Origin of the sequence: Craterilacuibacter sp. RT1T (assembly GCF_023502145.1) — a bacterium.
Lineage (GTDB): Bacteria > Pseudomonadota > Gammaproteobacteria > Burkholderiales > Chromobacteriaceae > Craterilacuibacter.
In genome coordinates, this window is the sequence record NZ_JAMFLI010000006.1 from 57,672 (window position 1) to 113,600 (window position 55,929).

At 60.1% G+C, this 55,929-nt stretch carries 58 protein-coding genes and 1 tRNA gene (2 of these 59 running past the window's edge); 27 read left to right on the top strand and 32 right to left on the bottom strand.

Annotated features, from left to right (window positions below; all coding sequences use genetic code 11):
• Nucleotides 1-1,240, bottom strand: partial view of a hypothetical protein gene (locus tag M3P88_RS10530; RefSeq protein ID WP_249616000.1) — the 5' portion only. 1,058 nt of this gene lie to the left of the window's left edge; only the first 1,240 of its 2,298 coding nucleotides appear in the window; the start codon lies at nt 1,238-1,240; its stop codon lies off the left edge, out of view.
• 377 nt (nt 1,241-1,617) lie between these two features.
• Between M3P88_RS10530 and M3P88_RS10535 the strand changes: the two genes are divergently transcribed.
• Complete coding sequence (locus M3P88_RS10535; RefSeq protein WP_249616001.1) at nt 1,618-3,621, top strand: sensor histidine kinase; 2,004 nt, start codon at nt 1,618-1,620, stop codon at nt 3,619-3,621.
• Here M3P88_RS10535 and M3P88_RS10540 read toward each other — a convergent pair.
• Both M3P88_RS10540 and rpoS read right to left on the bottom strand, forming a co-directional pair.
• Nucleotides 3,588-4,250: a response regulator transcription factor gene (locus M3P88_RS10540; protein WP_249616002.1), complete on the bottom strand. Its 663-nt coding sequence runs from the start codon at nt 4,248-4,250 to the stop codon at nt 3,588-3,590. The genes M3P88_RS10535 and M3P88_RS10540 overlap by 34 nt on opposite strands.
• Before the next feature lie 240 nt (nt 4,251-4,490).
• The gene (gene rpoS / locus M3P88_RS10545) at nt 4,491-5,405 is read right to left on the bottom strand and encodes an RNA polymerase sigma factor RpoS (RefSeq protein WP_249616003.1); all 915 of its coding nucleotides are present in this window, start codon (nt 5,403-5,405) and stop codon (nt 4,491-4,493) included.
• Between the two features lie 300 nt (nt 5,406-5,705).
• Here rpoS and M3P88_RS10550 point away from each other — a divergent pair, with 300 nt between their 5' ends.
• From M3P88_RS10550 to M3P88_RS10640, 19 genes are all read left to right on the top strand, one after another.
• Entirely contained in the window at nt 5,706-6,212 is a 507-nt protein-coding gene (locus M3P88_RS10550) for a ferredoxin-type protein NapF (protein ID WP_249616004.1), read from the top strand.
• Nucleotides 6,209-6,478, top strand: a complete 270-nt coding sequence (locus tag M3P88_RS10555) for a chaperone NapD (protein ID WP_249616005.1) — start codon at nt 6,209-6,211, stop codon at nt 6,476-6,478. Before M3P88_RS10550 ends, M3P88_RS10555 begins: the two co-directional genes overlap by 4 nt.
• Nucleotides 6,475-8,976 (top strand): nitrate reductase catalytic subunit NapA, encoded by a 2,502-nt coding sequence (gene napA / locus M3P88_RS10560; RefSeq protein ID WP_249616006.1) that lies wholly within the window; start codon nt 6,475-6,477, stop codon nt 8,974-8,976. Before M3P88_RS10555 ends, napA begins: the two co-directional genes overlap by 4 nt.
• The gene (gene napG / locus M3P88_RS10565) at nt 8,976-9,797 is read left to right on the top strand and encodes a ferredoxin-type protein NapG (protein ID WP_249616007.1); all 822 of its coding nucleotides are present in this window, start codon (nt 8,976-8,978) and stop codon (nt 9,795-9,797) included. Before napA ends, napG begins: the two co-directional genes overlap by 1 nt.
• Nucleotides 9,794-10,633: a quinol dehydrogenase ferredoxin subunit NapH gene (gene napH / locus M3P88_RS10570; RefSeq protein WP_249616008.1), complete on the top strand. Its 840-nt coding sequence runs from the start codon at nt 9,794-9,796 to the stop codon at nt 10,631-10,633. The genes napG and napH overlap by 4 nt, the downstream gene beginning before the upstream one ends.
• Complete coding sequence (locus M3P88_RS10575; RefSeq protein WP_249616009.1) at nt 10,630-11,061, top strand: nitrate reductase cytochrome c-type subunit; 432 nt, start codon at nt 10,630-10,632, stop codon at nt 11,059-11,061. Before napH ends, M3P88_RS10575 begins: the two co-directional genes overlap by 4 nt.
• A 14-nt stretch (nt 11,062-11,075) precedes the next feature.
• A complete protein-coding gene (locus M3P88_RS10580) occupies nt 11,076-11,699 on the top strand; it encodes a NapC/NirT family cytochrome c (RefSeq protein ID WP_283773175.1) in 624 nt (207 codons plus the stop codon).
• A 105-nt stretch (nt 11,700-11,804) separates the two neighbouring features.
• Complete coding sequence (gene ccmA, locus M3P88_RS10585; protein WP_249616010.1) at nt 11,805-12,416, top strand: heme ABC exporter ATP-binding protein CcmA; 612 nt, start codon at nt 11,805-11,807, stop codon at nt 12,414-12,416.
• Nucleotides 12,416-13,081 (top strand): heme exporter protein CcmB, encoded by a 666-nt coding sequence (gene ccmB, locus M3P88_RS10590; protein WP_249616011.1) that lies wholly within the window; start codon nt 12,416-12,418, stop codon nt 13,079-13,081. The genes ccmA and ccmB overlap by 1 nt, the downstream gene beginning before the upstream one ends.
• 6 nt (nt 13,082-13,087) lie before the next feature.
• Nucleotides 13,088-13,831 carry a heme ABC transporter permease CcmC gene (gene ccmC, locus M3P88_RS10595; RefSeq protein ID WP_249616012.1) on the top strand — a complete coding sequence of 248 codons (744 nt, stop codon included), beginning with the start codon at nt 13,088-13,090 and terminating at the stop codon, nt 13,829-13,831.
• The gene (gene ccmD / locus M3P88_RS10600; protein ID WP_249616013.1) at nt 13,828-14,031 is read left to right on the top strand and encodes a heme exporter protein CcmD; all 204 of its coding nucleotides are present in this window, start codon (nt 13,828-13,830) and stop codon (nt 14,029-14,031) included. Before ccmC ends, ccmD begins: the two co-directional genes overlap by 4 nt.
• Entirely contained in the window at nt 14,031-14,474 is a 444-nt protein-coding gene (ccmE, locus tag M3P88_RS10605; protein ID WP_249616014.1) for a cytochrome c maturation protein CcmE, read from the top strand. Before ccmD ends, ccmE begins: the two co-directional genes overlap by 1 nt.
• Nucleotides 14,471-16,402, top strand: coding sequence for a heme lyase CcmF/NrfE family subunit (locus tag M3P88_RS10610; RefSeq protein ID WP_249616015.1), 1,932 nt, complete (start codon nt 14,471-14,473; stop codon nt 16,400-16,402). The genes ccmE and M3P88_RS10610 overlap by 4 nt, the downstream gene beginning before the upstream one ends.
• Nucleotides 16,399-16,926, top strand: coding sequence for a DsbE family thiol:disulfide interchange protein (locus tag M3P88_RS10615; protein WP_249616016.1), 528 nt, complete (start codon nt 16,399-16,401; stop codon nt 16,924-16,926). Before M3P88_RS10610 ends, M3P88_RS10615 begins: the two co-directional genes overlap by 4 nt.
• Nucleotides 16,923-17,414, top strand: a complete 492-nt coding sequence (locus tag M3P88_RS10620) for a cytochrome c-type biogenesis protein (RefSeq protein WP_249616017.1) — start codon at nt 16,923-16,925, stop codon at nt 17,412-17,414. Before M3P88_RS10615 ends, M3P88_RS10620 begins: the two co-directional genes overlap by 4 nt.
• Nucleotides 17,411-18,244 carry a c-type cytochrome biogenesis protein CcmI gene (ccmI, locus tag M3P88_RS10625; RefSeq protein ID WP_249616018.1) on the top strand — a complete coding sequence of 278 codons (834 nt, stop codon included), beginning with the start codon at nt 17,411-17,413 and terminating at the stop codon, nt 18,242-18,244. Before M3P88_RS10620 ends, ccmI begins: the two co-directional genes overlap by 4 nt.
• Nucleotides 18,241-19,227: a GTP 3',8-cyclase MoaA gene (gene moaA / locus M3P88_RS10630; protein WP_249616019.1), complete on the top strand. Its 987-nt coding sequence runs from the start codon at nt 18,241-18,243 to the stop codon at nt 19,225-19,227. The genes ccmI and moaA overlap by 4 nt, the downstream gene beginning before the upstream one ends.
• Nucleotides 19,228-19,253: 26 nt before the next feature.
• Entirely contained in the window at nt 19,254-19,685 is a 432-nt protein-coding gene (locus M3P88_RS10635; protein WP_249616020.1) for a disulfide bond formation protein B, read from the top strand.
• Complete coding sequence (locus tag M3P88_RS10640; RefSeq protein WP_249616021.1) at nt 19,675-20,331, top strand: DsbA family protein; 657 nt, start codon at nt 19,675-19,677, stop codon at nt 20,329-20,331. Before M3P88_RS10635 ends, M3P88_RS10640 begins: the two co-directional genes overlap by 11 nt.
• Before the next feature lie 44 nt (nt 20,332-20,375).
• On the opposite strand, the gene M3P88_RS10645 is transcribed toward M3P88_RS10640, so the two are convergent.
• From M3P88_RS10645 to ppsA, 4 genes are all read right to left on the bottom strand, one after another.
• Nucleotides 20,376-21,269, bottom strand: coding sequence for a DMT family transporter (locus tag M3P88_RS10645; RefSeq protein ID WP_249616022.1), 894 nt, complete (start codon nt 21,267-21,269; stop codon nt 20,376-20,378).
• A gap of 135 nt (nt 21,270-21,404) precedes the next feature.
• Complete coding sequence (locus tag M3P88_RS10650) at nt 21,405-21,767, bottom strand: YgiW/YdeI family stress tolerance OB fold protein (protein ID WP_249616023.1); 363 nt, start codon at nt 21,765-21,767, stop codon at nt 21,405-21,407.
• A gap of 127 nt (nt 21,768-21,894) precedes the next feature.
• Nucleotides 21,895-22,263 carry a YgiW/YdeI family stress tolerance OB fold protein gene (locus M3P88_RS10655; protein ID WP_249616024.1) on the bottom strand — a complete coding sequence of 123 codons (369 nt, stop codon included), beginning with the start codon at nt 22,261-22,263 and terminating at the stop codon, nt 21,895-21,897.
• 560 nt (nt 22,264-22,823) lie between these two features.
• Entirely contained in the window at nt 22,824-25,211 is a 2,388-nt protein-coding gene (gene ppsA / locus M3P88_RS10660; protein WP_249616025.1) for a phosphoenolpyruvate synthase, read from the bottom strand.
• A 194-nt stretch (nt 25,212-25,405) separates the two neighbouring features.
• On the opposite strand from ppsA, the gene ppsR reads away from it, so the two are divergent.
• Nucleotides 25,406-26,227, top strand: a complete 822-nt coding sequence (ppsR, locus tag M3P88_RS10665; protein WP_249616026.1) for a posphoenolpyruvate synthetase regulatory kinase/phosphorylase PpsR — start codon at nt 25,406-25,408, stop codon at nt 26,225-26,227.
• Nucleotides 26,228-26,288: 61 nt separating this feature from the next.
• Here the strand turns inward: ppsR and M3P88_RS10670 are convergent, their stop codons facing one another.
• The 10 genes from M3P88_RS10670 to M3P88_RS10715 form a co-directional block, all read right to left on the bottom strand.
• Entirely contained in the window at nt 26,289-27,533 is a 1,245-nt protein-coding gene (locus M3P88_RS10670; RefSeq protein WP_249616027.1) for a dicarboxylate/amino acid:cation symporter, read from the bottom strand.
• Between the two features lie 140 nt (nt 27,534-27,673).
• Nucleotides 27,674-28,450, bottom strand: a complete 777-nt coding sequence (locus tag M3P88_RS10675) for an MBL fold metallo-hydrolase (protein WP_249616028.1) — start codon at nt 28,448-28,450, stop codon at nt 27,674-27,676.
• On the bottom strand, nt 28,443-29,222 hold the full coding sequence (locus M3P88_RS10680; protein ID WP_249616029.1) for a TatD family hydrolase: 780 nt from the start codon (nt 29,220-29,222) through the stop codon (nt 28,443-28,445). Before M3P88_RS10680 ends, M3P88_RS10675 begins: the two co-directional genes overlap by 8 nt.
• Nucleotides 29,223-29,336: 114 nt before the next feature.
• Complete coding sequence (locus M3P88_RS10685; RefSeq protein ID WP_124735694.1) at nt 29,337-29,717, bottom strand: PilZ domain-containing protein; 381 nt, start codon at nt 29,715-29,717, stop codon at nt 29,337-29,339.
• Nucleotide 29,718: 1 nt separating this feature from the next.
• A complete protein-coding gene (locus M3P88_RS10690) occupies nt 29,719-30,705 on the bottom strand; it encodes a DNA polymerase III subunit delta' (RefSeq protein WP_249616030.1) in 987 nt (328 codons plus the stop codon).
• The gene (tmk, locus tag M3P88_RS10695) at nt 30,705-31,325 is read right to left on the bottom strand and encodes a dTMP kinase (protein ID WP_249616031.1); all 621 of its coding nucleotides are present in this window, start codon (nt 31,323-31,325) and stop codon (nt 30,705-30,707) included. Before tmk ends, M3P88_RS10690 begins: the two co-directional genes overlap by 1 nt.
• Nucleotides 31,325-32,317 (bottom strand): endolytic transglycosylase MltG, encoded by a 993-nt coding sequence (gene mltG / locus M3P88_RS10700; RefSeq protein ID WP_249616032.1) that lies wholly within the window; start codon nt 32,315-32,317, stop codon nt 31,325-31,327. Before mltG ends, tmk begins: the two co-directional genes overlap by 1 nt.
• A 53-nt stretch (nt 32,318-32,370) precedes the next feature.
• A complete protein-coding gene (locus M3P88_RS10705; RefSeq protein ID WP_249616033.1) occupies nt 32,371-32,904 on the bottom strand; it encodes a DUF2946 family protein in 534 nt (177 codons plus the stop codon).
• A gap of 99 nt (nt 32,905-33,003) precedes the next feature.
• Nucleotides 33,004-35,499, bottom strand: a complete 2,496-nt coding sequence (locus tag M3P88_RS10710) for an ABC transporter permease (RefSeq protein WP_249616034.1) — start codon at nt 35,497-35,499, stop codon at nt 33,004-33,006.
• A complete protein-coding gene (locus tag M3P88_RS10715; protein ID WP_249616104.1) occupies nt 35,496-36,191 on the bottom strand; it encodes an ABC transporter ATP-binding protein in 696 nt (231 codons plus the stop codon). Before M3P88_RS10715 ends, M3P88_RS10710 begins: the two co-directional genes overlap by 4 nt.
• A gap of 1 nt (nt 36,192) precedes the next feature.
• Between M3P88_RS10715 and M3P88_RS10720 the strand changes: the two genes are divergently transcribed.
• The gene (locus tag M3P88_RS10720) at nt 36,193-36,783 is read left to right on the top strand and encodes an arylesterase (protein ID WP_249616035.1); all 591 of its coding nucleotides are present in this window, start codon (nt 36,193-36,195) and stop codon (nt 36,781-36,783) included.
• Between the two features lie 117 nt (nt 36,784-36,900).
• On the opposite strand, the gene M3P88_RS10725 is transcribed toward M3P88_RS10720, so the two are convergent.
• A complete protein-coding gene (locus tag M3P88_RS10725) occupies nt 36,901-38,055 on the bottom strand; it encodes an aminotransferase-like domain-containing protein (RefSeq protein ID WP_249616036.1) in 1,155 nt (384 codons plus the stop codon).
• Between the two features lie 76 nt (nt 38,056-38,131).
• Between M3P88_RS10725 and M3P88_RS10730 the strand changes: the two genes are divergently transcribed.
• Entirely contained in the window at nt 38,132-38,581 is a 450-nt protein-coding gene (locus M3P88_RS10730; RefSeq protein ID WP_249616037.1) for a MarR family winged helix-turn-helix transcriptional regulator, read from the top strand.
• Here M3P88_RS10730 and greB read toward each other — a convergent pair.
• The 3 genes from greB to scpB all read right to left on the bottom strand — a co-directional run bounded on the left by greB (nt 38,573) and on the right by scpB (nt 41,560).
• On the bottom strand, nt 38,573-39,133 hold the full coding sequence (gene greB, locus M3P88_RS10735) for a transcription elongation factor GreB (RefSeq protein ID WP_249616038.1): 561 nt from the start codon (nt 39,131-39,133) through the stop codon (nt 38,573-38,575). The two genes, M3P88_RS10730 and greB, sit on opposite strands and share 9 nt — an antisense overlap.
• 85 nt (nt 39,134-39,218) lie before the next feature.
• Nucleotides 39,219-40,280 carry a pseudouridine synthase gene (locus M3P88_RS10740; protein ID WP_502798957.1) on the bottom strand — a complete coding sequence of 354 codons (1,062 nt, stop codon included), beginning with the start codon at nt 40,278-40,280 and terminating at the stop codon, nt 39,219-39,221.
• A 656-nt stretch (nt 40,281-40,936) separates the two neighbouring features.
• Complete coding sequence (gene scpB / locus M3P88_RS10745) at nt 40,937-41,560, bottom strand: SMC-Scp complex subunit ScpB (RefSeq protein ID WP_124735704.1); 624 nt, start codon at nt 41,558-41,560, stop codon at nt 40,937-40,939.
• A 226-nt stretch (nt 41,561-41,786) separates the two neighbouring features.
• Here scpB and M3P88_RS10750 point away from each other — a divergent pair, with 226 nt between their 5' ends.
• Nucleotides 41,787-42,203 (top strand): hypothetical protein, encoded by a 417-nt coding sequence (locus tag M3P88_RS10750; protein WP_249616039.1) that lies wholly within the window; start codon nt 41,787-41,789, stop codon nt 42,201-42,203.
• A gap of 3 nt (nt 42,204-42,206) precedes the next feature.
• Here the strand turns inward: M3P88_RS10750 and M3P88_RS10755 are convergent, their stop codons facing one another.
• The 10 genes from M3P88_RS10755 to M3P88_RS10800 all read right to left on the bottom strand — a co-directional run bounded on the left by M3P88_RS10755 (nt 42,207) and on the right by M3P88_RS10800 (nt 50,311).
• Entirely contained in the window at nt 42,207-43,025 is an 819-nt protein-coding gene (locus M3P88_RS10755) for a segregation and condensation protein A (RefSeq protein WP_249616040.1), read from the bottom strand.
• 63 nt (nt 43,026-43,088) lie between these two features.
• Nucleotides 43,089-44,288: a tryptophan--tRNA ligase gene (locus M3P88_RS10760; protein WP_249616041.1), complete on the bottom strand. Its 1,200-nt coding sequence runs from the start codon at nt 44,286-44,288 to the stop codon at nt 43,089-43,091.
• Between the two features lie 22 nt (nt 44,289-44,310).
• Nucleotides 44,311-44,943, bottom strand: a complete 633-nt coding sequence (locus tag M3P88_RS10765) for a site-2 protease family protein (RefSeq protein WP_249616042.1) — start codon at nt 44,941-44,943, stop codon at nt 44,311-44,313.
• A gap of 63 nt (nt 44,944-45,006) precedes the next feature.
• Complete coding sequence (locus M3P88_RS10770; RefSeq protein WP_249616043.1) at nt 45,007-45,627, bottom strand: L-threonylcarbamoyladenylate synthase; 621 nt, start codon at nt 45,625-45,627, stop codon at nt 45,007-45,009.
• Nucleotides 45,628-45,649: 22 nt separating this feature from the next.
• Nucleotides 45,650-46,492 (bottom strand): 3',5'-nucleoside bisphosphate phosphatase, encoded by an 843-nt coding sequence (locus M3P88_RS10775; protein ID WP_249616044.1) that lies wholly within the window; start codon nt 46,490-46,492, stop codon nt 45,650-45,652.
• Nucleotides 46,492-46,665 (bottom strand): oxidoreductase-like domain-containing protein, encoded by a 174-nt coding sequence (locus M3P88_RS15940; protein WP_283773177.1) that lies wholly within the window; start codon nt 46,663-46,665, stop codon nt 46,492-46,494. The genes M3P88_RS10775 and M3P88_RS15940 overlap by 1 nt, the downstream gene beginning before the upstream one ends.
• Nucleotides 46,658-46,879 carry an RNA-binding S4 domain-containing protein gene (locus M3P88_RS10785; RefSeq protein ID WP_249616045.1) on the bottom strand — a complete coding sequence of 74 codons (222 nt, stop codon included), beginning with the start codon at nt 46,877-46,879 and terminating at the stop codon, nt 46,658-46,660. Before M3P88_RS10785 ends, M3P88_RS15940 begins: the two co-directional genes overlap by 8 nt.
• Before the next feature lie 207 nt (nt 46,880-47,086).
• Nucleotides 47,087-47,635 (bottom strand): AAA family ATPase, encoded by a 549-nt coding sequence (locus M3P88_RS10790; RefSeq protein WP_249616046.1) that lies wholly within the window; start codon nt 47,633-47,635, stop codon nt 47,087-47,089.
• 243 nt (nt 47,636-47,878) lie between these two features.
• On the bottom strand, nt 47,879-48,880 hold the full coding sequence (locus M3P88_RS10795) for an asparaginase (RefSeq protein ID WP_249616047.1): 1,002 nt from the start codon (nt 48,878-48,880) through the stop codon (nt 47,879-47,881).
• A gap of 105 nt (nt 48,881-48,985) precedes the next feature.
• A complete protein-coding gene (locus M3P88_RS10800; protein WP_249616048.1) occupies nt 48,986-50,311 on the bottom strand; it encodes a sodium-dependent transporter in 1,326 nt (441 codons plus the stop codon).
• Between the two features lie 483 nt (nt 50,312-50,794).
• Between M3P88_RS10800 and M3P88_RS10805 the strand changes: the two genes are divergently transcribed.
• Nucleotides 50,795-50,868, top strand: a tRNA-Gly gene (locus tag M3P88_RS10805).
• Between the two features lie 38 nt (nt 50,869-50,906).
• Entirely contained in the window at nt 50,907-53,066 is a 2,160-nt protein-coding gene (locus M3P88_RS10810; protein WP_249616049.1) for an AsmA family protein, read from the top strand.
• Nucleotides 53,067-53,123: 57 nt separating this feature from the next.
• Here M3P88_RS10810 and M3P88_RS10815 read toward each other — a convergent pair whose 3' ends face one another.
• Nucleotides 53,124-55,100 (bottom strand): monovalent cation:proton antiporter family protein, encoded by a 1,977-nt coding sequence (locus tag M3P88_RS10815; RefSeq protein ID WP_249616050.1) that lies wholly within the window; start codon nt 55,098-55,100, stop codon nt 53,124-53,126.
• Nucleotides 55,101-55,185: 85 nt separating this feature from the next.
• On the opposite strand from M3P88_RS10815, the gene M3P88_RS10820 reads away from it, so the two are divergent.
• A protein-coding gene (locus M3P88_RS10820) for a KpsF/GutQ family sugar-phosphate isomerase (protein ID WP_249616051.1) crosses the window boundary here: on the top strand, nt 55,186-55,929 show its 5' portion. It continues 237 nt past the right edge of the window; 744 of the gene's 981 nt are visible here — the first part of the coding sequence; the start codon lies at nt 55,186-55,188; its stop codon lies off the right edge, out of view.

The following is a 55,929-nucleotide window of genomic DNA, read 5'->3' on the forward strand; positions in this document are numbered from 1 at the left end:
CGGTGGCTGCCGTCTTCGCTTCGGTAGCTGTCGACTGTGCGGTGCTGGCGGCGGTTTTCGCTTCAGTGGCTGCCGTCTTCGCTTCGGTAGCTGTCGACTGTGCGGTGCTGGCGGCGGTTTTCGCTTCAGTGGCTGCCGTCTTCGCTTCGGTAGCTGTCGACTGTGCGGCACTAGCCGCATCTTTGGCAGCGTCGGCCGTCGACTGTGCGGCGCTGGCGGCAGTTTTCGCTTCAGTGGCTGCCGTCTTCGCTTCGGTAGCTGTCGACTGCGCGGCGCTGGCGGCGGTTTTCGCTTCGGTGGCTGCCGTCTTCGCTTCGGTAGCTGTCGACTGTGCGGCGCTGGCTGCGGTTTTGGCGTCGTTGGCGGTCGACTGCGCGGTGCCAGCTGCGGTGACTGCGTTGTTGGCTGTGGTCTGGGCGGTGTCAGCTGCAGTTTTCGCCGCATCGGCCGTCGACTGAGCGGTGCCGGCTGCGATCTTGGCGTCGTTGGCGGTCGACTGCGCGGTGCCAGCTACCGTGGACGCGTTGTTGGCAGTGGTCTGGGCGGTGCCAGCTGCAGTTTTCGCCGCATCGGCCGTCGACTGAGCGGTGCCGGCTGCGATCTTGGCGTCGTTGGCGGTCGACTGCGCGGTGCCAGCTACCGTGGACGCGTTGTTGGCTGTGGTCTGCGCGGTGTTGGCGGCGGTTTTCGCTTCGGTGGCTGCCGTCTTCGCTTCGGTAGCTGTCGACTGCGCGGTGCCAGCTACCGTGGACGCGTTGTTGGCTGTGGTCTGCGCGGTGTTGGCGGCGGTTTCCACCTTGGTAACCCGTGCCTTCAAAGCATCCAGCTCAGTAGAAGAGGTGCCACCGCCACTTCCCAAGCCGTCAACCTTGGTCTGCAAGGCCTTGAACTGCTTCATATTGACCGCATCATTATCCCCGGTGCCATCGGCAATATTGGTCAAACGACGGTAGGTCTGGGTGGCACTGTTGCCAAACGAAACCACATTTTCAGCGCTAGCAGACGACTGGTAGCCAATCGCGATAGAGCCTCTCCCCTCTGCGTGCGCCCCGACACCCAAGGCAAGACTGTAACCTTCGGCTCTAGCCCCGTCGCCCAGCGCAATACTTCCCCTAAAAGCGTAGGCACGCTCCCCGAAAGCCAGGCTGCCAAACGATGCCTCTGCGTAATTGCCGATGGCAATGGCGGTGGTGCCGGTCTTGACGGACAAGCCGGCCATGCTATTTTCATAGTCGCTCACCGCCTTAGCACCCGAGCCAATGGCGATACTTCCAAGCGGTATATTTTCAGTCACAAGATCTAGGCCATAGAACGGACCTGCCTGCGCCCCCCCCCCGATTGCAACATCAGCCTCGGTGATGGCGTTGGTCGGATACCTATTTGGATATAACTCCATGTTACTAGCTGCCCACGCCGCCGGAGACAGGGCGAGGGAAACCAGCAGGGTCATTCTTTTGAGTTGCATAGGGTATTACCTTTTAAATGCGTCGAGTACCCACGGTATGATGGGGATCTCGACCACGAGCCGGATACAATATGCGGTTATACTATCAGGCCTTCTAGCGGCAAGACCTTACCAAACCTTACATGCCCCCTTTTTCTTGGCCATCGTCATTAATGCCCGACCGCTGGCGCGGCTATCTGTGCTTATGCCTGCTTGTGCTGCTGGCTAGCTGGCCGGCCCTGGCCGACACCGTCGCTCCCCCCATCCGCTGGGCGCAGTTGGCCGACCCGCAAGGGCAACTCAATATCGAGGAGGCGGCGCACCAGCGCTACGCGCCGGGTCATGGTGAGCCGGCGCTGGGCTATCGTGCCGGCGCAACCTGGTTGCGGCTGGAGTTGCCGGCCTTACGCGGCGAGCACTACGGCTGGCTGGAACTGCGCTCGGCTTTGCTCGACCAGGTAACGTTCTACCAGCGCGATGCCGATGGGCGCTGGCAGGCGCAGCACGCGGGTGATCGGGTAACGCTCGCCGCGCGTACCCTGGACTACCGTCAGCCGGTGTTCCGCGTCGACTGGTCTGACGAGCAGCCGGCCACGGTTTACCTGAAGCTGCGCAGCACCAGCACGCTCAGCTTTCCCTTGGCACTACATACACCGTCGGCCTTTGTGTCGGCAGTAGCGCGTGAACAACTGCTGTTTGGGGTGTTTTACGCCATTCATCTGGTGCTACTGGTGAGCAGCGCCTGGTTCTGGCTACGCACCCGTAGCCTGCCCTTCGCACTGTTCGCCCTGTCCGTGCTCGCCAACCTCATCAGCACCCTGTGCGCCGAGGGCCATGCCTACCAGTACCTGCTGCCGGACAGGCCATGGCTAAGCGATACGCTCTATGTGGTCAGCTGGTTTGCAACGACGCCGCTGGGAATGATGTTTGCCTGGCACTATCTCGGGCTGTATGCCGGGCGCTGGCGGCGTGTGGCGCTGGGCGCGACCTGGCTGGTTGCGGCTATCGCGCTATTGGTGGCGCCATGGCTGATCTGGGCCAATGTCAATGCCTTGCGCCCGGCCTACCAGCTATGGGCACTGTTCGCCAACCTGCTGTTATTGCTGGTTTCGCTATGGCAGTTCGTACGAGGCAACCGCGCAGCGCGGCCGCTGCTTTTGGTACAGCTGCTGTTTCTTGGCGGTATCGGGCTGCGGCTGGCACGCAACACAGGCTTGGTCGAGCCGGGCTGGCTAACGGACAACGCGCACTATCTGGGGATGATGGGGTTTTTCCTGATCATGAATTCGGCGATCACCTGGCGTTACACCGACCTGCGCGCAGAAAAGGAAGCGGCGCAGGCCGAAGCGCTGCGCGTGGCACTGGAGGCCGAGCGGACGCTGGAGCAGCAGGTGCTGGCACGCACCCACGCATTGCATGAGGCGATGGAGCAGGTCGAGTCGGCGCTATTGCTGGAGCGTCATGCCCAGCAACAGCAGCAGCAATTTCTGGCCACGGTCTCGCATGAATTGCGTACACCATTGGCGGTGATCGACAGCGCGGCACAAAACCTGTTGCTGGGCGGCGGCGAAGACAATCCGCACAGCCGTAAACGCTATCAGAAGATTCTGAATGCCAGCCAGCGCCTGACTTTGCTGCTGCAAGACGCCCTCAGCGAAAAGCGCTTCGAGTTGCGCCACCGCATCGAGCGCCAGCCGTGTGCGCCGATCGCGCTGTTGCAAGACGCGGCACGCGCGGCGCAGGCGGTGTCGGATGAGCACACTATCGAGCTACAAGGAGAAGACCTACCGGCAAGCTGGCTATGCGATACGCAGTTGACCATGCTGGTGCTGCGCACACTGGCAGACAATGCGGTCAAATACACCCCGCCCGGCAGCCGTATCGTGCTGGGTGGCCAGCAACAAGGCAGCGAGTTGGTACTGGAGATTCGCGACAATGGGCCAGGCATCGCGCCGGACGAACTGGCGCTGGTATTCGGTCATGGCTACCGTGGACGCAATAACCATGAACAAGCCGGCAGCGGCCAGGGCCTGCCACTGGCGCGGCAGATGATGGTCTGGCAAGGCGGCACGCTGACGCTGGACAATCTGCCACAAGGCGGCTGCCGCGCCACCATCCGCCTGCCGGCTGGCGATATGCCGCTTCAGGCCAGTGCGACGGCAACGGTCAGCGCATAACCTTCGCGATGAACCGTTTTAAGCGGCAACTCGCGGCCACAGCCCTGTTTCCAGCGCTGGCGCAAACGGCTGATCAGGGTGTCGAGCCGGCGCTGGTCATAGTCCAGCCAGTCGTAACCGAACGCCTCGACAATACAGCGCCGGCTGGCTGGCGCCCCTTGACGCCCAGCTAGCAGGCTCAATAATTGCAGCTCGGTCTCCGACAACTCAAGCAGGCTGCCATCAGGGGCATAGAGTTGGCGGCGTGCGCAGTCCAGTCGCCAGGCGCGCGGTACGACCCGGCGAGCCAGCGCATGCAAGGTGGCATCCAGTTGCAATAAATTGACCGGCTTCACCAGATAATGGTCGGCACCTTGCTGCAAGCCGGTGACCATATTTTGCGTTGCACCCAGCGCGGTCAGCAGCACGATGCCACACGCCGGATAGTGTTCACGCAAACGGCTGGCGACATCAAAACCGCTGCCATCCGGCAGCATCACATCGCACACGGCCATATCAACCTGCGCCAGCAAAGGCAAGCTTTGCGCCACGCTACCGGCCTCCAGCACTTCCCAACCACGCATGCGCAAAAAATCAGCCAGCTCTTCGCGCAGTTCGGCTTCATCTTCCAATAACAGTAATTTGGCCATACTCAATTCTTGTGATTGCCGGTGGGCTTGCTACGGCGTCATCTATCCAGCCCGCTGCATGCGGATGATACGCCGCAGCAGCGCAAATAAATTAAAAACTACGCGGTAATATTACGAGTGAATTAGCGCAAACCACAACCATCACACCACGATGCTGTGCGTGACACGCAAAAATCCCCACCGATCAAAAACGGGTGGGGACTTTTACCGCACTACTGCACTTACGCAACCGCAGCAGGCTCAGGCCAGCGCCTCTCGGTCCACGCCATAGTGGCGCAAACGGCGGCGCAGGTGTTCCAGACCCTCGATCTGGATCTGGCGCACGCGCTCGCGGGTGAGGCCCAGCTCGCTGGCCAAGTCTTCCAGCGTCCTCACTTCCTGCCCCGCCAGACCATAACGCCGCTCGACCACAAAGCGCATCTTGGCCGGCAACTCGCTCATCCAGCCTTCGACATAGCGGTTGACCTGCTTCAAATGCAGTTGCAACTCGGGGACGTCCTGCGACTCGTCGGGAATGGCATCGCCCAGACTCAGCGCAGGGTCATCGCTCAAGGGAGAATCCAAGGACAACATACGCTCGTTCAAATTCATCATCTCGCGCACCATCGCCTCATCCACCCCGGCCTCATCCGCGATCTGGCGGTGTGTCGGCTCATAGCCCAGCCGCCCTTCCAGCTTGCGCTGAATGCGCAGATAGCTATTAAGCTGCTTGACGATATGTACCGGCAAACGCACGGTGCGCGACTGATTGATAATGGCGCGCTCGATGTTTTGCCGTACCCACCAGGTGGCATAGGTGGAGAAACGGAAGCCGCGCTCGGGGTCGAATTTATCCAGCGCGTGCATCAGCCCCATATTGCCTTCCTCGATCAGGTCGAGAAACGGCAGGCCGCGGTTGGTATAGCGCTTGGCGATATTGACGACCAGGCGCAAATTGCGCGAGATCATCTCTTGGCGGGCATCAAAATCACCGGCGACCACGCGCCGGGACAAGGCCAGCTCTTCCGCCGGTTTGAGCAGGGCTTTTTGCCCTATCGTGTTGAGATAGACTTGGATGATGTCGGTCACCTCCTCGCGCTCGGACTCGGCGGCCGCTACTTCACCGTGTTCTTCTTCAGAAGCATCCAGTTCCAGCAAATCCACTTCGTCATCCATATTTTTCTCCTCCACGATTTGCCCGTCACCGGCTAGTGACATTCGTATCTGGCAAAGACAAATGTATTTATACATCAAGCATAAGCCATTACAAGTTAATTATTTATGACAATAGACAAAAGCAGGGCTTACAAAAAAACAAGAGATATCAGCGCCATTATCTAGTTCTTTAGAACTAGCCCCCCTAGATCTGAAGAACTAGCTTGACGCACACCCTAGACCTGTCTTGATGCAAATCAAACTTGGCCCCCATGATGGATGGTATTTACTCACTATCAAAAAACCAAGTCCAAGCATCCTATGCCAGAACTGAGCCGTGCCGACCTGCTACGCGGCAACTGGGGTCGCCGCCGTCAGGTGCAATGCTATCCGCCAGGCGCCCTGCCTGACACCCAACTGGAAAGCCGCTGCACCCGCTGCGGCGACTGTGCGCGCGCCTGTCCCGAAGGGATTATCACGGCCGGACAAGGCGGTTTTCCGGTTCTGGACATGAAGCGTGGCGGCTGCAGCTTTTGCGGCTTGTGCCAGGTGGCCTGCCCAAGCGGAGCGCTCAGCCGGCAACAGGTCCAGCGCCTGCCGTGGCAGGCGCTCATCGCGCCAAACTGCCTCGCTACGCGGCAGATCGAATGCCGGGTATGCGGCGAGAACTGCGACGCGGAGGCCATCCGCTTCGAGTTGGCCATAGGCCAGGCCCCCCGTCCGCTGCTGGCACTCGATGCCTGCACCGGCTGTGGCGAATGCGTGCGCGCCTGCCCGGCCGCCGCCATTACGCTTATCTCCGCCCCCGATAAGGATCAACAGTCATGAATGTTTCCGGCGTTGCCGTGCGCTGCACCCCAGAAAAACGCCATGCGGTATGTGCCGCCTTCGAAGCCATGGACGGCGTGGAGATCCATGCCGCCACCGACGATGGCCGCGTGGTGGTCGTAATCGACAAGGACAACACGCGCGAGGCGGCCGATGCCTATGTCGCGCTGCACGACGTGGATGGCGTGATCAATGTGTCCCTCGTTTACGCCTATGCGGACGAAGGCGATATCCCCAGTTTGTTTAATCAGGAAAAATCACAATGACCCTCAATCGACGCGATTTCATCAAGGCCAATGCCGCCACGGCGGCGGCGACCGCCATCGCGGTACAGATGCCGATGCTGGCGGGTAACGCCCAGGCGGCTGCCCCTGGCGACATCAAGTGGGACAAAGCAGCCTGCCGTTTTTGCGGCACCGGCTGCTCGGTGCTGGTCGGGGTCAAGGGCGGGCGCGTGGTGGCGACCCAGGGTGACCCGGATGCCGCGGTCAACCGTGGCCTGAACTGCATCAAGGGTTATTTCCTGTCCAAGATCATGTACGGGCAAGACCGCCTGCAAAAACCGCTACTACGCATGACGAACGGCAAGTACGACAAGAACGGCAAGTTCACGCCGATCTCGTGGAAGCAGGCCTTCGACATCATGGAGCTGAAATACAAGGAAGCGCTGAAAACACAGGGGCCGGACTCCATCGCCATGTTCGGCTCGGGCCAGTGGACCATCTGGGAAGGCTATGCCGCATCCAAGTTTATGAAGGCCGGTCTGCGCAGCAACAACCTCGACCCGAACGCGCGCCACTGCATGGCCTCGGCCGTCGTCGGCTTTATGCGCACCTTCAATATGGACGAGCCTATGGGCTGTTACGACGACATCGAAAAAGCCGATGCCTTCGTGCTGTGGGGCTCGAATATGGCCGAGATGCACCCGATTTTGTGGAGCCGCATCACCGACCGCCGCCTGTCCAGCAAGACAAGCGAAGTGCATGTGCTGTCGACTTACCAGCACCGCAGTTTCGAGCTGGCCGACAATAAGATGGTGTTCACACCGCAAAGCGATCTGGCCATCCTCAACTACATCGCCAATCACATCATCAGCAGCGGCCGCGTCAATCAGGACTTTATCAATAAGCACGTCGCCTTTATGAAGGGCGACACCGATATCGGTTACGGCCTGCGCCCGACCCATCCGCTGGAGAAAAAGGCCAAGAATGCCAACTCCGGCAAGATGTCGCCTATCGATTTCGCCGCCTACAAGAAGTTTGTCTCCAGCTACACGCTGGAGTACACCGCCAAAATTTCCGGCGTGCCGGCCGCCAATCTGAAAAAGCTGGCCGAAACCTATGCCGACCCGAAAAAGAAGGTGGTCAGCTTCTGGACCATGGGCTTTAACCAACACACCCGTGGCACCTGGGCCAACAATCTGGTCTACAACATTCACCTGTTGACCGGCAAGATCTCCACCCCCGGCTGCGGCCCGTTCTCGCTCACCGGCCAGCCTTCGGCCTGCGGCACCGCGCGCGAAGTGGGCACCTTTGCCCACCGTCTGCCGGCCGATATGGTCGTCACCAATCCCGAGCACCGCAAAACGGCGGAAAATATCTGGAAACTGCCGGACGGCACCATTCCGGCCAAAGTCGGCCTGCACGCGGTCGCCATGGCGCGCGCGCTCAAAGACAACAAGATCAAGGTCTACTGGCAGCAGTGCAACAACAATATGCAGGCCGGCCCCAATATCAATGAGGAGCTGTATCCGGGCTGGCGCAACCCGAACGCTTTCGTCATCGTGTCCGACCCCTACCCGACTGCCTCCACTCAGGCGGCCGACCTGATCCTGCCAACGGCGATGTGGGTGGAAAAGGAAGGCGCTTACGGCAATGCCGAACGCCGCACCCAGTTCTGGCGCCAGCAGGTGGGCGCACCGGGCGAAGCCAAGAGCGATATGTGGCAGATCATGGAGTTCTCCAAGCGCTTCAAGATGGAAGAAGTCTGGCCAGCCGCCCTGCTGGCCAAGAAGCCGGAATACCGCGGCAAGACGCTGTACGACGTGCTCTACGCGCAGCCGCATATCAAGCGCTACACGCTGGCCGAAGTCGAGAAGGTCAACGGCAAAGGCTATATGAATGACGAGTCGAAGCACTTCGGCTTTTATGTGCAAAAAGGCCTGTTCGAGGAATATGCCGCCTTCGGCCGCGGCCATGCGCATGACCTCGCCCCGTTTGACACCTACCACAAGGCGCGCGGCCTGCGCTGGCCGGTGGTGGGCGGCAAGGAAACACTGTGGCGCTACCGTGAAGGCTTCGACCCGTATGTGAAAAAGGGCGAGAACTTCAGCTTCTACGGTTACAAGGACAAGAAGGCACGCATCATTGCCCTGCCGTACGAGCCGGCGGCGGAAAGCCCGGACAAGGACTTCGATCTGTGGCTGTGTACCGGCCGCGTACTGGAGCACTGGCATACCGGCACCATGACCCGCCGCGTGCCCGAACTGTACCGCGCCGTACCCGATGCCCAGCTATTCATGCACCCGGATGATGCGGCAAGACGCGGCATCAAGCGTGGCCAGCAGGTAAAGATCCAGTCGCGCCGCGGCGAGATCCAGCTATCGGTGGAAACCCGTGGCCGCAACAAGCCACCCAAGGGTCTGGTGTTCGTGCCCTTCTTCGATGAAGGCCGCCTGATCAACAAGCTGACACTGGACGCGACTTGCCCGCTCTCGAAAGAGACCGACTACAAGAAGTGTGCCGTGCGCGTGGTCAAGCTCTGATGAGCACCCCTGCCAAACCGGTCAGCGGCAAGCCCGCCAACCCGCTGCGCCGGCTGTTCATGTCCGGCTCGCTGGGTGCGGCTTGTGCGGCCGGCATGGTGGGCGCAGGCCTAGCCAGCTATAGCGCGCAGGCGCAAGCGGCGCCGGCCGATGCCCTGCGTCCGCCCGGTGCCTTGCCCGAGGCCGATTTTTTGTCGGCCTGCGTGCGCTGCGGCTTGTGCGTGCGCGACTGCCCGTATGACACGCTCAAACTGGCCCCTCTGGGTGCGGGTCTGGGCGTGGGCACGCCCTATTTCAAGGCGCGCCAGACGCCGTGCGAGATGTGCAGCGATATACCGTGCCTGAAGCACTGCCCGACCGGCGCGCTCGACCCTCGGCTTGGCAACATCAATCAGGCACGCATGGGGCTGGCCGTGCTGCTGGATCAGGAGACCTGCCTGAACTTTCTCGGCCTGCGCTGTGACGTCTGTTACCGCGTGTGTCCGGCGATAGACGAGGCGATCACACTGGAAAAGCAGCGCAATCCGCGCTCCGACCGCCACGGCATGCTGCTGCCTACCGTGCATTCGGCGCATTGCACCGGCTGCGGCAAGTGCGAGCACGCCTGCGTGCTGGAAGAAGCGGCGATCAAGGTGCTGCCGCTAGCGCAAGCCAAGGGCAAGCTGGGCGCGCACTACCGTCTGGGCTGGGAGCAAAAGGCCGGCAACCACGGCCAATCGCTCTTGGGCGAGGACATGGTCGAAATGCCGGTACGCGGGCTGGATGGTGCCAGCGAGGGTGCGTGGACACCCCCGCCACTGGATGAGGACTGGAAGCCATGAAACGACACGTCCTGCTGCGCCAACGGTTTTTGCTGCTGCGCCGCCTTAGCCAGGCCGGCATTCTGGCGCTGTTTATCGGCTCGGGCGCGCTGTCCGGCTATCTGGGCGGCGTGTGGCTGCTTAAGGGCAATCTCAGTGCCAGCCTGGTAGCCGATAGCGTGCCGCTGAATGACCCGTTCGTGCTGGCGCAGTCGCTGGCAGCCGGGCATCTGCCGCAGCTCAGCGCCGTCATCGGCGCCGCCATCGTCATCGCCTTCTATCTGCTGGTCGGCGGGCGTAGCTTCTGCGCCTGGGTGTGCCCGCTCAACGTGGTCACCGACAGCGCCTTGTGGCTCAGGCGCCGTGCCGGCATCAAGGGCGGGCATGCACCGGCCAAAAGCCTGCGCCTGTGGTTATTGGGCGCGGTGCTGCTGTTTAGCGCCATCAGCGGCAGCTTGCTGTGGGAGCTCATCAATCCGGTCTCGCTATTGCAGCGCGAGCTGATTTTCGGCACCGGCCTTGGCCTGGTCTTGGTCGCGGCCATCTTCGTCTACGACCTGACCATCGCCCAGCGCGGCTGGTGCGGCCATATCTGTCCCATGGGCGCGGCCTACGGCCTCCTGGGGCAAGGCGCGCTCTTGCGCATACGCGCCGACCAGCGCGCGGCCTGCGATGACTGCATGGACTGCTTCAAGGTCTGCCCCGAACCCCAGCTACTCAAGCCCGTCCTCAAAGGCGAAGGTACTTCCATTATCCGAAGCGGTGCCTGCAGCAACTGCGGCCGCTGCATCGACGTCTGCGAGCAACAGGTGTTCCGCTTCGGCCACCGTTTTGAAATCAGGAGTCAGAAATCGTGAATAAACTCTCCCGTCTGGCGTTAAGCGCCGCTGTTTGTGCCCTGTTATTCCCAGCCGGTTTTGCCGCCTATGCCGCACCGGCCGATGCGCCGCTGGAAGCCCGCGCCGAACTGGGCAATAGCAAGGCCGATATGTACAAGCCAATCAAGGACACCAAGCGCATCGTGCGCGACTATGTACAGCAGCCGCCACTGGTGCCGCACGATGTCAGCCGTTACGAAATCAGCAAGAACTTCAACAAGTGCATGGACTGCCACTCGTCCAGCCGTTATGTGGAAATGAACACCACGCGCGTACCGGTCACCCACTTCCGTAACCGCAACGGTCAGGAGCTGTCCAACCTGTCACCAAGCCGTTATTTCTGCACCCAGTGCCATGTCCCGCAGGTCGATGCCAAGCCGCTGGTTGGCAACACCTTCAAGAAATAAGCCCGGAGAACACCATGAGTGAAGTCAAACCCAAGCTGCACCGCCGTGCATGGCAGTGGTTCAAGCGAACCGGCCCGTGGACGGTGCTCGGCCTGTTTGTTGCCGGCATTATTTTCTGGGGCGGTTTCAATACCGTCATGGAAGCCACCAATCAGGAGTCTTTCTGCATTTCCTGCCACGAGATGAAGAACAATGTCTACGAGGAATACAAGGAGACCATCCATTACAACAACCGCTCGGGCGTGCGCGCTACCTGTCCGGATTGCCATGTGCCCAAAGACTTCGTCCACAAGATGATACGCAAGGCACAAGCATCCAAAGAAGTGTGGGGCAAACTGACCGGCTCCATCGATACGCCGGAGAAGTTCGAAGCCAACCGCCTGCGCCTGGCCCAGAACGAGTGGGCGCGGATGAAGGCCTCCGACTCGCGCGAATGCCGCAACTGCCACAACTTCGAGTTTATGGACACCAGCGTGCAAGGCAGCCGCTCGGCCCTCAAGCATGAAGAAGCGCAAGCAGCCGGCCAGACCTGCATCGACTGCCACAAAGGCATCGCCCACCGCATGCCTCCGGTCGATCAAGGCATAGGCAGCCAGAACGACGGCGGCGCACAAATCCACACAAAAAAAGCAGAGTAAGCATCCGTCCGGCCCCACCCTGGGCCGGATTTTTTTCTTTAAATGCAAGCACATAACTATTTTCTAATGTAAAATCCGTCCCCTTTTTTTGGGTCACGTTCATCCATGTTTGAAACCCTAGATCTTGGCTGTTGCAAAGGCCGGCGCACACTTTTTTCCGGACTGGGCTTTAGCCTGGCTGCCGGCGAAGTGCTGCACCTGAGCGGCAGCAATGGTTGCGGCAAGACCAGCTTGCTGCGCCAGATCGCCGGTTTCGCCCCCTTGCAAAGCGGGCAACTGCGCTGGCAAGGGCAGACGGTCGATGCGCGCAGCCTCTCTTGGCGCGCCCGCCTCGCCTGGTGTACCCACCAGCCGGCACTCAAGGACGAATTAAGCGTGGGCGAAAATATCCGCACCAGCCTGCGTCTGGCCGGTGTAGAGGCCGACGACGAAGCCATCCAGGCGGCGCTGGCGCAATGGCAGGTGGCCGCGCAATGGCCGCTGGCCGCACGCTTATTGTCTCAAGGCCAGCGCCGGCGTCTGGCACTGGCGACGCTGAGCCTGCTGTCCCGTCCGCTCTGGCTCTTGGACGAGCCCTTCAATGCGCTGGATGACGCGGCTTGCCGCCAGCTATGGCAGGCCATACACCAGCATGCGGCCGCGGGCGGGCGCGTGTTGTTCACCCATCACGCCGCCGTCGCGGGCGTGCGGGTGTTGGCACTGGAGGACTTTGCCTGATGGATTTGGCACTGGTTTTATTCAAGCGCGAATGCGCGCTGGTACTGCGCAAGCCGGGCGACGCACTGTCCGCCGTATTTTTCTTTGTGCTGTGCACGACCTTGTTCGCGCTGTCCATCAATCCCGAGCCGCAATTATTGCGGGCACTGGGGCCGGGTGCGCTCTGGGTGTGCGCCTTGCTCGCTTCGCTGATGGTGGTGGGCGAACTGTTCGAGAGTGACTGGCGCGACGGCACGCTGGAGCAGTTGCTGCTCAGCCCCCTGCCGCTGCCGGCCACGGTCGCGACCAAGGCTTTGGCACGCTGGCTGGGCTCGGCCCTGCCGCTGGTGCTGGTCTCGCCGCTTTTGGGCCTGCAGTTCGAACTGTCCGGCAGCGCGCTGCTCTTGCTGCCGTTCACGCTGGCGCTGGGCACGCTGGCGCTGGTCTTTGTCGGCAGCATAGGCGCCGCGCTGACGCTGGGTCTGCGTAGCGGCAGCATGTTGCTGTCGCTGCTGTTGCTGCCCTTGTATATCCCGGTACTGATTTTCGGTGCGCTGGCGGTGGCCGGTGCGCAAAACGGCAGCGGCTTTGAGGCCGAGCTGTCCATCCTCGCGGCGCTTTGCCTGCTCTCGGTGTTTTTTGCCCCGTTTGCCAGCGCCGCCTGTCTTGAACTTGCCTGCGAATAACACGCCATGAAGATCAACTGGTTCTATTTTTCCTCGCCGCCCCGCTTTTACGCGCTGGCCGGCCGGCTGTCGCCGCTGTTTTTTGCGCTGGCGCTGCTATTGGCCACGCTCGGCCTGTATCTGGGCTTTTTCGTCGCGCCAACCGACTTTCAGCAAGGCGAGGGCTACCGCATTATTTTCGTGCATGTGCCAGTGTCGTGGATGTCGATGTTCATCTATCTGGTGATCGCCTTCTGGAGCGCGATGGCGCTGGTGATGAAGACGCGCATCTCCATGGTGATGGCCCAGGCGCTGGTGCCGACCGGTGCACTGTTTACCTTTTTATCGCTGTGGACCGGCGCACTGTGGGGCAAACCGATGTGGGGTGCCTGGTGGGTATGGGATGCGCGGCTGACTTCGGAGCTGATTCTCTTATTCCTGTATCTGGCATTGATGGCGCTGCGGGCCGCCATTGATGACGAGCGCCGCGCCGACCGCGCCTGTGCGCTGTTTGCCCTGGTCGGCGTCGTGAATGTGCCGGTGATCTATTTCTCGGTCAAATGGTGGAACACCCTGCATCAGGGGGCGTCGGTCAGCCTGACGCGCGCCCCGTCCATGGCGTCCACCATGCTGGCCGGCATGCTGGTCATGGCACTGGCGGCCTGGGCCTATACCATCGCCACCTCGCTCAAGCGTGCGCGCACTTTGCTCCTGGAGCGTGAAGGCGACAGCGAATGGGCCAGACGACAACTCGCGGGAGACGCACGATGAACTGGGGCAGCATTTCCGATTTTTTGCATATGGGTGGCTACGGCCTGTATGTCTGGGGCTCGTTCGGCGTGACCTTGCTGCTGCTGGCTCTGGAAACGGCCTTGCTATCGCGCCGTGCAGGGCGCGTGGCCGACGAGATCCGCCAGCGAACACAAAATGCGCCGGCTCCGCTTAAGCCCCGCCATACAGGACAACACTGATGCATCCACAAAGAAAAAAACGCCTGCTGCTGCTTGCAGCGGCGCTGGCGGTCATCACGCTGGCCAGCACCCTGATTCTCAATGCCTTTCGCAGCAATCTGGTGTTCTTTCACACCCCGAGCGAGGTGGCCAGCAAGCAAGTCGCGACCGATCGCACCTTGCGCATCGGCGGCCTGGTCGCGCCGGGCAGCATCCAGCGCAGCGCCGGCGGCTTGCAAGTCAGCTTTGCCGTCACGGATCAGGTGCATAGCGTGCCGGTGCGCTATCAGGGCATCCTGCCCGACCTGTTTAACGAGGGCAAAGGCACGGTGGTGCAAGGCGTGCTGGGCGCAGATGGCGTATTTCAGGCCTCGCAAGTGCTGGCCAAGCATGATGAAAACTATATGCCGCCCGAAGCCGCCGATGCACTCGAGCGCGCAGGCCAGACGGTGGTGCAGCCATGAGCGCGATGCTGCCCGAACTGGGCCTGATCAGCCTGATTGCCGCCGTAGTGCTGTCGCTGTTGTCCGGCGCCCTGCTGTTTAGCGGTGCAGCGCTGAACGACAGCCGGCTGATGGCGGCGGCACGCCCGCTGGCTTTCGCCCTGAGCGCACTGGTGCTGCTGTCGTTTGCCTGCCTGACGGCGCTGTTTTTGCTCAACGATTTTTCGGTGAGCTATGTCGCCCAGCACTCCAGCACGCTCTTGCCCACGCTCTACCGCATCGCTGCGGTCTGGGGCGGGCATGAAGGCTCGCTGCTTTTGTGGCTGCTCTTGCTCTGCCTGTGGACGCTGGCGGTGGCCCTGTCTTCGCGCGCGCTCGATCCGGCTTTGCTGGCACGCGTGATTGCGGTGATGAGCTGGATCGCCGGCAGCTTCGGCCTGTTTTTGCTGCTGACCTCCAGCCCGTTTACCCGGCTGGACATCCCGGCGCTGGAAGGGCGCGAGCTCAATCCCATGCTGCAGGACCCGGGGCTGGTGATCCACCCGCCCCTGCTGTATATGGGTTATGTCGGCTTCTCGGTCGCTTTTGCCATGGCCATAGGCGGGCTGATGTCGGGGCGCATCGATGCGGCCTGGGCACGCTGGTCGCGCCCCTGGACGACTTTTGCCTGGGTCAATCTGACGCTGGGCATCGCCATTGGCAGCGTGTGGGCCTATTACGAGCTGGGCTGGGGTGGCTGGTGGTTCTGGGACCCGGTGGAAAACGCATCCTTTATGCCATGGCTGGCCGGCACGGCGCTGATGCACTCGCTGGCAGCCACCGATAAACGCGGGGTCTTCAAAAGCTGGACCGTGCTCTTGGCCATCCTCACCTTTTCGCTGTCGCTGCTGGGGACGTTTCTGGTGCGCTCGGGCGTCTTGTCCTCGGTTCATGCCTTCGCCTCCGATCCGTCGCGCGGCCTGTTCATTCTGGTTTTGACGGCGCTGGTAGTCGGCGCCTCGCTATTGCTGTTCGCCCTCAAGGCGCCGGCGCTGCAAAGCCATGCCCGCTTCGAACCCTTGTCGCGCGAGTCGCTACTTCTGGCCAATAATGTGCTGCTTTGCGTAGCCACCGCATCCGTGCTCTTGGGCACGCTCTACCCGCTCATGGTGGATGCGCTGAATCTGGGCAAACTCTCGGTCGGCCCGCCCTACTTCAATGCCGTATTCGTTCCGCTGATGCTGCCCTTGCTGTTCGTGCTGGGCATAGGCCCGGTGACACGCTGGAAGGCGCATGCGCTGGCCGAAATCACCCGCCGTCTGGGCGTGGTGCTGGCCGTCTCGTGCCTGCTGGCCGTGCTATGGGTCTGGAGCGTGGGGCAGATGTCGGCCCTGTCCGTCACCGGTGTGGCGCTCGCGCTCTGGATCACGCTGTCCGCCCTCTTGGATCTGGCCAGCCGTTTACGCAAAGGCCAGCGCCCGGCGCTGGGCATCTGGGGCATGCATCTGGCGCATATCGGCGTCGCGATCACGGTCGTGGGCATCACCCTGACCTCGGCTTACGAGAGCGAACGCGATGTGGCGCTCGCCCCGGGCGAGCATGCCATGCTGGCCGGCTACCGCTTCACCCTGCAAAGCGCAGGCCCGCTGGAAGGCCCGAATTATCTGGGCGAGCAAGCCCATATCGCCGTCAGCCGCGACGGCAAGGCAGTGGCCACGCTGAAACCGGAAAAACGGGTTTACCTGTCCATGCCCGGCATGCCGATGACCGAGGCCGCCATCCACGATGGCGCACTGTCCCATGTTTATGTGGCGCTGGCCGACAAGATAGGCGACACCGCCTGGGGCATACGCCTTTACCACAAGCCCTTTATCGGCTGGATCTGGTATGGCGCCCTGCTGATGGCACTGGGTGGACTGATTGCGGTAGCAGACCGGCGCTACCGTGCGCGCAAAAGGAAAACACAATGAAAAAACAATGGATATGGGCGCTGCCGCTGGCGGTGTTTGTGGTGATGGTCGGCTTTTTTGCCGCCAGTCTGGACAAAGACCCGCGCGAACTGCCTTCGCAGCGGCTGGATAAACCAGCGCCGGCGTTTAACCTGCCCCAACTGGCCAACCCGCAGGCCAGCTTTGCGCCGGCGCAGATGCACGGCCAGGTATGGCTGTTGAATGTCTGGGCTTCCTGGTGCGCGGCCTGTCGCAGCGAGCACGAAATCGTGACCCAGCTCGCCCGGCATGTGCCCATCGTCGGCCTGAACCAGCAAGACGAAGCACAGGCGGCACGCGCCTGGCTAACCGAACTGGGTGACCCGTACTTGCTGTCGGCCAGCGACGACGACGGGCGCGTCAGCATCGACTACGGCGTCTACGGCGTACCCGAGACTTTCGTCATCGACAAGCAAGGCGTGATCCGTTACCGCCATCTGGGGCCGATTACCCGCGAAACGATGCAGGACACCCTGCTGCCGCTGATCCGAAAGCTGCAGGCATGAGCGCGGCACGCCGCTTTATCCTGTGGGCGCAGGCACTGGCTGCCGCTTTGCTGCTGCTCGCCACCACTCTGGCACTGGCCGCGCCGCTGCCGGCCGACGAGGCCATGGTCGACGCGCGCCTGAAAGCCATTTCGCGCGAACTGCGCTGTCTGGTGTGCCAGAACGAAACGCTGGCCGACTCCAATGCCAAGCTGGCGCAAAACCTGAGGCGCGAAGTGCGCAAGCTGATTGCCGACGGTCATAGCGATAGCGAAGTCATCAGCTTTCTCACCGAGCGTTATGGCGATTTCGTGCGCTACCGCCCGCCGTTCAAACCGCTGACCTGGCTGTTATGGCTGGGGCCGCTCGCCCTGTTCAGCTGCGGCGCACTGATGCTCAGGCATATCGTGCAGCGGCAAAAGCAGCAAGCAGCCCCGCCACCGGATGCCGCGACCGCCGCGCGCATCCACGCCCTGCTGGCCCAACAAAACAAGGACACCCCGGCATGACCGCCTTTTTGCTTGCCGTGTCGCTCTTAAGCCTGCTGATCGCGCTGGCCTTTATCTGGCCTTTATGGCGTCCGCCAAAATACGATGGCACCGGTCAAAGCGCCGTTACGGATGATGACTGGCAGATGCTGGCACAACAGCGTGCTCATGGCGAACTCAATGAAGCTCAGGCATCGGCGCTGCGCCAGGATCTGGCCCGACGCATGGCCGAAGAAGAAAAGATCGCCCCGGCACCGGCACCCTCAGCATCCGGCCGCCGCGCACCGGTTTTGCTGGGTATGGCGCTCTGCCTGACCCTGACGCTATCGGCTGCGGCCTATGCCTATCTGGGGCGCTTCGATATGGTCAACGGCGTACAGCCGGACAGCCCGATGCAGGCCGATGATATGGTGCACAAGCTGGCGGCGCGACTGGCGGCCAATCCGGACGACAAGGCCGGCTGGGCCATGCTGGCGCACAGTTACTATGTACTGGGCAACTATGATGCGGCCGTCGAAGCCTTTGCCCGCATCGAGCCCTCGCTGGATGAAGACCCCAATTTGCTGGCCGAATACGGCATGGCGCTGGTGATGGCACCCTCGGGCCATCAGCCGCATCCGCCGCTGGCCATTTTGCAGCGCGCCATCGCCCACAACCCGGATGACAGCGCCCTGCATGTGTTTCTCGCGCAAACCCTGATGGAAGCCAAAGACACGGCGCGTGCACTCGCGCATCTGGACAAGGCGCGCCAGCTGGAGGCGGCCGACCCCGAACGGCTGCGCTTTATCGACAGCATGAGCGAAGCGGCGCGCGCACAGGCCGCACACCGCAGCGAGCAGGTCCAGCCATGAGTACCGCCCGACTGATAGACGGTTTCGGGCGCAGCATAGACTATCTGCGCGTCTCGGTGACCGACCGCTGCGACTTGCGCTGCAGCTACTGCCTGCCCGAGGGTTTCAAGGGGTTCGAGGAGCCGGCACACTGGCTAAGCCACGCCGAAATGGCGCGACTGGTGCGGCTGTTTGTCGACTTGGGCGTCGCCAAGGTCAGGCTGACCGGAGGCGAGCCGCTGCTGCGTCGCGGACTGGTTTCGCTGGTGAGCGCGATTGCCGCCATGCCCGGCCTGCGCGACTTGTCCTTATCGACCAACGCAACCCAGCTGGCACGCCATGCAGACGCATTGAAAAAAGCCGGCGTCGCACGCCTGAATGTCAGCCTGGACACGCTGAGCAAAGCCTGTTTTGCCAGCATCACCGGACGCGACAAGCTGGATCATGTACTGGCCGGCCTGAGCGCCGCCCGCGCAGCAGGCTTTGCCCCGATCAAGCTGAATATGGTGGTGCAGGCCGGAGTTAATGACCGCGATGTCGATACCATGGTGCATTACGCGCTGGAAAACGGCTTTGTACTGCGCCTGATCGAGACCATGCCCATAGGCGCAACCGGACAGGCGGCTGCCTATCTGGACTTGAGCGCGCTGGGCGAGCGCGTGGCGGCCGAGTTCGGCCTGAGCGCCGAAAGCAATAGCGGCAACCGCGCACCGGCGCGCTACTGGCGCAACGCCGATGGCCAGCTGAGTTTTGGCGTGATTACACCGGTTTCGCAGCATTTTTGCGCAGCGTGCAACCGCGTGCGTCTGGGTGTGGATGGCACGCTCTATCTGTGCCTGGGGCAGAATGACAAGCTGGAGCTGGGCCGGATGCTGCGCGCAGGCGCAAGCGATGCGACCCTTAGCGCCGCCATTATGGACGCCATCGCCCGCAAGCCCGAACGCCATCATTTCAACGAAGCGCCCGATCAGGTCGTGCGCTTCATGTCGCAAACCGGCGGCTGAACGCCGCCCGCAATACAAGGATAAGCATGCTGCACACCTCAAACTGGAACAGGGTCTTTCTGGCCTGGCTGCTGGCGCTGGCGTCCACGCTGGGCGCACTATTTTTCAGCGAAGTCATGCATATAGAACCCTGCGTGCTGTGCTGGTATCAGCGCATCGCCATGTTCCCGCTGGTGCTGATTCTGGGCACGGGCCTGCTGTACGCCGATGGCTCCGCCATCCGCTACGCCCTGCCGCTAAGCCTCGCCGGCACCCTGTTTGCCCTCTATCACAACCTGATTTACGCCGGCCTGATCCCGCAGGATCTGCAGCCTTGCGGCCAGGGCAGCAGCTCCTGCGCCCAGATCGACCTGCAGCTATTCGGCTTTATCACCCTGCCCCTGCTATCCTTGCTGGCCTTTGCCGCTATCAATATCCTGCTCCTTCTTACCCGAAAGTCGCTCAATCGTGAAAAATAAACTTCTGCTCGGCGGCAGCGTCGTGCTGGCCATCGCCGCCTTCTTTATCGCCTCCGCTCTTTACCAGTCGCAGCAAAGCGAAAAAATGGCGGCCCAGCCCCGCGCCAGCAGCGAACAACTGATCCGCATGCATGCGCCGGTCTATGGTCCGAGCGAGGCCAAGGTGGTGATTGTCGAGTTTTCCGATCCGGCCTGCGAAACCTGCGCGGCCATGTCGCCGGTATTGAAGGATCTGGTCGCCCAGTATCCGGGCAAGGTCAAAATCGTCTTGCGCTATGCCGCCCTGCATCAGGGCGCGGAGCAGATTGTGCGCATGCTGGAAGCCGCACGCTTGCAAAAGCCTTACTGGCCGCTACTGGAAGTGCTGTACCAGAATCAGGCTTATTGGGCTGCGCACCATCAGGCCGACCCGGACAAAGTGGCCGCGATCATGATGCATGAAGGCGTAGACATGACCCGCCTGGCACAAGATATGAATTCGGACAAGATCCGCGCCATCGCCGCACAAGACGAGGCCGACCGTCAGGCGCTCAAGGTCGACATGACCCCGGGGCTATTCGTCAACGGCCGCCCCCTGACCGAATTCGGCGTAGGCCAGCTCAAGGCGCTGGTCGCCGACGAAGTGAGCAAGGCGTATCCGAATTAAGCCGGCGGCACGCGGCAATACTTTGATGCCGGGCATGACTCACCTTATGCCCTCACCTCAACCGGCTGCACTGCAGCCGGTTTTTTCTGACTGATCAGCACACCGCCAAACACCAGCGCACAGGCCAGCCACTGCGACAGATTCAGCACCTCGCCCAGAATCAGCCACGCCAGCGCCACCGAGAACACCGGAATCAGGTTGATAAAGGATGCCGCGCGCGCCACGTCGACCTTGCTGACCGCCCAGGTATAAAGGCCATAGCCGCCCAAGGTGATACAAGCGCCCAAGTACACCACCCACAAGCTGGGCCATAACGGCAGGCTGTCGGGCCATGTTCCCCACGGTGTCAGCATGGCTACGCCAAACCAGAGCGATCCCATCAGCGCCTGTACCCCGGTCAAAAGCAGGGCCGAGTAGCGTACCGACAGCTTCTTGGCGATCAGCATATAGCCGGCCCCGCAAATCATGGCCAGAAACTCCAGCGCATTGCCCAGCAAAGGATTGGGCGCGGAAGCACTGGCGCTGGCTCCCAGCGTCAGCCACACCACGCCGGCAAAGGAAACCAGCATGCCGGCCCAGATCTGGCGGCCATGACGCTCGGCCAGAAACAGCATGGCCCCGGCGGTCACTAAAATGGGCAGGGTCGCAGTAATCACCGCCGCTTGCGACGCACTGGTATGCATCAGCGCCTGTGCTTCAAACAGGAAATACAGGCAAGGCTCGGCTAAGCCCAGTCCCAGCAGCCACTTCCAGTCGCCGGCCTGATAACGCCAGCGGCTATTGCTGCGCAGCAGCAGCGGCAATACACAGAGCGTCGCGATCACCATGCGCGCAAACAGCACGAAAATGGGATCGAATACGGCGAAAACATATTTAAGCGCAATAAACGAACTGGCCCACAACAGCATGGCCAAGGTCAGGGCAAGATAAGGCAGCATGGCAGGCAGACATCACAAGATATTAAACAGGATTATCTACCCATATAGCATCATTAAACAAGCCAATACGGCCGCTTACCGCCACGCATAAAAAACGGACCGCTCAGGTCCGTTTGTCAGGGTGCTATTCGCAGCTTAAGGCAGAATCTGTACCGACTTCACATCAAGCTCAACACCGCTTATATCCTTGTCGACTTCACCACTCAAGCGCACACGCGTCGTAGCGCCAAAGTTCTCGACTGGCAGATACTTGTGGTCGATTTCAACCTTGATCTCGCCACTGGCATCGCGGAAGGTATAGCGATCCTTGCTCAGTTGCTTAACGACATGCCCCTCCAGTGTCACCCGACTATCGTCAGCCATCTTGGCTGCGGCCGCTGCCGTCACCACCGCCGCAGACTGGAGCGCAGGCGCGGCACCGGAACCAACATATTCGGCATGGGCGGCAAAAGGCAGGGTGCTCATGCACAAGGCCAGCAAGGCAAAACGTTTCATCATTCCACTCCTGATTTCTCTGCCGGCACCAGATACGGCCAAACAGAATAAATAAAAAATCGATATACCGTATGCTAAAAGTTATAGCAGCCTGCTTTTAATCTGCCACGGCGCCGATGAAAAAGGCGCTCTAGCGCAGGATTTCCACCGATTTCACATCGATCTCAGGCGTGGTTTCATACCAGTCTTTGTCTATCTTGCCGGACAGGCGCACCCGCGAGCTCTGGTCAAACTTCTCCACCGGCAAATGCTTGCTGTCGATTTCGACCACGCCTTCACCGCTGGCATCGCGGAACTGGTAAGTGTCTTTGCTTAGCTGCTTGACGACCTGACCTTCCAGCACAAAGCGTGCGTCATCCGCACCCTTTTGCGCTTCGACAATGCTCTTCAGCACAGGCACGGCACTCGGGCCGGTATAGCTATGGGCCACGCTGTTGCCGGCAATGGCGGCAACAGGCAAGACGGCGGCGATGAGGGCGGTGATGGCAAGCTTTTTCATGAGGTGTTTTCTTCTGTCCGGTTTCGATGGCATGCATTTAACCATCCGAAAATTAACAAATCCTTAAGTACGGAAAAACCTGCGGACAGCGCGCTGCGTTGCAGGCAGACATAGGGACAGGGACAGGGCAAAAAAAAGCGATGTCCCAGTAATGAGTTGGCGCAGACGGGTTTTGTGTCCGCTACGCGGACGTTTTGAGCTTGCCGCTTCCGCGCGGCATGCGGGCAGGGGCTGGACGCGCCCGGCCCCTTGCAGCCCCGGCGCCCCGAAGCCTCGCGAAACCCCGGTACAAAAAGCGCTCGCGAGGCGCTGGCCAACGCCATGCGTGCGAATCTTTGATTCGCCCAGCGGGGTATTCGCTAGCGTCGAATCGCTCAAACAAAGGCCAGCTTAAAACCTCGTCAGCGCCTTTTACACCGGCGCGAGCCTAATGGGGATGGGTAGCTGATGCGTAAACAGTCTGCATCGCATCATGTAAGTAGCAACTCGCAACTGGGAAATAGCCAAAAAAAACCGCCCAAGCCATAAGGCGGGCGGTTTTTGTGGAGCGCACCTGAAAATCAGGCGTTCAGTTCCTTGGCAAGATAGATCCAGGTCTCAACCACGGTGTCCGGGTTCAGCGAGATGGTCTCGATGCCCTGCTCGACCAGCCACTTGGCGAAGTCCGGATGATCGGATGGGCCCTGGCCACAGATACCGATATATTTATCCAGCTTGCGGCATGCCTTGATCGCCATCGACAGCATGGCAAGTACGGCTTCGTTGCGCTCGTCAAAGGTCGAAGCAATCGGGCCGCCGGAGTCGCGATCCACACCCAGCGTCAGCTGGGTCATATCGTTGGAACCGATGGAGAAGCCGTCGAAATACTCGAGGAACTGCTCGGCCAGCACGGCATTGGATGGCAGCTCGCACATCATGATCAGGCGCAGGCCGTTTTCGCCACGCTTAAGACCGAAGCTTTCCAGAATTTCCACCACCTGACGCGCTTCGCTCAGGGTGCGGACAAACGGAATCATCACTTCGACATTGCTCAGGCCCATGTCGTCGCGTACCTTCTTCATGGCGCGGCACTCAAGCTCGAAGCAGTCGCGGAAGGCCGGTGCGATATAGCGTGCGGCACCACGGAAGCCAATCATCGGGTTTTCTTCATGCGGCTCGTACAGGCTGCCACCGATCAGGTTGGCGTATTCGTTCGACTTGAAGTCGGACATGCGCACAATCACCTTTTTCGGCGAGAAAGCCGCGGCCAGCGTAGCAATACCCTCGGCCAGCTTGTCGACGTAGAAGTCAACCGGGCTTGCGTAACCGGCGATGCGCTCCGAAATCACAGCCTGCAGTTCAGCCGACTGGCGGTCAAACTCGAGCAGGGCTTTCGGGTGAATACCGATCTGGCGGTTGATCACGAATTCCATACGCGCCAGGCCCACGCCTTCATTCGGCAGCTGGGCAAAGTCGAAAGCCAGTTCCGGATTACCGACGTTCATCATGATCTTGACCGGGCTCTTAGGCATGGAGTCGAGTTTGAGATCGATGATTTCGATGTCGAGCAGGCCGTCGTAGATCAGGCCGGCATCGCCTTCGGCGCAGGAAACCGTCACTTCCATGCCATCACGCAGCACGCGGGTCGCATCGCCACAGCCCACGACAGCCGGGATACCCAGTTCGCGCGCGATAATCGCAGCGTGGCAGGTACGGCCACCACGGTTGGTCACGATGGCTGCGGCACGCTTCATCACCGGTTCCCAATCCGGGTCGGTCATGTCGGTCACCAGCACATCGCCCGGCTTGACACTGTCCATTTCGGACACATCACGCACCAGACGTACGACACCCTGACCGATTTTCTGGCCGATGGCACGGCCTTCAACCAGAACGGCAGCCTTGCTGTTCAAGCGGTAACGGCGCAGCGTATCGACACGGTTTTCCTGCGACTTCACCGTCTCTGGGCGCGCCTGCAGGATGTAGAGCTTGCCATCCACCCCGTCACGGCCCCACTCGATGTCCATAGGACGCTGGTAGTGCTTTTCGATGATTTGGGCGTAGTGAGCCAGTTCGGCCACTTCGGCATCGGTAATGGAGAACTGCTTCTGCTCGTCGGCAGAAACATCGATGGTGCGTACCGAACGGCCGGCTTGCGAGGCGTCGGTAAATTCCATCTTCAGCAGCTTGGAGCCCATGGTCTTGCGCAAAATGGCAGGACGACCGGCAGCCAGCGTGGGCTTGTGCACATAGAATTCGTCAGGGTTGACCGCGCCTTGCACCACGGTTTCGCCCAGGCCATACGACGAAGTGATGAACACCACCTGGTCAAAACCGGATTCGGTGTCGATGGTAAACATCACACCGGCAGCACCGAGGTCAGAGCGCACCATGCGCTGTACGCCGGCGGACAAAGCTACCACATCATGGGCAAAGCCCTTGTGTACGCGGTAGGAAATGGCGCGGTCGTTATACAGCGAGGCGAATACATGCTTCATCGCGTCCTTGACGTTCTCAAGGCCGCGGATATTCAGGAAGGTTTCTTGCTGACCGGCAAACGAAGCATCCGGCAGGTCTTCGGCTGTTGCAGACGAGCGCACGGCCACCGAAATATCGGCACCACCGGCGTCGGCCACCATCTGCTCCCAAGCCTGTTTGATATCTGCGTCCAGCTTCTCCGGGAACGGGGTGTCGATGATCCACTGACGGATCTCCTTGCCCACGCGTGCCAGTTCGCTGACATCATCGATATCCAGCTGGTTCAGCTTGGCATTAATGCGGTCAGCCAGACCATTGTGATTAAGAAAGACACGGTATGCGTCAGCTGTTGTGGCAAAACCGCCGGGGACACGGACACCTGAACCGGCCAGCTGGCTGATCATTTCGCCCAGAGAGGCATTCTTGCCGCCTACCTGTTCAACGTCAGTCATACGCAGCTTCTCGAACCAGATCACGTAGCTCTCAGCCATCACTTCTTCTTCCTGTAGTGGATTGGGATGATATCAAGCCCAGAATTCTATACGAATAGAGGCTGATCTGGCTAACGTTTTGCACTGCATCATAAGTTTGATGCGCAAGCATGACATGAGATAGGGCGAAGCGGTCAGCCGCGATATAATAGTTCCATTGCCGACTGGCTGACCCGACTCCGACAGGTACCCGCATGCCACACCGCCGCTCCGCCTTTTTTGTTTCCGACCGCACCGGCATTACCGCCGAAGCCATGGGTTCGACCCTGCTGACCCAGTTTGATATGCAGGAATTCAAGCGCGAAACCATTCCCTACATCGATACTGTCGAAAAAGCCCAAGAAGTGGCGCAAAGAATTTGCACGCGCGCCAGCAGCGATCACCACCGCCCCATTCTGTTCACCAGCATCATCAATCCGGAAGTACGCGCCCATCTCAAGCTCGATTGCGCGCTATCCATCGACTTTTTCGAGAGTTTTATCGGCCAGATCGAAAGCGAACTGGGACAAAAGGCAGCGCAAACCATAGGCAAGGCACATGGTCTGATTAACGAAGAGCGTTACGATCACCGCATTGAGGCCGTCAACTTCTCGCTTAACCACGATGACGGAATCAAGCTAAAAGATCTGGAAGAAGCGGACGTGATTCTGGTTGGCGTATCGCGCTCGGGCAAGACCCCCACCTGCCTCTATCTGGCACTGCAATACGGCATCAAGGCCGCCAACTACCCGCTGACACCGGAAGACTTGGGCTGCCCGACCCTGCCCAAGAGCCTGCTGCCTTACCGCAACAAGATTTTCGGCCTGACTATCGATCCGCTGCGCCTGCACAATATCCGCAGCGAGCGCCGCCGCGACTCGACCTACGCCAGCATGGAAAACTGCCGCTCCGAGGTGAACGAGGCCGAGTCCATGTTCCGCCAGCATGCCATCCCCTTTATCAGCACCACCCACAAGTCGATCGAGGAGATCTCCACCACCATCCTGCACAAGGCTGGCCTGAGCCGCCGCTTCTGAGCAGGCTTAACCATAAAAAAGGGATGCCGAGGCATCCCTTTTTTAACATTTAAACCAGCACTCAGACGACTTCAGCCTCGGCCAGTTCAATGTCGCCGTTGTATACATCCAGCTCCAGCTCACCCTCGCTCTTGGCGACCAGCACCGCAGCTAGCGTGTCACCCGAGACATTGGTCGGGGTATTGATCATATCGATGATACGGTCCACCGCCGCAATCGCAGCGATCACCTCCAATGGCAGGCCCACCGACGACAAGACCAGACTCATCACCACCAAGCCGGTACCCGGTACGCCGGCAGCGCCAATGGCAGCCAGCGTCGTAGTCAGCACCACGGTGACTTTTTGCACCAGCGTCAGCTCGATACCGTAGGCATTGGCGGCAAAAATCGCTACCGCGCCCAGATAAGTCGCCAGACCATTCATATTCACCGTCGCGCCCAGTGGCAGTACAAAAGAGGCGATGCTGTTATGCACGCCCAACTGGGTTTCTGCTGCCTTCAGGTTCAGCGGCAAGGTTGCGTTGGAGCTGGTGGTGGAGAAGGCAAACAATTGCACCGGCAGCATCTTGCGGATGAAATGCCACGGGTTCAGGCCGAACACCAGCAACAGCACCGCATACACCACGGTCAGCATCACCAGACAGGAGAAGTAGATCGTGCCCACCAGCGCGGCCAGACCGGACAAGATGGCAAAGCCGTTGTCTGCCGTCACATAGGCCATCAGCGCAAATACGCCGTAAGGCGCAAAAGACAGCGCGATATTCACCAGCTGGAACACCACATGGTTGAGCGAACGGAAAAAGTCCGCCACCACTTTGCCATCCTTGCCCGCCAGATTAATGGACAGGCCGAAGAAGATGGCAAACACGATCACCGGCAAAATGGCACCGTCGGCAAAAGCCTTGAACGGGTTAGCCGGCACAATGGCCATAATGGTGTCGATAAAGGATGGCACTTCCGCCGTCTGCGCCACCGCAGGGACGGTATAACCCAGACCGGAACCGATCCCCAGATAGCTGGCGACCGTCATCGACAGTGCACCGGCCAGCGCCATGGTCAGCATATACAGCACCATGGTCTTGCCTGCCACCCGCCCCATTTTTTTCAGGTCGTGCATCGCGGTCACGCCGCACACCAGCGACACAAAAATCACCGGCAACACCACCATGCGGATCAGGGTGATAAAGAGATCGCCAACCGGCTTAAGATAATGCGCCCAGTCTCCGGCAAGAAAACCTGTCACCACACCGGCAACCAGGCCGATCAGAATTTTTGCCCACATCGGCAAAGGGGACCGCAAAGCCATACGCCTCTCCTTATTCTTTGTCACTTGAATAGGGCAATCTATAAGGCGGCCTAGTTTGCCGTCAATAAGGCGAGCAGATACTGGCTAATATTAATTATTTTGCATTGCATTTTGCAAAGCAAAACCCAAAAAGACTAAAACTACACTTTGAAATCCAGCTGTAAACCATCAAAACCGACCTCGACGCCCGCCGGGCAGCGCGCCGACAAAGCGGCAAATTCCAGCTCGTGCGTCATATGAATCAGTACCGTACGCTCGGCACCGATGCGCGCAGCCCAAGCCAGCGCCTGCGCAAACGACAGGTGTGAGAAATACGGGGTATCGCGCAGGCAATCGAGAAACAGCAGACGTACGCCATCCAGCAAAGCCAGGCTTTCTTCGGGAATGTCCGACACATCGGTCAGCCAGGCCATATCGCCGATACGCCAGCCGCTACACGGCCAGTGGCCGTGTTTCAGCGGAATAGGCGTCAACTTCAGGCCGGCAAAGCTCAATGGCCCCTCGACATCGTGCGGCACCAGCACCGGTTTGTCCCAGCTTGGCGAAGCCGGCATCAGGCCGTAGCCGAAACGCGCACGGATATTATCCATGGTGAAGCTATTACCCAAGAGATCGATAGGGCCGCGCTTCACATAGCAAAACGCGCGCAAATCATCGATACCGTTGAGATGGTCGGCATGCGGATGGGTATACAACACCGCATCCACCCGGGTCAGCCCTTCACGCAAAGCTTGCTGGCGCAAGTCCGGCCCGGTATCAATCAGTAGGCCCAACTCATCGATGCGGATATAGGCCGAGCAGCGGGTGCGGCGGTTTTTAGGATTGTCCGACACGCAGGTCGGACAGTTGCAGCCTAGCGCCGGCGTGCCCGAGCTGGAGCCACAGCCCAATACCGTGATGCGCCCGCGCTTAGCCACGTTGTGCACCGGCTTTGGCAAACAGGCGGAAATAGTTCTCGGTCGTCGCGGTGGCGACCTCCTCCAGCGTGATGCCGCGTAAAGAGGCGATATGTTCGGCAACATGGCGCACAAAAGCCGGCTCATTGGTTTTGCCGCGATAAGGCACCGGCGCCAGATAAGGCGAGTCGGTCTCGACCAGCAGGCGATCGAGTGGCACTTTTTGCGCCACTTCGTGAATCTGTCTGGCATTTTTGAAAGTCACGATGCCGGACAGCGAGATATAAAAGCCAAGATCCAGCGCGGCCTCGGCCACTTCCCAGCTTTCGGTAAAGCAATGCATCACCCCGCCGGCTTCGCCCGCCTTCTCCTCGCGCATGATGCGCAAGGTATCCAGCGCCGACTCGCGGGTGTGAATGACCAGGGGCAAACCGGCGCGGCGTGCGGCGCGGATATGGCGGCGAAAGCGCGCGTGCTGCCAGTCAAGATCGCCCTTGCACCAGTGATAATCCAGCCCGGTCTCGCCTATGCCCACCACGCGCGGGTGCTCAGCCAGCACCACCAACTCATCCTCGGACGGCACTTCAGCCTCCTGGCTATCCGGATGCACCCCCACCGTGGCAAACAGGTTGGCATGCGCCTCGGCCAGTGCCAATACCGCCGGATACTCGGGCATGGCCACCCCGATCACCATGGCGTGCGTCACCTGCGCCGCCTGCATATTGGCCAGGACTTCGGGCAGGCGGGCAACAAGATCGGGGAAGTTCAGATGGCAATGGGAATCGACGAGCATGGCCGCTTTCTAGGGAGTAGGGAATGGGGGCTATGAGTGGGGAGTGGGGAGTAGAGAGTGGTGAGGGCATCTACTCCCTACTCCCTGCTCCCCATTCCCTACTCCTCCCCACTATCACATGGTATGCGTATTGCGGCTGGAGTTGAGTACGCCGCCCAGCAGTTTTTCGATGCGCTCGCGCGCCTGATCGGCGGCTTCTCCGGCTGCAAACTCGACCCCGACCCCCTGAGTGCGGTTATTGTTGGCTCCGGCCGGCGTCAGCCACACCACCTTGCCCTGCAAGGCGGTCTTTTGCGTATCGTCCATCAGCGTCAGCAGCAGAAAGACCTCGTCCCCCAGCGTATATTCCCGCGCCGATGGAATAAACATCCCGCCATTCTTGAGAAAAGGCATATAGGCGGCAAACAAGGCGCTGCGCTCGCGGATGGACAGCGACAGCACGCCGGCGCGGGCAGCAGGATCAGTACGTTCGGCAGGCGTTTCCAGGCTCGTCATATCAGGCAAATACCTTGAGATAGTCCATTAACAGCGCCTCCAGTTGCAGGCGGACATTCAGCGTGTGCTGGCCATAAGGCACCAGTGTCGTCACCGCGCTTTGACAACGCATCAGCTCGGGCAGCTTGGCACGGCGCGCCAGCGACGATAATGCGCTTTCATGCTCGGGATAATAGCGGAGTCTGCGGGCCAGACTCAAACTGGCCAGGTCATGCAGCCACTTGGCCAGCCAGTCCAGCGGCACTGCGAGCGGTAATTTTTGCTTGTCGACCAGTTCGGCCATATCCAGCATGCCGGTCAGCATAGGGGCGGCCAGCGCGGCGACAAACTGGTCGCGCAGCGCCGTCAAAGCCGGATCGTGATTGAACAAAGGCGCGCCGCCATTGTGCGCCAACTCGATTTCGGCGCGCGCGATGCCTTGCGATTTCAACCAGGCCAGCGCCATTTCATGCGATGGGCGCGCCAGCGGATACTGGCGGCAACGGCTCTTGATGGTCGGCAACAGACGCTGTGGCGAATGTGCCACCAATAAAAACAGCACATCATCCGGCGGCTCCTCCAAAACCTTGAGCAAGGCATTGGCCGCCGCCGGGTTCAGCGTCTCGGCCGGCTCCACCAGCACCACGCGCTGGCCGTGGCGGTGCGAGCTTAATTGCGAGAATTCGATAATCTCGCGCACCGCCTCGATCTTGATCTGGGCCAGCTTGCGCGTCGGCTTGCCCTCCTTGCCCTCTTCCTCGCCCTCGATAACGGGGGACAAGCGGCGAAAATCGGGATGGCTGGCGCAGGCAAACCAGCGGCACGACTCACACTGGCCGCAGGCGCCATGATCGGGCTTGGGCTGGTCGCACAACAGCGCCTGCGCCAGATGTTCGGCGAATTCAAGCTTGCCGCTGCCGGCCATGCCGGTAAACAGCCAGGCATTGGGCAAGCGCGCAAACTCGCTGCTAATGCGCGTCCAGTCGGCCTGCTGCCACGGATACAGCATCAGGCCTGCTCCGCCAGTTGCGCCAGACGCCGGGCGATATCGGTCTGGATGTCGGCAATGCTGCGGGTCGAGTCCAGCACATAAAAGCGCGGGTTATCCTTGGCCCGCGCAAGATAGGCGGCGCGCACGCGGCGGTGAAAATCGCCCTGTTCGCGCTCGAAACGGTCCAGCTCGCGCGTGGCCGACATGCGCTGCGCGGCGACTTCGGTCGGTACATCAAACAGCAAGGTCAGATCGGGCTGCAAGCCTTGCTGCACCCAGTCTTCCAGCGCGGCAATACGCGCCTCGGCCACGCCGCGCCCGCCACCTTGGTAGGCAAACGTCGCGTCGGTAAAACGGTCGGACACCACCCAGCGCCCAGCCGCCAGCGCCGGCCGTATCACCTCGTCCAGATGCTGGCTGCGCGCGGCAAACATCAGCAGGGTTTCGGTTTCCAGCGAAACCCTGGTCTCCACCGCCAGCAACAGCGTGCGCAACTGCTCGCCCAAGGCGGTGCCGCCTGGCTCGCGGGTAAAACAGGCATCCACGCCCAGGGTCGACAACGTGTCGCGGATAAAGCCCAGATGAGTGCTTTTGCCGGCACCATCTACGCCTTCCAGCGTGATAAAGCGTGGCTGCATCACGGGCCTTTCTTTAGAATGTATTGGCGCACGGCGGCATTATGCTCGTCCAGCGTCTCGGAGAAGTGCGACTCGCCCTTGCCCTTGGCAACGAAATACAGCGCACGGCTCTCCACCGGGTTCGCCGCCGCCTGCAGCGCTGCAGCGCCCGGCAAGGCAATCGGCGTAGGCGGCAAGCCACTACGGGTGTAGGTATTGTAAGGCGTGTCGCGGCGCAGCCCTTCCTTACCGATGCGCCCCTGATAACGCTCGCCCATGCCGTAGATCACCGATGGATCGGTCTGCAAGCGCATGCCGATTTTCAGCCGGTTGGCAAACACCGAGGACACCATGGGACGGTCGCTATCTTTCGAGGTTTCCTTTTCAATCAGGCTGGCCACGGTCAACAGCTCGTAAGGCGTGGCATAAGGCACATCCTCTTTACGCGCATTCCAGGCCGACTCCAAATGTTGCTGCATGGTGCGATAAGCACGGCGCAGCACTTCCAGGTCGGAAGCGCCCGGCGTATAGAAATAGGTGCTGGGGAAGAACATACCCTCGGCTGCCTGATCGGTCGCGCCCAGTTCGGCCATAATGCGCGACTCGCTCCAAGTGGCCGACGTCTGCACAAGCCCCGGTTCGCGCGCCAGCGCCTGGCGGAACTGGCGGAAAGTCCAGCCTTCGATCACGGTCACACTAGGCTGATCCGGGCTGCCTTCGGCCAGACGCTTGAGGATTTCCCACATCGCGACCGGGCTGGAAAACTCGTACAAGCCCGCCTTGACCTTGCGGTCGGCGCCGGTCATGCGCGACAAGGCCACCATGACCCAGCGGTTACGGATCACGCCATCACTCTCCAGTCCCCGCGCCACTTGCGACAGGGTACGGTTAGGGCCAACGGTCACATTGTAGGGTGTGGCCGGCAGCGGCACCGGCACAACGACGACCCAAGCCAGCCACAGGGCGGCGGCGGCAAGCAGCGCCGCAAAAAAGCGAACAAACAAAATGCGCATAAAGCGGAGTCAATCAACGATTGAATAAAAGCGGATGATACCATCCGCACGGCTTAACCGGCATCCGCCATCGGTGCCACGCACACCCCGAAACGGGCGCGCAAATCGGCGGCGCAAGCGGGCGCCAGCGTCAGCACCTCCCCATCGCACATCCTTTTTGCCGGCAAATTAGCCAACTCGCCATCCCAATCGGGCAGGCACTCGGCCTGCACACCCGCCAGATCCCTGTCGTCCAGCAAGGCCAGCGTGCCGGAAAAATCGGCATACATTTCCCCCTCCGGCGTAATAAACAAGGCATTCACCTTGGCGCGGGCCCCCGTCGGTGCCGCCTGCCAGGCACCCGGATGACGGCGCAGGATCAGCGGTGCCGCATCCAGCGCGACATATACGCGCTGCGGACCATTCTGCACAAACCAGCGCCCGGCAGCATCCGCCTGATAATTACGTCCGAAAAATGCCGTCATCGCCGCCTGGCTTAGCAGCTTACCCTGCAGCCGCCATTGCCCGCGTGCATCCAGCGCCAGCCAGCCAAATACAGCAGGCACATTCGGCCACTTGGCCATCGCGGCCAGCACTTGTTGATCCATAGATTTTCCTTTTTGGGGAGAAGGGAGTGGGGAGTAACCCGCCCTACTCCCTACTCCCTACTCCCTACTCCCTACTCCCTACTCCCTACTCCCGCCCACCTACAACTCCGCCCGCAATACCGCCAGGGGCGGCGCATTGGCGACACGGCCGACCAGCGGCCAGCCGGCGCCGCACACCACCAACATGCCCAAGAGCACACCGCCGGGCAGCAGCCACAGATTGGGCGTAAACGGCAAGGACAGCAGCGCCTGGGCAATCACGGCACCGGTCAGCATGGCACCTGCGCCGGCAAGAACGCCGGATAAGGCACCAATAAAAGCCAGTTCAGACAGCAAGACTACGCGCAACTGGCGGCGCGAGGCGCCCAGCGCCCGCATCAGCGCCATATCGGCTAGCCGCTCATGCCGTGTGGCGGCAAAGGTCGCCCATAACACCAGCACACCGGCGGCGAGCGACAATAAAAACATCACTTCAACCGCCCGCGACAGGCGCTCAACCACCGCACGCACTTCGGTGATGATGACGCCGATGTCTATCACCGTCAGATTGGGAAAACGCGCCAGCAACTGGCTGACAAAGCCCTCGCGCTCGGGCGGCAGGCGAAAGCTGGTGATATAGCTGGCGCGCTCGCCGGCAAACCAGTTGGGCGGTGCCAACACAAAAAAGTTGGCGCGAAAATTATCCCACGCCACCTTGCGCAAGCTGGTGACCTTGGCCTGGTAAGACGTGCCGGCAATATCGAATGACAAGCTGTCGCCCAAGCGTATGCCCAGCGTGTCAGCCAGACCCGCCTCCACCGAAAACTGTGGCGCGGCGCGCTCGCCTTCCCACCATTGTCCGGCCACAATCTGGTTGCCGGCCGGCAGACTGTCACGCCAGGACAGATTGAATTCGCGCTCGGCCAAGCGCCGTGCGCGCTCGTCGGCCAGCTTGGCCGGGTTGACCGCCTTGCCGTTGATGGCTAGCAGACGCGCCCGCACCATGGGCGAGAGCTCGGGCGCGGCCCTGCCGCTTTGCACGAAGCTGTCACCAAGCGCCGCGCGCTGATTCTCCTGAATATTAATGGCAAATTTATTGGGCGCATCCGGCGGAATGCTGTTCTGCCAGCTATTAATCAAATCGCCGCGCACCACAGTCAACAGCAGCAAGGCCATCAGCCCCACCGACAGGGCCACCAGCTGAATCAGTGCCAGCGCCGGCCGCCGCGCAAGATTGGCCACGCCATAGCGCCAGCCAAGCCGGCCCGAGCGGCGCGCCAGGCGCCGCACTAGCGCAAGCAACACCATGCTGACCAGCGCGACCGCAACAAAAAAACCGCCCAATGCGCCCAGCAACCACAAGCCCAGCGTCGCATCACCCACCTGCCATGCCGCCAGCAGCAATAAAGCCGACAAGGCCAGCACCGGCGCCAGCGCGCCGATACGCGGCGCGCCCGTTTCACTGCGCATCACGCGCAATGGCGACACCTGGCGCAGGGCAAGAATGGGCGGCAAAGCCAGCCCCAACAGCAAAACCAGAGACGACAGCGGCCCCAGCAAGCCCAGCCACCAGGCCGGTTGCGGCAAGGTTTCGCCCCCCAGACCCGAAGCCACGCTAATCAGCAGCCATTGCAAGCCATACCCCAGCCCGGCACCGATGACCCCGCACGCCAGCGCCAGCATGGCAAAGAGCAGGGCAAACACCTGCCACACCTCGCCCGAACCCATGCCCAGTGCGCGCATGACCGCCACACTTTGCCAGTGGCGCGCCAGATAGCGGCGCACCGCCATCGCCACCGCGGCGGCGGCCAGCGCCACGGTCAGCATGGTGGCGATGCCCAAAAAGCGCCGCGCCCGCTCCAGTGCGGTTTTCACCTCGGGCCGGGCTTCTTCTATGTTTTCCAGGCGCATGCCGGGTGCGAGGCGGCTTGTTGCCCAGCGCCGGAACGCCTCGACCTGACGACCGTCCCCGGCCACCATCAGGCGGTAACGCGCACGGCTACCCTCCTGTATCAGGCCGCTGGCGGCCAGATCCGCCTGATTGAACACCAGCCGCGGCACAAAATTGTAAAGATCCAGCGCGCCGTCCGGCTCGCGCAAGATCTCGCCGGCGATGGTCAGCTGCAAGCGCCCGACCCCCAGACGGTCGCCCGGCTTGAGCTTGAGGCGCGACAACAGGCGCGCATCGACCCAGGCTTCTCCTGGCGCCGGCGCAAAGCGTCCGCTTAGCTCGCGGCCATCCATCAGGCGCAGGCTGACTTCGCCGCGTAGCGGGTAGGCCGCACTCACCGCTTTCAGGTTGGATAGCGCCGCCTCATCGCCGGCAAAACTCATGGACGGGAAAGACACACTGCTGGCCAGACTCAGCCCCAGACGCCGCGCCTCGTCCTGCCATGGTGCCGGCAGCGGCGCATTGGCATTGACCACCAGATCGGCCGCCAGCAAGCGCGCGCTTTGCTGGCTTAGCCCGCGCTCGATGCGGTCGGCAAAAAACGACACACTGGTCATCGCTCCCACCGCCACCACCAGCGCCAACAGCAGCACGCCCAGCTCGCCCGAGCGCCATTCGCGCAGCAACAGTCTCAGGGCAAAAGCCCCGCGTTGCAGCAGATTCATAAACCGGCCCCCAGCAAACAGCCATCATGCAGGCGATAGATGGCGTCACAACGCGCGGCCAAGTCCGGGTCATGCGTCACCAGCACCAGACTGGTGCCCTGCTCGGCATTCATCCGGAACAAAAGATCGATCACCTGCTCGCCCGCCACCGGGTCCAGGCTGCCGGTGGGCTCGTCGGCAAACAGCAGCTCGGGATCGGTTACAAAGGCACGCGCCAGCGCCACCCGCTGCTGCTCGCCGCCGGACAAATGGCGCGGATAATGCTTCAGCCTATGCCCCAACCCCACCCGCTCCAGCCTTTGCTGCGCCAGTACGGCTGCGTCCTTGCGCCCGCACAGTTCCAGAGGCAGCATCACGTTTTCCAGTGCGCTAAGCTGCGGCAGTAATTGAAAGCTCTGAAACACGAAGCCCACGCGCGCACGGCGTAGCGCGGCGCGGCCATCTTCGTCCAGCTTCGACAAAGGCTGGCCAAACAGCGCCACCTCGCCGCGGCTTGCCTGATCCAGCCCGGCCAGAATGGCCAGCAGGCTGGACTTGCCCGAACCGGATGCACCAACGATGGCGATGGTCTCGCCGCGCGCCACGGCCAGACTGACATCGCGCAAGATAGTCAGCGTCTCGCCGTGATAAGCCACTTGCTTGCCCACGGCACTGGCACGCAAAATGGCCGTCGTTTCTCCGGATGGATTCATCATGTTCCGCTTGCTTGTTGTATGTTGTATGTTGTGGTGCACGCCCATTATGGCCGCCACCGTGCTGGTCTTCGGCGATAGCCTGTCCGCCGGCTATGGCTTGGCGCCGGGTCAGGGCTGGGTTTCGCTACTGGAAAAACGTCTGGGGCCCAGACACAAGGTCGTCAATGCCTCGCAATCAGGCGAAACCAGCGCCGGCGGTCTCGCCCGATTGCCACAAGCACTGGCACGACATCAGCCCGCTATTGTCGTACTGGAACTGGGCGGCAACGACGGCCTGCGCGGCCTGCCGCTGGCCGAAATGGAGGCCAACCTCGCACAAATGACGGCGCTGGCTCAGCGCAACAAGGCCAAAGTGGTGCTGGTCGGCATGGCTCTCCCCCCCAACTATGGCCCGGACTACACCGCAAGGTTCCGTAAGGCATACGACAATGTGGCAAAAAAACACAAAACGGCGTATGTCCCGCTGCTGGTCGCCGGCTTTGAAAGCAAGCTGACTCTGTTCCAAAACGACGGCATCCATCCCAATGCCCAAGCGCAACCGCTGATGGCCGCAACGGTAGAAAAAGCACTGCGCCCATTGCTGAAGTAAAGGCCTATGTCTGCTCAGGCCTGTATTTTCCGCTAGCCCATCCGCTAAACGAAAAAACCCGCACCAATAGGTGCGGGCTTTTCCCTGCTTAACAGACAGCCGCCCGCCGCTATGGCGTTACGGCTGCGAATTGCGAATCAAGCCGGCCAGGCGCTCAATCCCCTCTTCAATCCTATGCACCGGGGTATGGCTGAAATTCAAGCGCAAATGGCCGATGCCCTCTTCCGGCACAGGATAAAACGGCTCGCCCGGCATAAAGGCAACATCATGCTCCAGCGCCAGCTTGAGCAGGCTGCGGGTATCGCGCTTGTGCTTCAGGGTCAGCCAGAAGAACAGGCCGCCGCTAGGCAGTTGCCAGTGGGCCAGATCGGCAAAATGCTTTTCCAGCGCCAGTTGCATCGCATCGCGCCCGATACGGTAGCTGGCCCGCAGGCGGGCAATATGCTCCGGATAAGCACCATCATTCAGCGCGCGCGCGGCAAACCACTGGCCGACACGGTTGGTATGCAGGTCGGCCGCCTGCTTAAGCTTGACGAGGTAAGGGTACAGGTCGGGCGAGGCAATCAGATAACCCTCGCGCAAACCCGGCGCCAGCGTCTTGGAGAAGGAGCCGGCATAAATCCACGATGCCTTTTTCAGATGGCTGACCAGCGGTGCCGGTGCCTCGCCATCGTAGGACAGGGCACGATACGGATCATCTTCGAAGAGCGGCACACCGGCCGTATCGATCACTTCGGCCAGCTGGCGGCGCGTCTCCTCGCTCTGGCAGGCTCCGGACGGGTTCTGGAAGCTGGGAATCAGATAGGTCAGCGCTGGCTTGACGCGGGCAAAACGCTCGGCAAAATCGGCCGGCTGCAGACGGCCGTCGGCCTGCTGCGGTACGGCATGAATGGCGGCGCCAAACAGCTTGAATACCTGCAAGGCCGCCAGATAGGTCGGGCCCTCGGTCACCACCGGCGTCGCCGGATCGATAAACAGCTTGGCCGCCAGATCCAGTGCCTGTTGTGAACCGGACAGCACCAGCACCTGATCCGGGCTGCACACAATGCCCATTTTATTCGCTTCGCGCGCAATCGCCTCGCGCAACTCGGGTTCGCCTTCGGTGGTGCCATACTGCGCCAGTGCTTGCGGCATGCCCTTGAAGTCGAGTTCGGGCAGGCACTGCGAAGCCGGCAAGCCGCCGGCGAAGGAAATGACTTCAGGGCGTTGCGCCGCCGCCAGAATTTCGCGGATCAGCGAGCCAGACAAGCGTTCGATACGTTGGGAAAACATGGCAGCCTCTTGATGGTCTCTGATATTAATGTCAATATTTTTGACCAATCTACCTATCCTAATGACCGACGTCAATATGCCTGATAACTACAACGCCACGGAAGTCCGTCAGACCATGGCCGCCTTTTTCCATGCTTATCAGGCCTTTACCGCCAAGCCCGACCAGATGCTGGCAAAACGCGGTCTGGCGCGGGTGCACCACCGCATCCTGTTTTTCGTCGCCTACCAGCCCGGGCTGAATGTGGGCGAACTGCTGCAGGCACTGGGCGTCAGCAAGCAGGCCATCAATCTGCCGCTACGCCGGCTGATTACAGACGGACTGATTGAAACCCATAGCGCCAGCCACGACCGCCGGGTCAAGCTGTTACAACTGAGCCCGGCAGGGCTGGCGCTGGAGCAGGCTTTATTTCAGGAACAGCAACACCTGCTGACGCAGGCGTTCAAGCAGTTAGACCCCCAAGCCAGCGCCCACTGGCTGGCACTGAACCAAACCTTGGCCGGGCGCGAGGGTGCGGCGTCAATCTAGGCGCTGATAACGCACGGCACAGATTTCGATTTCTTCCATCCCGTCCGGCCCGCGCAGCACCACCACATCGCCCTCGCGTGCCTTGAGCAAAACCCGTGCAATCGGGGCAATCCAGCTGATATGGCCGCGCTCGGGATCAATCTCGTCCACACCGACGATGCTCAGGGTCTGCTCTTTGCCATCCCCGCGCACAATATCGACCGTGGCCGAAAAAAATACCTGGTCACACGCTTCGCGTAGCTCGGGGTCGACCACTTCGGCCACTTCCAGACGCTTGGTCAGAAAACGGATGCGGCGATCTATTTCGCGCAAGCGGCGCTTGCCGTAGATGTAATCGCCGTTTTCCGAACGGTCGCCATTGGAAGCCGCCCAGTTGACGATCTGCACCACCTCGGGACGCTCGCGGTGTACCAGTTGCGACAGCTCGTCCTTGAGGCGGCGCCAGCCGGCCGGCGTGATGTAGTTCTTGCCGCTGGCAGGCAGGCGGCTCTCGGCCGGCAAGCCTTCCTCAAGATCGTCATCATCACTTTCGCGTACAAATGCTTTATTCATCCCTTGCCCTTTCTACAAAAAAACCGCCCGCAACACAAAGTGTACGGGCGGTTATCGGCTAGCCTGCCATCAACAAGATGGCGTTTTAGCGGCGCTTTTGCAAACCGGTCGAAGTCAGACCCGACCACTTCATCACGCCAGCCACTTCCGCTTCGTTCAGCTCATAGAACTGACCGCGCTTCAGGCGGCCCGGCAAGCCGATCGTGCCGAAACGGATACGGATCAGGCGGCTGACGGTCAGATTGAAGTGTTCGAACATACGACGCACTTCGCGGTTGCGGCCTTCCTTGATCACCACATTCACCCAGTGGTTGGCGCCTTCTTCACGCCCGCCCAGCTGATAAACGCGCTCGAAATGCGCCGTACCATCTTCCAGCTCAACCTCTTGCGTCATCGCCTTCATGATTTCCGGCGTCAGCTCGCCCAGCACGCGTACAGAATACTCGCGCTCGACTTCGAAGCTTGGGTGCATCATGCGGTTCGCCAGCTCGCCGCTGGTGGTCACCAGCAACAGACCGGAGGTATTCACGTCCAGGCGGCCGATGGCAACCCAACGGCTGGACTTGGCCTGCGGCAGGCGGTCGAATACGGTCACACGGCCTTCCGGATCATCGCGCGAAACGATTTCACCTTCCTGCTTGTGATACATGATGATGCGCGGCAAACGGTCAGCCCATTTAAGCTTGACCGGATGGCCTTTCACCGTCACGCGGTCATGCGGCCCCACGCGGTCGCCCAATACGGCCACCTTGTTGTTGACCAGAATCAGACCGGCTTCGATCATTTCCTCGACTTCACGGCGCGAACCGGAACCCGATGCGGCCAGTGCTTTTTGCAGGCGCACCGGCTCGATCTTGTCCAGATCTACGCGGGTCTCGCGCAGGCGCTGCGCCTTCTCGGCAATCGCCTGGGTTGGTGCGCGCAAAGCCAGTTTCTTGGCGCGCGGCACTTTCGGGCCCTCGCTGCGCACAAACGGCTTCTTGTCGCCGAAGTTACCACTGCTGCGGCCCTGGAAGCCGCCTTCACGCGGGGCATCACCATCGCGACGCACGAACGGCTTCTTGTCGCCGTAGTTGCCGCGTGGCGCATCGTTGCGCTCGCGCTGGCCATAGCCGCCTTCACGCGGTGCATCGCCATCGCGACGCACGAACGGCTTCTTGTCGCCGTAGTTGCCGCGCGGCGCATCGCTGCGCTCGCGCTGGCCATAGCCGCCTTCGCGCGGAGCATCACCATCGCGACGCACGAACGGCTTCTTGTCGCCGTAGTTGCCGCGCGGCGCATCGCTGCGCTCGCGCTGGCCGTAGCCGCCTTCGCGCGGCGCATCACCATCGCGACGCACGAACGGCTTCTTGTCGCCGTAGTTGCCGCGTGGCGCATCGTTGCGCTCGCGCTGGCCGTAGCCGCCTTCGCGCGGCGCATCGCCATCGCGACGCACAAACGGCTTCTTGTCGCCGTAGTTGCCGCGTGGCGCATCGTTGCGCTCGCGCTGGCCGTAACCACCTTCGCGCGGAGCATCGCCATCGCGACGCACGAACGGCTTCTTGTCGCCGTAGTTACCGCGTGGCGCATCGCTGCGGCTGCGCCCCTGATCTGCGCCGTCGCGGCGGGCAAACGGCTTGGCATCGCCGGCATTGCGATCGCGCTGGCCGTGGCCCTCTTGGCGCGATGGTGCCGGCTTGTTGTCTTGTGCATTGCGCGGCTTGATAAAGCTACCGCCGGTGCGTGGCTGCGAGGTTTCGCGGCCTTTGGCTTGCGACACCGGTTGGCGCGCCTGATTGCGTTGTCCTTTAGACATGCTTTTTCCTAATCAACTAGATTTTCCGCCTCATCAACGAGGGGGACTTCGCCTTCTGGCATCTCGCCAGAGGCTTCAACCGGCCCGGCATCCGGCACCACCAAATTTCCCAAATCCGCCAAAGGCGGCAAGTCACGCAGCGAATGAAAGCCGAGATCATCGAGAAACTTGCGGGTCGTTGCATACAGACCGGGCCGTCCGGGCACATCCTTGTGCCCGATCACTTCGATCCAGCCCCGCTCAAGCAGAGTCTGCACCACGCTGGTCGACACCGTCACACCGCGTATGGCTTCAACATCGCCACGGGTCACCGGTTGTTTGTAGGCAATAATCGCCAGCGTTTCCATCACCGCGCGCGAGTAGCGCGGCGGCTTTTCCGGGTTCAACCGGGAAAGATAGGGGGTAAATTCGGCGCGCGCCCGAAAGCGCCAGCCGGACGAGAGCTTGATCAGCTCCACCCCGCGGCCACGCCAATCCTGCTGTATTTCTTCCAGAATCTGGTTGATCAGCGCCGCCTTGATATCCTCGGTAAACAGGCGTTTAAGCATGGAAACCGATAGCGGCTCTTGCGCAGTCAGCAGCGCCGTTTCGAGAACGGTCTTCAGATACTTGAGATCGGTAAAAAGAGGCATCGAAACCAGATCAGATTTTGGACAAAATCACAGGAAGGCGCGGATTTTACACGATTTTTTATCCTGCGTCGCCATAAGATACCCTGTTTTACCTGTCTTGCGCCCCCCATCAACCCTATCTGGCGCTGATATCTAAAAATCCGTCATAACTTCACCTATGGTGAACAACAGAAAATGTGCGGGCAGCCAAAGCAAGCAGACAAAAACCCGGGACGGGAGCAGATCCATGCAAACTACAGTCAGGCAACACGGTAAAGCGTTACTCGTCCTGTCCTTGTTTGTACAGCTGGCAGCTTATGTGACGTCCGGTATGGCGCAGGCGCAAGAGCCGGAAAGCAGCATGACCACAATAAGCCCGGCAACAGACCTCAGCCTCCCGCCTGCCATCGCCATGGAGGACGAAAATACAAAACCGCCTATGATCTCAGCTACAGCGTTATCCGTCATCGGCGCGCCAGCCCTCGCCCCTTTACCCTCAAGCACCGCGCTCAGACTAAAGGAAAGCAATCCGCTCTGGGCTTGGCTCGCGCTGGATGGTGGCAATCGCCCCTCTTTCAAGCTGTATCAGGACAAATCATCAAGACTGGCGCTAAACATCAATGGTAACGGCAGCATCCGCCTCAAATACAAGCTGGCCTGGTAGGCATTACAGCACGGCAATACGTACATAGATCGGAGCATAGGCCACATCTTGGCTCACCCGCACCATGCCCTCCTTGACCAGCTCCAAGAGGGCAATAAAGTTGACTACCAGATGCGCGACACCTTTACCCGGCTCAAACAACTCTTCGAACGCCACATAATCGCGTCCGTCCAGATAACGCAAAATCCAGCTCATTTGCTCACGCACCGACAGCTCATCCTTCGCCACCTGATGGCTGCGCTGGTTTTTGGCACGCGACAAAATAGTCAGCCAGGCTTGGCGCAAGTCCAGCGGGCTGACTTCAGGCAGGCGCTGCTCGGCGCCTTGCTCGATCAGGACTGCCAGCCAGGCAAAGTCGCGCTCGGCTTGCGGCAGCTTGTCCAAAGCCAGTCCGGCCAGCTTCATCTGCTCATACTCCAGCAGCCGCCGTGCCAGTTCCGCCCGCGGGTCACTCACCTCTCCGGCCTCGTCCACTTGCGGACGCGGCAACAATAAGCGCGACTTGATCTCGATCAGCAAGGCCGCCATTAACAGATACTCGGCTGCCAACTCCAGCCGCTCGGCGCGCATCGCATCGATATAGCGCATGTACTGCGCGGTAATCGGCGCCATCGGAATATCCAGGATATTCAGGTTCTGCTTGCGGATCAGGTACAAGAGCAAGTCCAGCGGACCTTCAAAACTCTCGAGAATGATTTTGAGCGCATCCGGCGGAATAAACAGATCAGCCGGCATTTCCAATACCGGCTGGCCGAAGACATGCGCCAAGGGTATGCCGGCGACAGTCCCGGCGGCATCAGGCGTTAAGCTGTGCTCAGTCATGCTGTCCCATCAATAAAAAACCCCGCGACCATACGCGGGGCTGTCGCGAACAGGCGGTGAGGCTCAATAACCCAGCCCCATCGCCTCGCGTACGTCCTTCATGGTGTCGTTCGCGATCTTGCGCGCGCGCTCGCAACCGTCGGCGACGATGGCCTTCACCAGCGTCGGATCGTCCAGATACTTTTGCGCACGCTCGAACATCGGCTGCTGCTCCTTGAGCACGCCTTCGATCACCGGCTGCTTGCAATCAAGACAACCGATGCCGGCACTGGTACACCCCTTGATGACCCACTCGCGGGTCGCTTCATCCGAATACACCTGATGCAGCTGCCACACCGGACACTTGGCCGGGTCACCCGGATCGGTGCGGCGCACGCGGGCCGGATCGGTCGGCATGGCACGCACCTTCTTGGATACCGATTCCGGCGCCTCGCGCAGGGCGATGGTGTTGCCGTACGACTTGGACATCTTGTTGCCATCCAGACCCGGCATGCGGCTGGCCGCCGTCAGCAAGGCATCCGGCTCGGGCAGAATGACGCGACCTTTATTCTCGAGGAAGGCAAACAGGCGCTCGCGGTCCCCGATGGACAGGTTTTGCGTGTCGGCCAGCAAGGCGCGTGCCGCATCCAGTGCCTCGTCGTCGCCTTCTTGCTGGTAACGGGTGCGCATCTGCTGGTATAGCTTGCTCTTCTTGCTGCCCAGTTTCTTAATGGAAGCGATGGCCTTGTCTTCAAAGCCTGGCTCGCGCCCATACAAATGGTTAAAACGGCGCGCCATTTCACGCGTCAGTTCGACATGCGGCACCTGGTCTTCGCCCACCGGCACGCGGTTGGCCTTGTACACCAGAATATCGGCCGCCTGCAGCAGCGGATAACCGAGGAAACCGTAAGTGGTCAGATCCTTGTGGCTGAGTTTCTCGATCTGATCCTTATAAGTCGGCACCCGCTCCAGCCAGCCCAACGGGCAGATCATGGACAGCGCCAGATGCAGCTCGGCGTGCTCCGGCACCTTGGACTGGATAAAAATGGTCGCCTGTGCCGGATCGACACCGGCAGCCAGCCAGTCGATCACCATATCCCACAGACTGCTTTCAATCACGCCTACATCGTCGTAATTGGTGGTCAGCGCATGCCAGTCGGCCACCATAAACAGACATTCGTGCTCACTTTGCAGCTGCACCCAGTTTTTGATAACGCCGTGATAATGCCCAAGGTGTAGCCTTCCGGTTGGGCGCATGCCGGAGAGAACGCGATCTGCGAACATGAACAATCCTGGAAAAATAAAATTACAAAATCAGATTGAGAAGATCATACACGATATTCATGAATGGCCTGAGTATGGGCGAGAGCAGGCCGGTAAATACCAGGCCCAGCAATATCCAGATACCGTAAGGCTCGATACGCGAGTATTTATAAGCCATGCCCGGCGGCAAAAAGCTTTCAACGATGCGACCGCCATCCAGCGGCAACAGCGGCATCAGGTTCAGCACCATCAGCACCACATTGATATTGATGCCGGCCTGACTCATCAGCATCAGCGGCTCGCTATACATGGAGTCGGTACTGATCGCCAGTTTGAACAGCAAGACCCAGCCCACCGCCATGGCCAGATTGGACAAGGGACCGGCTGCCGCAACCCAGCGCATACCGCCACGGACAGGCTTGAGGTTGCCGAAGTTGACCGGCACCGGCTTGGCCCAGCCGAATATAAAGCCGCCGGCAATCAGCCCGACCAGCGGCAACAGGACGGTGCCGATCGGATCAATATGCTTGAGCGGATTCAAGGTCATCCGCCCCATCATAAAGGCCGTGGCATCGCCAAAGCGCTTGGCAACATAGGCATGCGCCGCCTCGTGCAAGGTAATGGCCAGAATGACCGGCAACGCATAAATCGCAATTTTCTGGATGATATCGTCCAAGAGCCCCCCCCTTTTGTTCAGCAAATGGCCGCATTGCGCGGCCCGAATTCTATTATCTATCGGCTATAGCCCGAATGGCGCAACCGCGCCCTTACCCTGGCGAACCAGCGACACACCATCGGTCATGTCTATCACCGTCGTCGGCTCGGTGCCGCACCAACCGCCATCAATCACCAGATCGACCCGGTTTTCCAGCAATTCTCGAATCTCGTACGGGTCAACCAAGGGCTCGCCTTCCCCCGGCAGCATGAGCGTACACGACAAAATCGGCTCGTGCAGCGCCTCCAGCAAGGCAAGCGCCACTTGGTGATCCGGCACGCGCAAGCCTATGGTCGAGCGTTTGGGATGCAAAGTGCGGCGCGGCACTTCCTTGGTCGCCTGCAGAATAAAGGTGTAGCTACCCGGCGTGGCACTTTTAAGCAGGCGGTACTGGCTATTGTCCACACGGGCATAATTGGCCAGCGCCGACAAATCGGCGCATACCAGCGTCAGGTGGTGTTTAAGGTCGATCTGGCGTATTTCCAGAATACGTTCCATCGCCCGCTTATTTCCCAAGGCGCAACCCAGCGCATAGCAGGAGTCGGTCGGATAGACGATCACCCCGCCCGCTTCGACAATCTTGGCCGCTTCGCGTATCAGCCGCGCCTGCGGGTTATCCGGATGGATGGTAAAAAATTGTGCCATATCTATTTCCTCGCCCGGGACTTCAAGCGCCCCAGCCCTTTTCCCGCCATATTGGGCGGCATAAAGGCGGCAGTTCAGCCGTCAGCCCCACATCACGCCCCCCCTCGCCTGGCGCATGAAAATCGCTGCCGGCGCTGGCCAGCAAACCAAAACGGTCGGCCAGCAGGGTGTATTTGTGCATATCGTCCAGACTATGGCTACCGCTGGCGACCTCTATCGCCTCGCCGCCGGCATCCTTAAAGTCGAGTATCAACCGTTCGGTCAGTGTCCTGCCAAAATCATAGCGCCCCGGATGGGCAATCACCGCTACGCCGCCTGCTGCCCTGATCCAGCCTACGGCATCGGCAAGACTGGCCCATTGGTGCGGCACATAGCCGGTTTTGCCGGCAGCCAGAAACTTGCGAAACACGGCCCTTATATCTTTTATATATCCGGCATTGACCATATAGCGGGCAAAATGCGCACGCCCTATCATTTCCGGGTTGGCCGCCAGCGCCATCGCACCATCGAAAGTACCGGGCATGCCGGCCTTTTCCAGCTCATGCGCCATGGCGCGCGCGCGCTCGATGCGGCCATCGCGGATAGAGGCGAGCCCCGTCTCGAGCACGGCTTCACCCGGCGTAATGCCAAGCCCGACAATATGAATGGTATGTTTACCCCAGCTCACCGAAATTTCGACGCCACCGATCAGGGCGATGCCCAGTTCGCCAGCTGCTGCTGCCGCTTCGGCATAGCCGCGCGTGCAGTCGTGATCGGTCAGCGCCAGTAAAGTCGCGCCGCGACCGGCCGCACGCGTCACAACTTCAGCAGGGCTCAAGGCACCGTCGGAAATGCTGGAGTGAAAATGCAGGTCTATGCTGGCCATCACGCACCCTCCTGGCGCGCGTGCCACGCAGCCAAGCGCATGCGGTAATCCGCCAGCTCTATTTGGTAGCTATCCCAAACACAAGGCTCGCAACCGCTACCGCAACACATATCGTCGCTGGGCGCTTGCGGAGCCTCGGGTTGCGGGTCGAAATCGTCGCCACTCTCAAGCATGGGCCGCTATCACGCGTATGGTGAAGCCCTCCCCGCTGACCACCTGCCCGGGGCGGATTTTGCAGGTTTTGCGCAACTCGACCGCACCATCGACACAAACCACACCCTCGGCCACCATCTGCTTGCCCATTCCGCCAGACTCGGCAATACCGCAAGTTTTCAGCAGATCGCACAAGGCAATATATTCATTGCGCAGCTCAAACACTTCATTCATTTCTTCACACCCATCTTGGACAGCCCTGTGCAGACCCTGTTAACAAACCACACAAGACATTGAATTTATTAGCCTATTTACACCAGCCTGTTTTTTAGGCAGTCCATCCTCTGTTTGTCCACGCCGCAACGGGACAGTACTGTGAACGGCCTGTGGACAAGAGCGGCAACACACTGATTTTATTAATAGAAGTCGCACTGCCTAAATTTAAGGCACACATCCTGACGGCAATACCTCATCCAGTGCACGCAGCGCCTGCTCCAGCCGCTGTTCCCGAGTGCCATAGACCTCGACTATGCGCTCCGGCTGTGTTGCCAGTGCCTGACGGTATAAGCCCAGCAGCCAGTCGCGCTCATGCGGATGGCTACGCAAAGGATCAGCTTGCCAGGGAATATCCGGGCGGGCGAGCAGCGTCAAACCATAGCGGTAATTACGACACAAACGGTTTATCGTCTCGCTGGCGCCGCCAAAAGCCACTTCAGCCCAAATACGACAGGTCAGCGCGCTCGTGTCGCACAACACGATATCCGCCTGCAGGGCAGCCCTGTCTTCATTGTGGCACTGGGCTAACGCAATCGCCTCGACATCGGCCAGCGACGGAAGATAGGGACGGCTGGCGTAATAGCTGCGCGCATACTCGTCAACACACGCCACACGCATGCCGGCGCGCTCAAGCCTGTCCGCCAACGCCAGCACCAGCGTGCTCTTGCCGCTGGACTCCGGCCCCAATACGGCAACGCGCAAAGAAAGCGGCATGACATCAACAAAAGCGGTAAAGGGGAAGATTATACGGCGCAGAGCCTGGCATCGGGCAGTTTCTCGCAAAGGCGGGCGCCGAAGCGGTGTACAGACCGCGAATAACAGAAGCAAAGCACGAACTTGTCAGCCACACGGGCAGATCCGAATTGCCCACATGCGCACAGAAAAACCCTGTGCGCACACTGTGGACAAACCAAGTAAAGGCATGAATAGAAATGGAAATCTTCACGCGCCTATTTTTTAGGCAGGGACAGTCATCTCTCCCGCCCAGTCCTGCTGCAAATAGGCCCGCCGCTGCGCCGCCGTCAAAGGCATGGAAGCCAATACCGTCAATTTGCCCAGCGCAGCCTCCGGCGTCATATCCAGCCCCGGCAAGGCACCGGCTTGTGCCAATGGCTGACTGGCAGCATACGCCCCCACCTCGACCGAGCCTTTTTGCACCTGGGTCAGGTTCAGCACCGGCAAACCGCGCGCGCTCGCTGAAGCGACGCCAGCCAGCAGCGCAGCCTCTGCCGGCGCATTGCCATTACCGTAACTCATCAGTACCGCGCCATGATGCGCCCCTTGCAATAAAGCACCAAAGCTGGCGGCTGCCGCGCCCGGCATCAGCATCAGCGGCAGGATATTGACTTGCTCATCCAGATGCTGCGCATGAAAATTGCCCTGTGCCTGACGCCACAGTGCGCGCTGCCATTGAATATGGATACCGAACTGCGCCAGCGGCGCGGCATTCGGGCTGGCAAAACCGGCAAAACTGGCTGCATCGACCTTGCGCGCCCGGCAACCGCGTAGCAGCACGCGATCGAATGCCAGCACAACCTCATGCAAGTCTTCCTGGCAAGCCGCCTCAAAGGCATCGGCCAGATTGCCCCAGCCATCGCTTCGGGCATGCACCAAGGGCAATTGCGAGCCGGTGATGACCACCGGTTTGGCCAGCCCCTGCAGGGCAAAAGCCAGCACACTGGCGGTGTAAGCCATGGTGTCGGTGCCGTGGATAATCACAAAACCATCGCAAGCATGGTAATGACTGGCAATATCGCCGATCAGACTATTCCAGTTGGCCAGCGTGATCGCCGAGGAGTCTATCAGCTGCGGATACTCGATCAGCTCAAAGTCCAACTGCTCACTGCGAAAGCGTTCCAGCAGGCGTGGCAATAGTCCCGACACGGGTGCAAGACCCGCAGGCGTATGATCCATGCCGATGGTGCCACCGCTATAGAGGACAAGAATGCGCTTGGACATGGTATTTCCCAGAAATAATGAACAGACAAAATCTTAAAACAAAAGGCGTCCCCACCGAAGGGGACGCCTTGTCCGTGCATGCCAAAGCCTTGGCCTCAGCCGCCTTTATAAACCATTAACCAGTACAAAACCGATCAGGGCCGGTGCAATATAACGACAAGTCAACTTCATCGCCGGCAGCCATAGAGCGCTGCTACGGGTTCCCACCGCCAGCTGGGCCTCAATCTGAGGCCAGATTTTCCAGCCTGCCAGCAAAGCCAATAGCACACCAACTAGCGGCATCAGCAAATTGGAGGTGGTGTAATCCAGCAGATCGAACACGCCTTTACCGAACAGGGTGTATTCGCTCCAGATACCCAGCGACAAGGAGGCGGGCACGCCCAGCGCAAACATCAGCGAAGCCATCAGCAAGGCCGCAGGCACCCGGCGCATATGAAATTCGTCGATCATAAAGCTGGTCACCACTTCCATCAGCGACACCGCCGAAGTCAGGGCGGCGACCAGCAGCAGCACGAAGAACACCACGGAAAACAGCTGCCCGCCTACCATCTTGGCAAACACCGCCGGCATGGTGATGAAGGTCAAACCAGGACCTGCCGAAGGGTCAAAACCGAAGGCAAATACGGCCGGCAACACCATCAAGCCAGCCAGCAGGCAGACCACGGTCGTCAACAGCACCACCCAAGCGGCAGACCCCGGAATCGAGGTGTCTTTTTCTACATAAGAGCCATAGGTAATCATCGCCCCCATGCCCAGCGACAGCGAGAAGAAGGCCAAGCCCAGCGCATCGATAATCGTCTTGGCGCTCACCTTAGAAAAGTCGGGATCAAGGAAGTAAGCCACGCCATCCAGGGCTCCCGGCAAAAACAAGCCACGTGCAATCAGCACCAGCATCATCACGAACAATGCGGGCATCAGGAATTTGGACAGGTTTTCGATACCCTTTTGCACGCCACCCAATACCACACCGACGGTCAAGGCCATAAAGGCTGCGTGATAGAACAGGGGCTCGCTCGGGCTGGAAATAAAACTGCTGAAAATCCCGCCCAGCACTTTGGCATCACTGCTGATAATCTCGCCGCCTATCGATTTGACGATATAGGCTATCGTCCAGCCGCCGACCACGCTGTAAAACGACAGAATCAGGAAGCCGACCAGCACCCCCATATAACCGACCAGCGCCCAGTGCTTGCCGCCCATCTTGCGAAAAGCCCCGACTGCGCTGGAGTGGGCCGCGCGACCTAGCGCCATCTCGGCCATCATCATCACGATGCCCAGCGTAAACACGAAGCCGATGAAAATCAGTAAAAATGCCCCGCCGCCATTTTGCGAGGCGACGTAAGGAAACTTCCAAATGGCACCCAGGCCAATCGCCGAACCGGCAGCAGCAAGTATGAATCCGAGGCGGGAGCCCCATTGTGATCTGGCCATGATCAATTCTCTTTAAATTATCTGGACAATAACGACTTCCACGCAAAAATTTGCATGGACCGGGCTGTTTGCAAATGCAGAACTATCGAGTCAGGAGCCCGCAGACGGATTACGCCTGACATGGTCGACCACGTGGAGGAGACATCTTGAACCGGCTAAAGCTGCCGAGTCAGAGTCCAGCGGGAAATAAGCTTGCCACCGGGTGTGGCGCAAGGATTAAGCATGCGAGCCAGATGATGGCTACCAGCATACCCCGCTTTGTATACGATATACACGAATACAAGTTACCACGTTCAAGCACGGGGTCAAGGGGGGAAAAGCATTTATCATCGATAAAACTTAAATTATTAGCCTTAACTGCCCCAAAAAAAATAAATTCCTATTGCATATTGCGCACACACAGACAAAACTGCATTTTTTAAAAAAACATTGCCACTTTCTTGCGAAAGACGGCCATTTTTCATACAATGCCGTCTTCGCAGTGCGGGTGTAGCTCAATGGTAGAGCAGAAGCTTCCCAAGCTTACGACGAGGGTTCGATTCCCTTCACCCGCTCCACGCGCCATTTTCCCAGCCTCCATCTAGACCGACTCAGTATGAAGTTAAACTCTGGCCGGCTCTGGCTAAAAACATTTGTCTACGGCGCACTCACTCTGTGTGTTCTGTCCACATGCGCGCTCATCCTGTTTTATCAGCGCTTTGATGCGCAGGCCGTGCGGCACAATATCGTGAATGAATTCGCCCAGCGCGGCTACGATGCCGAAATCAACGGCAACATCTCTCCTCATTTCTTTCCCTATCCCGGCCTGGATATAGAGCGCATTGCCGTTTACCCGGCCGGCACGCGCACGGCCTTACTCACACTGAACAAGCTAAACCTTGATCTGGCATGGTGGCCCCTGCTGCAAAAGCAGCATGAATTACGCAGTCTCGCCGCCGACGGCATGACACTCACACTGAGGCAGCAAAGCGACGGCACACTCAATATCGACGGACTACTGCAAAAAAACCGGGCGACCTCGCTCAAGCTTCAGCTTGATCGCTTTGCACTGCGTAACGCCAATATCGATTTCACAGATGAAATAAGCGGTCATACCGCAGCGCTCAGGGACGCCCAGCTTGAACTGGTCGATATGGCATCCGCTGCCCACCTGCAACTGGATGGCAAACTGCTTGAGGGTAAGCGGGAATTCAAAATTGCCCTGTCTGTGCCCTACCACCATAGCGCCGACAAAATAGCGGCACGCGACATCAGTGCCAACCTCACCGGCAGCGGGCGCAATAGCGGCACATCGCTTAGCGCCACAGGCAATCTGGATATCAATACCGCCACTTTGCAAACCACCGCCAAGGCACTGCAAATCAAGCTAAATAGCACGCAAGCCAAGCTGCAACTCGAGGCCAACATCCCTCACGCCAGCGCCAACCCGGCAGAAGTCCTCATTCCATATGCCACCGGCTCGGGTGAGTTTAACTACGCCCAAACCCGCTACCGTTTCAATGGCGCACTGGATCAGCTCAAACTTACCCCAGCCGGACTTTATGCAACACAAATCAGTAGCGAGCTGATTTCCTCGCAAGGCCCGCACTCCATCAAGATCAAGCTGTCGGCACCGCTGCAGCTGGCTGGGCTCAACACCTTACGCATGGACCCATTAAAACTGGATGCCCGCCTGATTACGCCCGTCTTACCGCGTGGCCAGCTTTTCGCCGCACTGGATGGCACACTGAGCGGCGAACTGGACAGTAGCCGGCTCACACTACGGGTCGCCGGCAAGCTGGATGGCACTCAGCTAGCCCTTGCACTGGACCAGACCGGATTTATCGACCCGCACCACGAGGCGGCGCTTTCTATCGACCAGCTTGACCTGAACCGCTATCTGCCTGAAACCAAGCCCGAGCAGGCTGTCGCCCTATTCCAGAACACGGCACCGCTGCAATTGGACTGGATGGACTTTTTGCACCTAAAAGGCAAGGTCGATATTGGCGAACTGAATATGGGGCGTTTTCGCGTGCGCGATATCAACGCCCATGTCGAGGCTGACCGTAACGCTTTTGCTGTAGACAATCTGTCGGCCAGTATTTACGAAGGGAAGCTCAGCGGCAGTGCCCGACTGCAGCGCGGCAAAGAAGCCACACTCTCGCTCAAACAGCAGCTGCATGGCATGCATATCCGTCCGCTACTGCTTGACCTGTTCAACTTCAGCCGCATCGAAGGCAAAGGCAGCGGCGAAGTTAATCTGGTCGCTCACGGAAAATCCCTGGCCGGACTGCGCGATACACTCACCGGACAAGCCAGCGTCAAGCTGGCACAAGGTGCGCTGACCGGTATCGACCTGGTGGCAGCACTGAAAAACCTGCCGGCCGAACTCAAGGACTGGAGCGCCACCTCGCTGGCCACCGATCAGAAACAGAAAACCACGTTCCAATCTTTGTCGGCCAGCTTCGACCTGGACAATGGCATTGCACGCAATCAGGATCTGCAACTGGCTTCACAATTGGTGAATGTGCATGGCAACGGTAAGCTCGATTTGCCGCAAAGCATTATCGACTATACGCTGGATGTCAAAGCCAATCCGCGCTCATTCAAGCAGTTAGGCGGGGTCAATGTGCCACTGAAAATTACCGGCCAGATCAATGCACCTATCTATGCGCTGGACTTCAATGCCATGGTCAAGGGCAAAACAAGCCCCGACGAAAAACAACAAGCACTGAAGCAGGAATTGAAAAAACAGATCACCACCATCCTGCCTTAACACAAACAGGAAAGCGGGAGAATCTCCCCCGCTTTCCTGCACGACACTTGCGCAGGCTTAGCCTGCATCCCCTTGCAGCAGACAGCTCTCGGCCGAAGCCAGCTGATCAGAGCGCCCCAACAGCACGACTACATCATTTTCTTCCAGCACAAAATCATTGCTCAGATCGGAGCGTTTGAATTGGCGGCGGCGCACCGTCTTGACCTCGACCCCTAATGCCCCCAGATTCAGCTCGCCCAGACGCTTGCCCACCGCGTAGGCATCTGCCACCAAGCGCACACTTTCCAGCCGCAACTGCTGACCTTCGTCTCCGATAGCAACCTCGTCCCCCACCCCGCGGAAAAAGCCGCGAAACAGACCGTAACGCGCTTCACGCACGGTGCGGATACGGCGCAGCACCCGGCTCACCGGCACCCCCATCACCATCAGGGCCTGGGAGGCCAGCATCAGACTGCCCTCCATCACCTCTGCCACCACCTCGTCGGCACCGGCAGCGCGCAAACGTTCGATATCGCTATCATCGATGGTGCGCACAATAACCGGCAAATTGGGCTTGAGCTGCTGCACGGTTTCGATAATGCGCTCGGCAGCATGGGTGTCGGCAAAGGTAATCACCACCACACGGGCACGCTGAATGCCGGCAGCGCCCAGCACTTCCTTGCGGGCGGCATCGCCAAACACCACAGGATCCCCGGCGGCGCTGGCTTCCTGCACCCGCTCGGGATCCAGGTCCAGCGCAAAAAACGGCACTTCCTCCGCCTCGAGCAGACGCGCCAGCGCCTGACCACTGCGGCCATAGCCGCAAATCAGCACATGCTCGGACTTACTCATGCTCTGCACAAATACCTGATGCAGATCGAGCGACTGCAGCATCCAGTCGTTGCGTATTACGCGCCGGGTAATCGCATCGGCGTACTGGATCATAAATGGCGCTATCAACATCGAAAGAATGATGGCGGCCAGTGCAGCCTGCACCGATGCCAAAGGCACCAGCGCCAGATTGCTGGCCAGCGCCAACAGGACAAAGCCGAACTCCCCGCCCTGTGCCAGTGCCAGCGCGCCTTTAAGCGCATCATTGCTGCGCTGGCCAAAAGCACGGCCAATAACAAAAACAATCGCCAGTTTCAAAGGCAGCAGCAGGCACAACATCACCAGCACTTCATCCCAGCGCTGGAACAGCACCGGCAACTCCAGCTTCATGCCAACGGTGATAAAGAAAAACCCCAACAGGATGTCGCGAAACGGACGGATGTCCTCTTCCACCTGAAAGCGATACTTGGTTTCCGAAATCAGCATGCCGGCAACAAAAGCGCCCAGCGCCAGCGACAGGCCGGACAGCTCGGTCAGCCAGGCAATACCCAGCGTCACCAGCAGCACATTAATCATAAACAGCTCACCCGAACGCTGGCGGGCAACCACATGAAACCACGGCCGCAGCAGGCGCGGACCAAAGAAGAACAGCAAGGACATCACCACCACCACCTTGACGCCGGCCAGCGCCAGATCCATCAGCAGCGTATCCGAGCCGCCGGCAAAGGCCGGCAGCAGAATCAACAGCGGTACGACGGCAATATCCTGAAACAGCAACACGCCCATCGCCAGCTGCCCATGCGCCTGATTCAGTTCAAGCCGCTCGGTCAGCAGCTTGCTGACAATCGCCGTTGACGACATGGCGAGTGCCCCGCCGATCGCAAAACCTGCCAGCGGGTTATCGCTCAGAATCCACACCCCTCCCATGATCAGCAGCAGCGTCACCACCACCTGCGCCAAGCCAACGCCAAACACCAGCCGGCGCATGGCATTAAGCTTGGGCAGGGAAAACTCCAGCCCGATGGAGAACATCATAAACACAATGCCGATCTCGCCCAGAAACTGCGTTTCCTCCCCGTCCGGCACCAGCGCCAGCACACTGGGGCCGGCAACAAAGCCCACCACCAGATAGCCCAGCATGGGCGGCACCTTGACACTACGGCACAAAGTGACAGCCAGTACGGCACAAAGAAGGACCAGCACGATAGGAGCAAGAGAATGCATCAGGCAATAATTTCCTAGTTCAGGGTTTGAAATCCATACAGACAGGTGCAGGAAGGCCGATTATAAGCTGATATACTGCGCGACTATGGAACAAGCGCACATACAAAACCGTCTGGAACTGGCTCGCGACGTCCTTCGCATTGAGGCCGACGCCATACTCAAGCTGGCAGACCGCCTCAATGGCGAGTTTCTGGCTGCCATCGACATCTTACTTGCCTGCAGTGGCCGCGTGGTCATTACCGGCATCGGCAAATCCGGTCATATTGCCCGCAAAATAGCGGCCACCATGGCCAGCACCGGCACGCCGGCCTTCTTTGTCCATCCGGCCGAGGCGGCGCATGGCGACTTGGGCATGATTACCGATAAAGATGTACTGATCGCCCTATCCAACTCGGGCGAAAGCGATGAAGTGATTGCGCTTTTGCCGGCGCTCAAGCGCAAAGGGGTCGCTCTGATCGCCATCACCGGCCGTCCAGGCTCGACCTTGGCACGCGAGGCCGATATTCATCTGGATGCCACGGTAGAAAAAGAAGCCTGTCCATTGGGCTTGGCGCCAACGGCCAGCACCACCGCCGCCCTGGCACTGGGCGACGCGCTGGCCGTCACTTTGCTGGACGCACGCAACTTCCGCCAGGAAGACTTTGCCCTGTCCCATCCGGGCGGCAGCTTGGGGCGGCGCCTGCTGGTTCATGTAGCCGACATCATGCATGCCGGAGAGGACTTCCCGGCGGTTAAATCCGGCACCCCGCTTAAGCACGCCTTGCTGGAAATGTCGCGCAAGGGCCTGGGCATGACGGCGGTACTGGATGAAGCGCAGCGGCTGACCGGC

What these genes read in the sequence shown, in the direction of transcription:
- M3P88_RS10535 (WP_249616001.1), top strand. Translation starts at nt 1,618, where the DNA reads ATGCCCGACCGCTGGCGCGGCTATCTGTGCTTATGCCTGCTTGTGCTG.
- M3P88_RS10540 (WP_249616002.1), bottom strand. Translation starts at nt 4,250, where the DNA reads ATGGCCAAATTACTGTTATTGGAAGATGAAGCCGAACTGCGCGAAGAG.
- rpoS (WP_249616003.1), bottom strand. Translation starts at nt 5,405, where the DNA reads ATGGATGACGAAGTGGATTTGCTGGAACTGGATGCTTCTGAAGAAGAA.
- M3P88_RS10550 (WP_249616004.1), top strand. Translation starts at nt 5,706, where the DNA reads ATGCCAGAACTGAGCCGTGCCGACCTGCTACGCGGCAACTGGGGTCGC.
- M3P88_RS10555 (WP_249616005.1), top strand. Translation starts at nt 6,209, where the DNA reads ATGAATGTTTCCGGCGTTGCCGTGCGCTGCACCCCAGAAAAACGCCAT.
- napA (WP_249616006.1), top strand. Translation starts at nt 6,475, where the DNA reads ATGACCCTCAATCGACGCGATTTCATCAAGGCCAATGCCGCCACGGCG.
- napG (WP_249616007.1), top strand. Translation starts at nt 8,976, where the DNA reads ATGAGCACCCCTGCCAAACCGGTCAGCGGCAAGCCCGCCAACCCGCTG.
- napH (WP_249616008.1), top strand. Translation starts at nt 9,794, where the DNA reads ATGAAACGACACGTCCTGCTGCGCCAACGGTTTTTGCTGCTGCGCCGC.
- M3P88_RS10580 (WP_283773175.1), top strand. Translation starts at nt 11,076, where the DNA reads ATGAGTGAAGTCAAACCCAAGCTGCACCGCCGTGCATGGCAGTGGTTC.
- ccmA (WP_249616010.1), top strand. Translation starts at nt 11,805, where the DNA reads ATGTTTGAAACCCTAGATCTTGGCTGTTGCAAAGGCCGGCGCACACTT.
- ccmB (WP_249616011.1), top strand. Translation starts at nt 12,416, where the DNA reads ATGGATTTGGCACTGGTTTTATTCAAGCGCGAATGCGCGCTGGTACTG.
- ccmC (WP_249616012.1), top strand. Translation starts at nt 13,088, where the DNA reads ATGAAGATCAACTGGTTCTATTTTTCCTCGCCGCCCCGCTTTTACGCG.
- ccmD (WP_249616013.1), top strand. Translation starts at nt 13,828, where the DNA reads ATGAACTGGGGCAGCATTTCCGATTTTTTGCATATGGGTGGCTACGGC.
- ccmE (WP_249616014.1), top strand. Translation starts at nt 14,031, where the DNA reads ATGCATCCACAAAGAAAAAAACGCCTGCTGCTGCTTGCAGCGGCGCTG.
- M3P88_RS10610 (WP_249616015.1), top strand. Translation starts at nt 14,471, where the DNA reads ATGAGCGCGATGCTGCCCGAACTGGGCCTGATCAGCCTGATTGCCGCC.
- M3P88_RS10615 (WP_249616016.1), top strand. Translation starts at nt 16,399, where the DNA reads ATGAAAAAACAATGGATATGGGCGCTGCCGCTGGCGGTGTTTGTGGTG.
- M3P88_RS10620 (WP_249616017.1), top strand. Translation starts at nt 16,923, where the DNA reads ATGAGCGCGGCACGCCGCTTTATCCTGTGGGCGCAGGCACTGGCTGCC.
- ccmI (WP_249616018.1), top strand. Translation starts at nt 17,411, where the DNA reads ATGACCGCCTTTTTGCTTGCCGTGTCGCTCTTAAGCCTGCTGATCGCG.
- moaA (WP_249616019.1), top strand. Translation starts at nt 18,241, where the DNA reads ATGAGTACCGCCCGACTGATAGACGGTTTCGGGCGCAGCATAGACTAT.
- M3P88_RS10635 (WP_249616020.1), top strand. Translation starts at nt 19,254, where the DNA reads ATGCTGCACACCTCAAACTGGAACAGGGTCTTTCTGGCCTGGCTGCTG.
- M3P88_RS10645 (WP_249616022.1), bottom strand. Translation starts at nt 21,269, where the DNA reads ATGCTGCCTTATCTTGCCCTGACCTTGGCCATGCTGTTGTGGGCCAGT.
- M3P88_RS10650 (WP_249616023.1), bottom strand. Translation starts at nt 21,767, where the DNA reads ATGATGAAACGTTTTGCCTTGCTGGCCTTGTGCATGAGCACCCTGCCT.
- M3P88_RS10655 (WP_249616024.1), bottom strand. Translation starts at nt 22,263, where the DNA reads ATGAAAAAGCTTGCCATCACCGCCCTCATCGCCGCCGTCTTGCCTGTT.
- ppsA (WP_249616025.1), bottom strand. Translation starts at nt 25,211, where the DNA reads ATGGCTGAGAGCTACGTGATCTGGTTCGAGAAGCTGCGTATGACTGAC.
- ppsR (WP_249616026.1), top strand. Translation starts at nt 25,406, where the DNA reads ATGCCACACCGCCGCTCCGCCTTTTTTGTTTCCGACCGCACCGGCATT.
- M3P88_RS10670 (WP_249616027.1), bottom strand. Translation starts at nt 27,533, where the DNA reads ATGGCTTTGCGGTCCCCTTTGCCGATGTGGGCAAAAATTCTGATCGGC.
- M3P88_RS10680 (WP_249616029.1), bottom strand. Translation starts at nt 29,222, where the DNA reads ATGCTCGTCGATTCCCATTGCCATCTGAACTTCCCCGATCTTGTTGCC.
- M3P88_RS10685 (WP_124735694.1), bottom strand. Translation starts at nt 29,717, where the DNA reads ATGACGAGCCTGGAAACGCCTGCCGAACGTACTGATCCTGCTGCCCGC.
- M3P88_RS10690 (WP_249616030.1), bottom strand. Translation starts at nt 30,705, where the DNA reads ATGCTGTATCCGTGGCAGCAGGCCGACTGGACGCGCATTAGCAGCGAG.
- tmk (WP_249616031.1), bottom strand. Translation starts at nt 31,325, where the DNA reads ATGCAGCCACGCTTTATCACGCTGGAAGGCGTAGATGGTGCCGGCAAA.
- mltG (WP_249616032.1), bottom strand. Translation starts at nt 32,317, where the DNA reads ATGCGCATTTTGTTTGTTCGCTTTTTTGCGGCGCTGCTTGCCGCCGCC.
- M3P88_RS10705 (WP_249616033.1), bottom strand. Translation starts at nt 32,904, where the DNA reads ATGGATCAACAAGTGCTGGCCGCGATGGCCAAGTGGCCGAATGTGCCT.
- M3P88_RS10710 (WP_249616034.1), bottom strand. Translation starts at nt 35,499, where the DNA reads ATGAATCTGCTGCAACGCGGGGCTTTTGCCCTGAGACTGTTGCTGCGC.
- M3P88_RS10715 (WP_249616104.1), bottom strand. Translation starts at nt 36,191, where the DNA reads ATGAATCCATCCGGAGAAACGACGGCCATTTTGCGTGCCAGTGCCGTG.
- M3P88_RS10720 (WP_249616035.1), top strand. Translation starts at nt 36,193, where the DNA reads ATGTTCCGCTTGCTTGTTGTATGTTGTATGTTGTGGTGCACGCCCATT.
- M3P88_RS10725 (WP_249616036.1), bottom strand. Translation starts at nt 38,055, where the DNA reads ATGTTTTCCCAACGTATCGAACGCTTGTCTGGCTCGCTGATCCGCGAA.
- M3P88_RS10730 (WP_249616037.1), top strand. Translation starts at nt 38,132, where the DNA reads ATGCCTGATAACTACAACGCCACGGAAGTCCGTCAGACCATGGCCGCC.
- greB (WP_249616038.1), bottom strand. Translation starts at nt 39,133, where the DNA reads ATGAATAAAGCATTTGTACGCGAAAGTGATGATGACGATCTTGAGGAA.
- scpB (WP_124735704.1), bottom strand. Translation starts at nt 41,560, where the DNA reads ATGCCTCTTTTTACCGATCTCAAGTATCTGAAGACCGTTCTCGAAACG.
- M3P88_RS10750 (WP_249616039.1), top strand. Translation starts at nt 41,787, where the DNA reads ATGCAAACTACAGTCAGGCAACACGGTAAAGCGTTACTCGTCCTGTCC.
- M3P88_RS10755 (WP_249616040.1), bottom strand. Translation starts at nt 43,025, where the DNA reads ATGACTGAGCACAGCTTAACGCCTGATGCCGCCGGGACTGTCGCCGGC.
- M3P88_RS10760 (WP_249616041.1), bottom strand. Translation starts at nt 44,288, where the DNA reads ATGTTCGCAGATCGCGTTCTCTCCGGCATGCGCCCAACCGGAAGGCTA.
- M3P88_RS10770 (WP_249616043.1), bottom strand. Translation starts at nt 45,627, where the DNA reads ATGGCACAATTTTTTACCATCCATCCGGATAACCCGCAGGCGCGGCTG.
- M3P88_RS10775 (WP_249616044.1), bottom strand. Translation starts at nt 46,492, where the DNA reads ATGGCCAGCATAGACCTGCATTTTCACTCCAGCATTTCCGACGGTGCC.
- M3P88_RS15940 (WP_283773177.1), bottom strand. Translation starts at nt 46,665, where the DNA reads ATGCTTGAGAGTGGCGACGATTTCGACCCGCAACCCGAGGCTCCGCAA.
- M3P88_RS10785 (WP_249616045.1), bottom strand. Translation starts at nt 46,879, where the DNA reads ATGAATGAAGTGTTTGAGCTGCGCAATGAATATATTGCCTTGTGCGAT.
- M3P88_RS10790 (WP_249616046.1), bottom strand. Translation starts at nt 47,635, where the DNA reads ATGCCGCTTTCTTTGCGCGTTGCCGTATTGGGGCCGGAGTCCAGCGGC.
- M3P88_RS10795 (WP_249616047.1), bottom strand. Translation starts at nt 48,880, where the DNA reads ATGTCCAAGCGCATTCTTGTCCTCTATAGCGGTGGCACCATCGGCATG.
- M3P88_RS10800 (WP_249616048.1), bottom strand. Translation starts at nt 50,311, where the DNA reads ATGGCCAGATCACAATGGGGCTCCCGCCTCGGATTCATACTTGCTGCT.
- M3P88_RS10810 (WP_249616049.1), top strand. Translation starts at nt 50,907, where the DNA reads ATGAAGTTAAACTCTGGCCGGCTCTGGCTAAAAACATTTGTCTACGGC.
- M3P88_RS10815 (WP_249616050.1), bottom strand. Translation starts at nt 55,100, where the DNA reads ATGCATTCTCTTGCTCCTATCGTGCTGGTCCTTCTTTGTGCCGTACTG.